Below are 57,200 nucleotides of genomic sequence, written 5' to 3'. Positions count from 1 at the left end.
TCGACGCCTACGTGACCGCGGACCTGCGCCACCACCCGGCCGACGAGCACCTCCAGCGGGCCGGGGCCCCCGCGCTCGTCGACGTCGCCCACTGGGCCTCCGAGCACCCCTGGTGCGCCCAGGCCGCCGACGTGCTGCGCCGGGCGCTGCCCGGCGTCACCGTGTCGGTCTCGACGCGGCGGACCGACCCGTGGACCCTCGGCGCCGCCGGGAGCGGGGTCGCCGAGCGCGCCGCACCCCCGGCGAGCACGACGACCACCGCGCCGCCGACCATGCACGACGTGATCGAAGGAGCCACCCAGCCATGAAGGCCGACCCGGCGGTCCAGCGCCGGCTCCTCGACCTCGCCGCCGTCGACGGCGAGCTCGCCCGCGCGGAGCACCGCCGCCGGACCCTGCCCGAGCAGGCCGCGGTGGAGGAGGCCGAGCGCGCGCTGCGGGCCGCGGCCGACGCCGTCGTCGTCGCGCAGACCGCGCTGTCGGACCTCGACCGCGACGTCGCGAAGCTCGACCGCGAGGTCGAGCAGGTCCGCACCCGCGAGACCCGCGACCGCCAGCTCCTCGACAACGGCTCGGTGTCGGCCAAGCAGGCCACGGACCTGCAGCACGAGCTGGACTCGCTCGAGCGGCGCCGTGCCGTGCTCGAGGAGGAGCAGCTCGAGGTCATGGAGCGCCAGGAGGCGGCCGGGATCGACCTGCGGCACGAGACCGACGCGCACGCCGCCGCGCAGACCGCGCTCGAGGACGCCGTGGAGCGCCGCGACGGCACGCTCGGGGACATCGGCACCACCGAGGCGCGCCGCGGGGAGGAGCGCACGGCCCTGGTGGCCGAGCTCCCCGCCGACCTCGTCGCGCTCTACGACAAGATCCGCGCGAAGAGCGGGGTGGGCGCCGGCGAGCTCGTCGGCAACCGCTGCGGGGCGTGCCGGCTGGAGATGGACCGCAGCGAGCTGCGCGACATCCAGGGCGCCGCGCCCGACGACGTCGTGCGGTGCGAGAACTGCGGCGCGATCGTCGTCCGGACCGGGAAGTGAGCGCCGGGGACGCGAGCACCGGGGACGCGAGCACCGGAGACGCGAGCACCGCCGCGAACGCGGCCGGGGCCTGGACCGGGCGCGGGGCCGCCGTCCCCACCCGCGTGCTGCTGCTGCGCCACGGGCAGTCGCCGCTGTCGGTGGACCGGCGCTACTCGGGGCGGGGGAACCCGCCGCTGACCGAGGTCGGGCAGTCGCAGGCGGCGGCCGCCGCGGCGTCGGTCGGGGCGCGCTACCCGGGCGCCGCGGCCGTCGTCAGCTCGCCGCTGGACCGCGCCCGCTCGACGGCGGGGCCGGTCGCGGCGGCGCTCGGCGTCGCGGTGGAGGTCGACGAGGGCTTCACCGAGACCGACTTCGGCGGCTGGGAGGGGCTGACCTTCTCCGAGGCCGCCGAGCGCGACCCCGACGTGCACCGCGCCTGGCTCGCCGACTCGTCGGTGCCCCCACCCGGCGGGGAGAGCTTCGAGGAGGTCGGGGCCCGGGTGGCCGCGGCGCTGCGCGGGCTGCTGGAGCGGCACGCGGGGACGACGGTCGTGCTGGTCAGCCACGTGACCCCGATCAAGACGATCCTGCGCTTCGCCCTCGACGCCGGCCCGGCGCTGCTCTACCGGCTGCACCTCGACCTGGCGTGCCTGTCGGTGGTCGACTTCTGGGACGACGGCGGCGCGAGCGTGCGGCTGGTGAACGACACGTCCTACCTGCGCTAGGCGAGCCACTCCAGCCACGCCGCCCCGGGGTGGGCGAGCCCGAGGACCCGCCCCGACACCGCCCCGTCGCGCACGGACAGGCGTCCCACCACGCCGGTGACTCCGGCCCGGTACGCCTCGACCGCGCGGTCGGGGACGGGGAGCCCCTGCACGCTGTCGCGGCCGTCCGGCCCCAGCGGCACGAGCGGGTCGACCGAGATCCACTCGAGGTCGCGCCCGAGCCGGGGGAGCAGGGCGGCGAACCGGGCGCGGTCGTCGTCGGGCAGGAAGACGTGGACGTAGGTGTCGACGAGGACGAGCAGGGCCTCCGACGGCAGGTCCGCGCAGACCCGCTCGACGGTCTCCACGAGGTCGCCGCGGACCAGCGGCGCCGGGTGGGCCCGGACGACGGCGCTCGCCGCGGCGAAGCGGTCGACCGCGCCGGTCTCGGGCGGCACGCAGGCGGCGAGCCAGTCGCGGATCTCCGGGACGCCCAGGTCGAGGGGCTCGACGTCGATCCCGACCCGCGCGGCGATGGTCGGCACCGTCGCGGGCACCGGCGGGTCGCCCGCGCGGACGGCGCAGTGGAGCTCGAAGGGGGAGTCGGGGTCGCCGACGGTGCGGGTGCGGCCGTCGGCGGCGTACCGGTAGCGGTAGCGGTCGAGCTGGAGCCCGAGGCCCGCGCCGGTGCCGAGGTCGACCAGCGCGATCGGCCGGTCGGGAGCGATGTCGCCGAGGACGGCGAGCACGTCGGCGCTGCGACCGACCTCGTTCATCTGGTAGCGGTGCGCGGCGCACAGCCGCGCGAGCTCCTCGGCGTGCTCCCGGGCGAACGCCGCGAGCGCGGGCCGGAACCCCTCGTCGAGGACCGGCTGGCCGGAGCCCGGCGTCGGGAAGTACCCGGCGAGGGGAGCGGGCTGCTCGCGGGCGACGAGGTCGCGGACCGCGGCGCTGAGCAGCAGCGGCGGCAGCCGGTCGGGCGGGAGGGCGGCCGCGAGGTCGAGCAGGACGTCGTCCTCGGCGATCGCGCGGAAGAGCTCGGCGGTCAGCGCCCAGCTCGGTGGGGCGTCCGGCGGCGACCAGCCCGCGGCGACGCCGGAGGCCTGGTCACGCACCCGGTCTCGGGCGTCGTCGCTGCTCACGGAGCGCAGCGTAGGGCCGGTCAGGCCACCAGCCACAGCGCGACGGTGCCCGCGACGAGCGCCGCGGGGGTGGTGACGAGGCCCGCGATCGTGAACCGCCGTAGCGACGGCGCCGCTCCCTCCGCGGACATCACCCGCCGCCACAGCAGCGTCGCGAGGGACCCGACGTAGGTGAGGTTGGGCCCGACGCCGACCCCGATCAGCATCGCGAGCACCGTGGCCGTCGCGGGGGCCGGGCCGAGGGCGTCGAGCAGGAGCAGCGTCGCGGGCAGGTTGTTGACGACGTTGGCGAGCACCGCGGCGAGCCCGGCGACCGCGAGCAGCCCGGGCAGGCCGGTGCCGAGCGGTGTGACGATGCCGGTGAGCACCCCGCCGAGCCCGTGGGTGCCCACCGCGGCGACGACGACGCCGAGGGCCAGCACGAACAGGCAGAAGAGGGGAGCGGCGGACTCGACGACCGCGCGCGGGGTGGTGCGACGGGAGGCGAGCGACCGCGCGCCGAGCACCACGACTCCGACGACCGCGACCCACACCGGCTCGACCCCCAGCGGGGCGGCGGCGCCGAACCCCACGAGGGTCAGGGCGAGGACGACGAGGGCGTAGCGGGGGGTGGGGGTGTCCTGGTCGAGCTGGTCGGGCCGGTCGGGCTCGTCCTCGGGGCCGGCCTCCGGTCGGTCGATCTCTCGGCGGAACACCCACCGCAGCCCGACGTACTCGACCGCCAGCACCACGACCCACGGCAGCGCCATGAGCGCCGCGAACCGCAGGAACGACAGGTGCGTGGCGCCGACGGCGAGCAGGTTGGTGAGGTTGGAGACCGGGAGCAGCAGCGACGCCGAGTTGGCCAGGTGCGCGCAGACGAAGGCGGCGGGTGCGACGGCGAGGCGCATCCGCCGGGCGGTGCGCACGACGACCGGGGTCAGCAGGACGACGGTGGCGTCGAGGCTCAGCACGGCGGTGGTGACCGCGGCGAGGGCGAAGACGCGGCGGAAGAGCCGGTTCCCAGTGTCAGCGGTGTCGCATCGCAGACACTCAACGTCCGAAAAGCCACTCTCACGTCGGCGCCGCAGCAGCGACCCCGCCCAGGTGAACACCCCCTCGGCGTCGGCGAGGTGGGCGAGCACGAGCACCGCCGCGAGGAACCCGACGGTCGGCCCGAGCTCGACGACCTCCGTCAGCGCCTGCGGCCACGCCAGCAGGCCGGTCCCGACGACGAGCGCCGCGGCGGGGATCGCCGCGACCGCCTCCGGCGCCCCCCGCGGCCGCCACACGGCGACGACGAGCACCGCCGCGAGGAGCGCGACGGCGAGCGCGGTCGCGGCGTGGCCCGTCACCGGAAGACGCTCACCCCTTGAGGAACAGGTAGATCGCCACCGCCACGCCGAGGACGACGACGCTCCAGCGCAGCACGTTGTCGGGCATCTTCTGCGCCACGGCCATCCCGAGGTAGCCCCCGATGAGCGTCGACGGCGCCAGCAGCAGGACCGCGAACCAGTCGACCGGCGCGAAGAACCCGAACAGCACCACGGTCACCGTCGCGACCACCAGCGACAGCAGCACCTTCACCGCGTTGAGCCGGCGCATCGAGTCGGCGCAGAGCAGCGAGAGCACCGCGATCAGCACGACGCCGAGGGCCCCGCCGAAGTACCCGCCGTACACCGCGGCGACGAAGGTGACGACGGCGAGGGCGACCGGCCGCTCCCGGCCCTCCGACTCGCCGTCGCGCGAGGTCCACCGCTTGATCCACGGCTGGGCGCCCAGCGTGAGGCTGGCGAGCAGGACGAGGATCGGCACGACCGCGTCGAACACCGACTGCGGCAGCACGAGCAGCAGCCCGCAGCCGACCGCGGAGCCGAGGGCGGCGGGGATCGTCGTGAGGGCGAGCCGGCGGCGCTGGCCGCCGAGGTCGCGGCGCGCGGACAGCGTCGAGCCGGCGTAGCCGGGCCACTGGGCGACGGAGTTGGTGACGTTGGCCGGCAGCGGCGGCAGTCCCGTCGCGAGCAGCACCGGGAAGACGATGAGCGAGCCCCCGCCGGCGATCGCGTTCACCGCGCCGGCGAGCAGCCCGAGCACGACGAGCAGGACGATCTGCAGCGCGCCCGGATGCGTCACGGCTGGGCACGCTAGCCCTGGTGCGGTGGGTGTGCCCGCCCGCCGGGGCGTCGTGGGAGGGCCGTCGTCGTCACGGATCCTCTTGTCGGGAGCGACACGCCCACGTGGCGCCACGACTCGCGACCGGGAATGAGATCTTCGTCTAGGTCGGGGCCGTGTCCCTGCGGGCGCCGACGAGCAGGCCGGCGCCCAGGCCCGCGACGCCGAGGTCGCGGACCCCCGCGGCGACGAGCTGCAGACCCTCCGGTGCCCCCTGCGACGCCGCCACCAGGACGACCCCGACGGCGAGGGCGACCCCGGCCCACCGCGGCAGGACACCGGCGCGGAACGAGGCGTAGCCGAACCAGACGCCCGCGGCGACCATGATCGCACCGTGGACGGTCATCCCGACGCCGAGCTCCTCGGACAGGGTGGCGTAGTCGGGGGTGCCGGTGACCAGCGCGTAGACGACCGTCCCCGTGAAGTAGACGTACGCGTAGGCGTAGGCGCCCGCGGCGATCGCCGCGCTCCGCGGGATCGACGGCCGCTGCGCGAGGTGGAGCCCGATCACGAGGAACGGGACGGCGGCCTCGGCGACGAGGGTCAGCCAGAGCTGCGGGGTCGAGAACCCGCCCTGGACGGCCTCGAGGACGTCGGACACGAAGTAGAGGGCGGAGAAGACGACGGCGGCGGCGCCGAGGAGGGCACGGGGAGGTGGCGTGCCGACCGTCTCGGACATGGCGACCTCAGCTCCCCGACCAGGCCACCGAGGGTCCGCGCCCGGTCCACGACGCACAAGGGCTCCACGGCGGGCCGAGCATGTGCCGGCGCTACCATCGGTGACGCGGAGGAGTCGGCCGGGCGGCCGCGTCGGGCCCCACGAGGGCCCGTCGAGGAAAGTCCGGACTCCACAGGGCAGGGTGGTTGCCAACAGCAACCCGGGGTGACCCGCGGGACAGTGCCACAGAGAACAGACCGCCACCGGCGCGAGCCGGTGGTGAGGGTGAAACGGTGGTGTAAGAGACCACCAGCGTCCTGGGTGACCAGGACGGCTCGGTAAACCCCACCCGGAGCAAGGTCAAGAAGGTTCCGCCGGAGACGGCGGAGCTGCGCAGGTCGTCCGAGGGCTGCCCGCCCGAGACCTGCGGGTAGACCGCTGGAGCCCGTCGGCGACGGCGGGCCGAGATGGATGGTCGCCGCCCGCGGACCCGCGAGGGACCGTGGGCACAGGATCCGGCTTACAGGCCGACTCCTCCGCCCGCCCCTTCTCCGCCGCGGCGGGGGAGGGGCCGCCGGTGACGAGCTGCCCCGTGTCGTCCTGCCGCTCACTCACGAGATCGGGCGTTCTCTCGTCGGCGGTGGGCTGGGTAGCCGGACCGGCGGCCGTGCCCGGGCCTGGGGTGGATCTCACGTCTGCGCGCGCTGCATCCATTCCTGGATCGCGGCCTCGGTGACGGCCAGCTCCTCCTTCGGGCTGAACATCACGAACTCGCTGCCGGCCTCGGCGGCCGGGACGTGTCCGGGCGACATGTAGAAGGCGTCGCCCGGTCCGTACTCCTCCTGCTTGTCGTCGTAGTCGACGGTCATGCGGCCATCGATCACGTAGCCCCAGTGGGGGCACCGGCAGTGGCTGCCCGGCAGCCCGGCGAGCATGTCCTTGAGCGAGTGCGTCTCGCGGATCGTCACGAACTGCACCGTGTAGTCGTCGAGGTGGGCGGTGCGGTCGACGGCGAGCCCGAAGTCCTGCTCGTGCGCGGTTGTCCTGGATGTGGATGGCATGACGGTCTCTCGGTGGTGGTGCCTCGCGGTTGCTGGAGGAAGGCGCACGCTAGGTGCCGGCCGGCAGTCCGTCCATGGGGCGACCGCCCCATCTTTCCGGCCGTCATCCCTGAGTTCATGCCTCGGCGGGCAGGTAGTCCTCCTCGGGCAGCAGCCCGTGCTGGATCGCGAACAGACTGGCCGTCGGTACGGCGACCGGGTGGGGCGCGGGCGCGGCCGTCGTGGCACCGACTCTGCGGCGACCATCGCAGCTCGGCGAGCAGCCACCGCCACCGGCTCGGCCTGGCGGGGTGAATCCGGCCCGGCAGAAACCATCTCCGGGGCCTGGGACGCTGCCCGCCGGCGGCGGCCATGGTGGGCCATGGACCACAACCAGTTCATCGACGAGGTGGCCGAACGGGCCGACGTCGGGCGAGAGCAGGCCGAGGCGCTGACCCGGGCCACCCTGTGGACGCTGGGCGAACGCATCACCGGTGGGGAGGCCCGCCACATCGCCGCGCAGCTCCCCGCGGAGCTGCAGACGCCCCTGGTGGCGGCCGAGGAGGAAGCCGAGGGATTCAGCCTCGACGAATTCATCCGGCGGACCGCGGAACGGGCCGGGGTGGACCGGGGCACGGCGGACATCGGCGTGGCCGCGGTGCTGGCCACGCTGCGCGACACGATCAGCGGTGACGTCGTCAGCCACATGATGAGCCAACTGCCCCTGGAGTTCAGGGAAGTGGCGGCCGGCCCTCGCCTCCGGGACGTTCGACCAGCAGGAGGAGACCGATGACCCGGATCCTGCTGGCGCTCTCCGGCAGCGACCACTGGACGCTCCAGGACGGCAGCCGACACCCGACCGGCTACTGGGCCGAGGAGTTCGTGGTGCCGCACAGCGTGTTCCGCGACGAGGGTGTCGAGGTGGTCGTCGCCACCCCGGGCGGCGTGGCGCCCACGGTGGACCGGATGAGCCTGCACCCGGAGAGGGCGGGCGGGGAGAGGAGAGCCACCGCGTTCCGCGACTACCTCGACGCGATCGCCGACGATCTGGCGCACCCGATGGCGTTGGAGCACGCCGTGGGGCACGTCGCCGACTACGACGCCATCTACATCCCTGGTGGGCACGGCCCGATGGAGGATCTGGCCGACTTCCAGCCGCTGGGCGAGATCCTCCTCCAGTTCTTCGGCGCGAACCGCGTCGTCGCGGCGGTCTGCCACGGCCCGGCGGGCTTGCTGTCGGCCAACCGTCCCGACGGCGGCTGGCTGTTCGACGGCCTGCACATGACGGGTTTCACCGACGAGGAGGAACGCCTGGGTGGGCTTGCCGACCGCGCGCCATGGCTGCTGGAGGACCGGCTGCGAGAGCGCGGTGCGGACTTCGAGGCGGGCCCGCCGTGGGCGCCGCACGTCGTGGTGGACGGGAACCTGCTCACCGGCCAGAACCCCGCGTCGTCCCAGGCGGCCACCGAGCGGACGCTGGACGAATTGCGCGTACACCACGCGCTGTGACGTCACCGGCGACTGCCATCGGCAGAGGTGTCGCCCGCTCGGTCATTCCGTAGACCCCCCGCCGACGGCTCGATCGCCCGAGAAGAGTGTGGTGCCACGGGCAGGAAGCGAGCGACGATGATCACTGCCGAGATCGTCCACCGGATACTCCGGTTGCGCGGCGACGGGCTTCCACTCGTGTCCGTGTACGTGCGGGTGCCGACCGACCCGACGGACCGCGCCGATCTGCCCGGCCGACTGAACAGCGTGCTGGACCAGGTCGAGCCGATGGCCGAGGACAAGTCGCTGGATCGGGCCGCCCGGCTGTCGCTGCGCGGCGACATGGAGCGGATGCGCGAGGAGGTCCGGACCGAGCGCTGGCGGCCCGGCGCGGTGGCGTTCTTCTCGTGCAGCGCCCGCGACGTGTTCGAGGCAGTGCAACTGCCGCGTGCGGTGCAGGACCGTGTCGTGCTGGACGAGACCCCGTGGGTACGGCCGATGCTGGCGGTGCTCGAGGAGTACGCGCGGTGCTGCGTCGTGGTCGTCGATCGGGCCAGGGCGAGGGTGTGGGAATGGTTCGCCGACGAGATCGAGCCGATCGCCGCCCTGTCCGACCGCACGATGCGCAAGCCGAACTACGCGGCGACCATGGCCGAGGACAGGGTGCACCACAAGGCCGAGGAACTGGCCCGGGAACACTACCGGCACACCGCAGCCGAGCTGGCACAGCTCCACGAGGCCGACGGTTACGACCTGCTCGCCGTCGGCGGTCACCGGGCCGAGCTACCGCAATTCCTGGACGCCCTGCCGCGTGGCCTGCGCAAGCGGGTCGCCGGCACGTTCACCGTCGACCCGCACACGGTGGATCGCGGCACGATCAAGCAGAAGGTGGAGCCGATCGTCGCGCGCTACATGCGCGACGTCGACCTCCGGCTGGTCGGCGAGGTGCTGGAGAGCGTGGCCAGGGGGAGGGGCTTCGGCGTGCTCGGCGTCGCCGACTGCCTGTGGGCCGCCACCGTCAAGGCGGTGGAGACGCTGCTGGTCCAGGACGGCGCCATGGTCGCCGGGGTCGCGTGCACGAACTGCAGCTGGCTCGGCACGTCGGGGGACACCTGCCCGTTGTGCGAGCACGCGACCCGGCACACCGAGGACATCCTGGACGAGCTCACCCGGGCGGTGATCGACGAGAGCGGCAGCGTGCGGCACGTCCAGGAGGACACCGACATCGCCGAACACCTGGCCGCCGCGTCGCTCCGTTTCCCGTTGCCGCCCGTCCCGTAGGCCCTGCTCAGAGGGCCGCTCGTCCGTAGCGGCGCACACGCGACTCCGCCGCCACGACGTGCTGCGGCGCGACCGGGTCACGACGACCCGGTCGCGCCACCGCTCTCCGCCCCGAGGACGGCTACCCGACGACCGGCACCCGCGCCGCCGGAGCTCCGGCCAGCGCCGCCTCGAGCTCGTCCCGCGTCGGCTGCGGCGGCCGCACGGGCGGGTGCGCCACGAGCACCTCCCGGACCCGCTCCTCCAGCGCCGGGTCCTCGTACACCTCCTCCGGCCGGCCCACCATGCCCATGACCCGCCAGAGCGCCCGGAACGCGGTCGCGTCGGTCTGCGCCGCGGCGCGGAGCCGGCCGAAGTCCAGCCGACCCGACGGAGACTCCACCGGCGCCGGGGTGCCCTCCACGACATGCCGTAGCCGGGCCGCCGCCGCGGCGTCGTTCACGGCCTGGTCGGCGTACCAGGGCGCCACGTCCCGCGCGACGACGCGGTCCATCGCCAGCGCCTGGCCGCGGAGGTCACCAGGCGTGGCAGCGACGACGTCCGCGAGCGCGGCGACCGTGCGCGCGGCGAGGCTCAGGCCGCGGGCGAAGGTCGGGTTGGTGGTGCAGACGACGTCGCCGACTGCGTGCACCCCGAGGGCCACCGGCTCCCCGTCGACGACGAGCCGGCGCAGCGTGTTGTGCAGGCCGCCCATGACGTGCAGCGCGGTCGTCGGCTCCAGCAGGTCCATCCACGGGGCGCAGAAGGGCACCGTCCGCAGGACGGCGTCGAAGACCGCGGGGTCGCGGGCCGCGGTGAAGCGCCGGTCGGAGGCCAGCGGCGCGAGGGCGAGCTGCATCGAGCCGTTGTCGCCGCCCCAGATGCCGGCGACGAACTCGTCGAGCCCGACGACGGTGCGGGTCGTGAGCGGCCCCGGGAGGGCAGCGTCGCGCACCCGGTACTGGCGGCTGTAGTAGGCCAGGCCGCACTCGGCGCGGGTGACGTCGCTGCGGCGGGCGCCGAGCGGGGCCAGCCACCGGTCCAGCGCGGTCCGGCGGCCCGACGCGTCGACGACGAGGTCCGCGTCGAGATCACCCCGGGCCGTCTGCACGCCCCGCACCCGCGGCGGGCGGCCGTCGTCGGCGACCAACCCCGTGACGGGTGTCCCGTACCGCACCTCGACGCCGGGCTCGGCCGCCGCGGCCCGGGCGAGCACCCAGTCGACGGTGGCCCGACGGCTGAACAGGAACGTGAGCCGCTCGTCGCCCGGCCGGGGAGCGCGGTCGGTGATGCCGGGGGGCATCTGGGACACCAGTGACGCCTCCACGGCCCCGGCGGCCAGGATGCCCTCGTACACGTCCGGCAGCCGCTCGCGCAGGATCTCCCGGAAGGTGGCCAGCACGACGTGCGGCTGCACGACCTGCGGCGCCGCGGCCCGGAACGCGGCCGCCGCGGCTGCCTCGACGTCCGCGGCGGGCGCGAGGTCGTCGCGTTCGACGATCACCACGTCGTGCCCGCCACGGGCCAGCACCAGCGCACACATCAGGCCCGCCGCGCTGCCCCCGATGACGACGACCCTCACGCGTTCCACCTCGCCCCGACACGTGCAGGCCGGGACCACGGCATCACCGTGCGTGGTGAACAGGGGGCGGCGCCCACCGCCGTCGGTGTCCCGGACGGCGCGTCCATGCCTTCACGGTGACCCAACGCACAGCACCTGGCAACCAGGTTGGGCCGAACGAGGACTCGGTCCCGGACGAGGGGTCTCCGCGCCGCCTCGACGACGACGTCCGACGGGTCCGTCGACCCCGACACGACGCCGTCCGGCGCAGCCGGCTCCGGCGCCCGTGCTACGGTCGGACCAGTTGCAGTCTCGTTTTCCTCGCTGTGCTCGAGCTCCGTGGATCATGTGACACCGCCCGGCTCGCACCGCAGAGATGCACACGCCCTCTCGTGCTCCGGTCTCGGGCAACGCCCGTGGGCAGGTCGCCCGCGGACCGCTCGACCCCGAAAGAGGATCGATGTCTGAAGGAACCGTCAAGTGGTTCAACGCCGAGAAGGGCTTCGGCTTCATCGCGCCCGACGACGGCGGTAAGGACGTCTTCGTCCACTACTCCGCGATCCAGGGCAACGGCTTCCGCTCGCTGGAGGAGAACCAGCGCGTGGTCTTCGAGTCGAGCCAGGGCCAGAAGGGCCCGCAGGCCGACTCGGTCCAGGCTCTCTGACAGACCTGGACCCGGCTGGGCGCCGCCGTCAGGGTGCTGCGCCCGGCTCGCCGGGGGCTGTGGTCCCGCGCCTCATACCCGCGGACCACAGCCCCACCACGGCGCCGCCCGGTGGAGGATGCCAGGGGTGACCGACGACCTGCCCCTCGTCAGCGGACCGGGCGAGATGAACCCGCTCGAGACCATGATGTGGCGGGCGGAGGTCGACCCACGCCTGCGCGCGACCGTGGTGATCGTCGACGTCCTCGATGCCGAGCCCGACTGGGACCGCCTGGTCGCCGCCCACGAGTGGGCGAGCCGGGCCGTTCCCCGCCTGCGGCAGCGCGTGGTCGAGCCCTACGGCTGGGGCGCTCCCACCTGGGCGACCGACCCCGACTTCGCCCTCGGCTTTCACCTGCGGCGGACCCGCCTGTCCGACGGCGGCTCCCTGCGTGACCTGCTCGACCGCGCCGGGCTCGCGATGATGACCCCGTTCGACCGGCACCGCCCGCTCTGGGAGGCCGAGCTGGTCGGGGGTCTCGACGGCGGGCGCGCCGGCTACCTGCTCAAGGTCCACCACAGCCTCGCCGACGGCCTGTCGCTGGTGCAGATCCTGGGGCTGCTGCACAGCACCGTCCGCGAGCACCGCGGCGACAAGGTCGACGCGCCGCTCCCCGCCGCGAGGCCGACCTCCCGGCTCGGCGCCACGGCCGCCCAGACCGGGCGCGCGATCGCCGCGACGCCCTCGGCGGTGCTCGACGGACTGCGCTCCGGGGCGAGCCTGCTGGGCGGGGTCGCGACCGCGCCGCTCGCCACCGCCGCCGACGGCTGGAACGCCGTGACCTCGGCGCTGGCCGCCGCGGTCCCGCCGTCCGCGCCGGGCTCGCCGCTGCTGCGCGCGCGGGGCACCAACCGCCGCCTCGAGGCCCTCGACGTCGACCTCGCCCCGCTGCGCGCGGCCGGCCGCGCCGTCGGCGGCTCCCTCAACGACGCCTACCTGGCCGCGCTGCTCGGCGGGCTGCGCCGCTACCACCTCGCGCTCGACGCCCCCGTCCCCGCCTACATCCCGATGGGGATGCCGGTGAACACCCGCGACCCGTCCGACCCGATGGGCGGCAACCGCTGGGCGGGCATCCGCTTCGCGGCGCCCCTCGACGACGTCGACCCCGCCGCCCGGATCGCCCGGGTCCACGCGATCGTCCGGGAGGTCACCGGCGCCCGGGTCGTCGACGCGCTCGGGATCATCGCGCCGCTGCTGGCCGCCCTGCCCTCCCCGCTGCTCACCCGCATCCAGGGCGGCGCCACCAGCGCCAACGACCTGCAGGCCAGCAACATCCCGGGGATGCGCCGACCCACGTACCTGGCCGGTGCGCGGATCGAGCGCAGCTACCCGTTCGCGCCGCTGCCCGGCGGCGCGCTGATGATCGCGCTGACCTCCCACGAGGACACCTGCTGCGTCGCGGTGACGCTCGACCCGGCGGCGGTCACCGACCCCGACCTCCTCCGGGAGTGCCTCGTCGCCGGGTTCGACGAGGTCCTCGCCCTCGCCGGCGACTGACGCCGACTCAGCGCTCGATGAGCCGCATCTGCTGCTCGGAGTGGTGCCCACCCGCCGCGGGCGTGACCGCGTCGAGCCGGGCGAGCTGGTCGGCGGTGAGCTCGACGGCGTCGGCGCCGACGTTCTCCTCGAGCCGCGAGACCCGCTTCGTGCCCGGGATCGGCACGATGTCCGACCCCTGGGCGAGGATCCAGGCCAGCGCCACCTGGGCGGGCGTCGCCCCGGCGTCGTCGGCGATCGCCCGGACCTCGTCGGCCGCCGCGAGGTTGCGCCGGAAGTTCTCCTCGGCGAAGCGGGGGTTGCTGCGCCGCATGTCGTCCTCGTCGAGGTCGTCGACGGAGCGCACCGCGCCGGTGAGGAACCCCCGCCCGAGCGGCGAGTAGGCCACCAGGCCGATCCCGAGCTCGCGCAGCAGCGGGAGGAGCGCCTCCTGCTCGCGGGTCCACAGCGAGTACTCCGACTGCAGCGCGGTGACCGGGTGGACCGCGTGGGCGCGCCGGATCGTGTCGGTCCAGGCCTCGGAGAGCCCGATCGCGCGCACCTTGCCCGCCGCGACGAGCTCGGCGACCGCCCCGATCGTCTCCTCGATCGGCGTCCGCGGGTCCACCCGGTGCTGGTAGTAGAGGTCGATGTGGTCGACGCCGAGGCGGCGCAGCGAGCCGTCGACGGCGGCGTGCACGTTCTCGCGGCTGGAGTCGGCCCCCTCGCGGCCGGTGTGCGAGATCATCCCGAACTTCGTCGCGAGCACCACCTCCTCGCGGCGGCCGCGGATCGCCTTCCCGACGAGCTCCTCGTTCGTGTACGGCCCGTAGACCTCGGCGGTGTCGAGGAGGGTGACGCCCAGGTCGAGGGCGCGGTGGATGGTCCGGACCGACTCGTCGTCGTCGGCCCCGGCGCCCGAGTAGGCGTGGGACATCCCCATGGCGCCGAGGCCGATGCGGCCGACCTCGAGGGCGCCGAGCGTGGCGGTGTGCATGCCGACCGGGTTCCCCGGACGGCATCGACTCAGCCCGGTCAGCCCGTCTGCGCGCGGAAGATCGGCAGCCGGCCCGTCGCCCCGCAGCGCCACTCCTGCACGCGGATGCCCTGCTCGGCGAGCACCCGCTCGGCCACCCCGCGGGCGTCGGCCGCGCGGGTCCGGGCGTCCGCACCGTGCCCGAGCAGGCCGGTCGACCAGCAGCGGTCGCTGCCGTGCGCGGCGAGCAGGGTCCAGCCGGTGCCGTACCCGGCGACCGGCCGCGCGGGATCGTTGAACACCAGGAGGAACAACGCGCCGGGGCCGGACGGCCCGCCGTCGGGGAGACCGGGCGGCGTGGTCGGGGAGGCGACGAGGATGTCGGCGAAGGCAGTCACGGGAGACCTCCGGAGGCGGGGCACCGTCGGACCCTGGTCTCGAGCCGCGCGCGGATGGTCCCCGTCACAGGAGATCCGGCAAACCCGGCGTCCCGTGATCGTTCCGCGCGGGGTTCCCCCACCGTCCCGGCCCACCTACGGTCGAGGGGCACGACGCGGTGCCCGACCGTCCGCCCACCAGGAGGTGCCGGTGTCCGAGGCGATCCCGTTCCACCAGACCGTCCGGCGCTCGACCCTCGAGGCCCACCAGCGGGCCAACCACTCGCCGTTCATGGACGCGCTGTTCGACGGGCGGCTCGCGGTCGCGGACTACGCCCGCCTGGTCGAGCAGTACTCCTTCGTCTACGGGGCGCTGGAGTCGGTGAGCGACGCGATGACGGACGACCCGGTCGCCGGCCCCTTCGTCCACGACACCCTGCGCCGGGGGTCCCGGATCGCCGAGGACCTGGCCTTCTTCGGGGTGACCGACCCGGAGCCGCTGCCCGCGACCACGCGCTACGCCGCCCGCATCCGGGAGGTCGCGGACTGGCCCGGCGGGTTCGTCGCCCACCACTACACGCGCTACCTCGGGGACGTCGCCGGCGGCCAGGCGGTGGCGGCGCTGCTCCCGCGGCGCTACGGCGTCGTCGGCGGCGGCACCGCGTTCTACGACTTCTCCGCGCTCGGCCCGGTCCCGCGCTTCCGCGAGCACTACCGCGCGCTGCTCGACGCCGCGCCGTGGGACGACACCGAGCGGGGCCGCGTCGTCGACGAGGTCCGGCGGGCCTACGACCTGAACATCGCGGTGTTCCACGACCTGTGGGACCGCGCCGAACCAGCCGCCGCCTGAGCGGGTCGGGTCAGGCCGCGACCGGCTCCGGGTAGCTCGGCAGGTCGATCGCGTCCGACGGCGGCCGGGCGATCGCGTTGACCAGCACGCCGAGCCGCTTCGAGACCTCGGCCGCGGTCCGGAACGCGGCCCGGTGCAGCGTGACCCCGAGCGACGACGTCGGGTTCATCGCCCGGATCACGCTCGGCCGCACCGTCTGGGCCCGGTCGACGAACGGGCGCATCCGCTGCTCGTAGCGCTCCAGCGCCGTCCGGTGGTCGGAGGTGGCGTCCAGCTCGCCCGCGAGCACGTAGGCGCCGGTCAGCCCGAGGCTCGTCCCGGTGCCGAACGGTCCGGCCGCCCACGCCGCGTCGCCGAGCAGCACGCCGCGCCCGCGGCTCCAGCGGTCGAGCCGGACCTGGGCGATCGCGTCGAAGTACATCGGCGCGTCGTCGAGCGCCTCCAGCACGCGGGGCGCCTGCCACCCGACGTCGGCGAACGTCCGGCGCAGGATCGTCACCTGGTCGGCGCGCGAGAGGGTCTCGAGCCCGCGCACGTCGGACAGGAAGCTCAGCATCGCCCGCGTGGTGCCGAGGTTGTCCGGACGCAGGCTCACCCCCAGCGAGCCGGGCCCGTGGTACCAGCGCCACCAGCGGTCGTCGTCGGGAAGCTGCGGGATGGTCAGGTAGGCGATGTAGAGGCCCAGCTCGTCGAGCCGCGCGCCGGGGATGACCAGGTCGCGCGTCCGGGAGTGGGTGCCCTCGGCGACGACGACGAGGTCGGCGTCGACCCGGTCGCCGCTCGCCAGGTCGGCCGTCACGTGGTCGCCGTGGTCGGTGAGGTCGCGGATCTGTTCGCCGAAGCGGTAGTCGGTGTGGTCGCGGGTGCGCTCGTAGAGGACCCGGGACAGCTCGCCGCGGAGGATCTCCAGTTCGGCGGTAGGGCCGTCGGTGTCGTTGTCGCCGGCGGGGAAGGTGGCGAACGCGAACCCGTCCTCGCGCACCATCTTCAGCCCGACCTCGCCGGTCCCGCCGGCACGCACCGCGTCCTCGATCCCCATGAGCCGCGCGACCTGGCGCCCCGCCCCGCGGATGTCGATGTTCTGGCCCTCGTCGCGCAGCCGCGGCGCCCGTTCGACGACGGTGGTGCGCCAGCCCCGCGCGTGGAGCTGGTGGGCGAGGGCGGGCCCGGCGATGCTGGCGCCGGAGATCAGGGCGTGGCGGCTCACGGGGGGTCCTCTCGGGGTGGCTGCTCCCCGGGTGCCCCGTGGTGGAGCGATCCCACCATGGTGAGCGCGACACGATGCGACGACCGGAATTCACGACCAGACGACGTCGAGGCGTTCCAGACCGCGGAAGAAGTAGCTGGCGATGAAGGTCGGCTCGTAGTCCGCGGCGAGCCGGAGCCCCGGGAGTCGGCGCAGCAGCGTCTCCAGCGCGACCCGGATCTCGGCGCGCGCCATCGGCGCGCCGGGGCAGACGTGCAGGCCGCGGCCGAAGGCAAGGTGGTCGCGGACGTTGGGGCGGTCGAGCACGACGGCGTCCGGGTCCGGGAAGACGGTCTCGTCGCGGTTTCCCGAGCCGAAGAGCAGCAGCAGCGGGGTCCCGGCCTCCAGGGGCGTGCCGCCGAGCTCGGTGGCCCGGGTGGTGATGCGGAACAGTCCACGGTGCGGGGCGTCGCGGCGCAGCGCCTCCTCGGTGACGCGGGGGATCGCGCGCGCCGGGTCGTCGGTCACCTGCCGGTACACGTCGGGGTTCTGGAGGATCGCGAGCATCGTCGCGGTGATCGCGTCGCGGGTGGTGTCGAACCCCGCGACGCGGGCGGCGCCCCGGGCGATGGTGTGGACGTACTCGTCCCCGACGCCGGGGAACCCGTGGGCGCCGTGGACGAGGTCGGAGATCAGGTCCTCGCGGGGCTCGGCTCGCCGGGCGTCGATAATCTCCTGCAGGTAGGCGGTGTAGTCGCCCAGTCGCCGGGCGGACTCCACACGGGCCTCCACCGGCGCGAGCGGGTTCCAGAGCATGACGACGTCGTCGGTCCACTGCTGGATCTGTGCGGTGTCCTCCGGTGGGAGCCCGATGATCGCACTGATCACCGTCTGGACGAACGGGACGGCGTACTCGCCGACCAGGTCCGCGTGGCCGGCGGCGAACGCGTCGACGAGCTCCGCGGCCCGCGCCCGCATCGTCGGCATCATCGCCCGCACCCGTGCGCCGGTGAACCCGGCGTCGAACACCCGGCGGTAGTGCTCGTGGCGAGGTTCGTCCTCGTTGACGACCGCGGTCGCGTCGGGGACGTTGCCGCGCTCGAGCTCGGCGACGACCTCCGGCGGGTTGTCGTAGAAGCGGGGGACCGCGATCGACGACGAGTAGGTGTCCGGGTCGTCGATCACGGCGCAGAGGTCCTCGTAGCGGGTGACCATGTACGCGCCCAGGGACGGGCTGAACGCGATCGGCCGGGCGCGGGCCGCCCGGTAGAACAGGTGCGGGTCCTCGCGGTGCGGGCTCGTCATCGGGTTGAAGTCGAACGCGTCGGCCGTGGTGGTCATCGCCGGTGCCTCCTCGTTGCGGACACCGGACGACGCTAGGGACGCCCCGGGTCACGATCGAGCCGCTCCCGGCACCGCCCCGAGCCGGTCAGCGCAGTCAGCGCCGCAGGGTCGCCGACGGGTGCTCGCCGTAGCGGCGCCGGTGGGCGTCGGCGAACCGCCCGAAGTGCGCGAACCCCCAGCGCGAGGCGACGGCGGCGACGCTCGTCGTCGCGGGGTCGGCCGCGAGCAGGTCGGCGTGCGCGCGGCCGAGCCGGACGTCACGAACCAGACCCATCGGGGTGACGCCGAGTTGGCGGGCGAAGCCGTCGTGCAGCCCGCGCACCGAGAGGCCGACGTGCCGCGCGAGGTCCGCGGGTGTCCACGGGTGGTCCGGGCGCTCCTCGACGGCGGCCGCGGCCCGCCGGACGGCCGCGGATCCGGGACGCGGCGGGGCGGCGTCGAGGGCGTCCCGGTCGGGGTGCTGCGCGGTGAGGAGCAGGGCCGCGACGAGCCCCTGGGTCAGCGGGCGCAGGACCAGCGGGTTGGCGACGAGGCCGTCGGGTGCGGCGGCGAGCTCCGCGACGGTCTGCGCGAGCCACCACCACTGGCGGCCGCCCGCCGTCGTGAGGTCGAGGCTCGGCGCGAGCGCGACGGGCGAGCGCACCGGGCGGCCGAGCAGCGCGCCGAGGTGGGCCTCCAGGGCGTCACGCTCGATCTTGAGCCCGAACAGCCGTCCGCCGCCCGCCCACCCGTGCAGCCGCGCCCGGGCGTCGGGCCGGTAGAGCGCCGCGCACGTCGGGGTCGCGCACACCTCCCGGTCGCCGCTGGAGGTCCGCAGCGGGCCGTCGAGGGGCACGTTGACCTCGTAGCCGGTCTCCAGCTCGGCGGTCTCGATGACCACCTCTCCGGCGTAGGAGAGCACGCCCGCCGCGACGGGCCCGGTCGAGACCGCGGAGAGGTGCATCCGGAAGTGCCGGTGGTCGTGCAGCACGCGCAGGCGGTGCGGGAAGTACACCTGCGCGCACGCGGACCTCGCCCGCTCGACGTCGTCGGTCGAGAGCGTGGTCGCTGTCATCGGGTGCCTCCCCTCGGGAGGCCACCGCGGCTACCCACCGGTGTCCAGCCCGGCGTTCCCCGCAGCGGGACGACCGGGTCAGGTCGACGGGCTCGTCAGCGCCGCGCGCAGCGGCGCGTCCGCCGCCTCGTACCCGAGGCGCAGCGCCTCGGCGAGCAGCCCGAGGTCGGTCGAGGTGCGTGAGACCGCGGGCGCGTCGTCGGGCGGGCGGACGTGCAGCAGCCGCCCGTCGGCCTCGAGCTCGGCGAGGAGCGCCTCGGTCGCCCGGGCGCGCTCCGCCCGGTGGACCCAGGCGTCGACGACGCCGGGCGCATGGCGGCGCAGCCACCGCCGCACGACCGCGTCGACGACCCCGGGGGGCTCGGCCGGGACGTGCCCGGCGCCGTGGGTGCGCAGCACGATCACGTGGGTCGCGCCCCGGGCCAGCGCGGTGTGCACCGCGACCGGCTCGGTGAGGCCGCCGTCGACCCAGCGGCGGCCCGCCAGCGCGACCGGCGGCCCGGCGAGCACCGGCAGCGTCGAGCTCGCCTGCAGGGCGCGCCGGAGGTCGGCCGGCCCGGAGAGCAGGGGCGCGAGGTCGGTGGAGGCGCCGGTGTCGGCGTCGGTGGCCATCGGGTGGTAGGTCACCGGGCTCGCGAGGATCGTCGCGCACGGCATCGGCACCTCGTGGACGTAGACGTGCTCCACGAGGTGCTCGAGATCCACCACCCGGCCGCCCCGCAGCACCCGGCGCGGGTCGATCGTCCCGCGCATCACCGAGCGGGACGTCCACGGCGCCATCGCCTCGCGGGCCTTCCCGGCGACGAGCCACGCGGCGTTGAGCGAGCCCGCCGACACGCCGTAGACGTCGTCGAGCAGCGCGGTCAGCCCGTGGTCCTCGACGGCGGCCGCCATGCCGGCGGAGAACGTGGCGCGGCTCCCGCCGCCCTCGACGACGAGGGCGACCCGGGCGGCGTCGTCGTCGCTGCCCTCGTCCCGACGGCGGGCGAGGACGTCCAGGACGCTCACCGCGGCTCCTCCCGGCGGCCGACGACGACGGTCGCGTCGGCCTCGTCGTCGTGCCCGACCGAGGCGGCCAGTCCCGCCGCCGCGACCGCCTCGCGGGCGGCGCCGGCCTGGTGGGCGGCGCACTCGAGCAGCAGCGTCCCGGCGGGGGCGAGCCAGCCGGGGGCGCGCGCCGCGATCCGTCGGAGCACGTCCAGGCCGTCGGGGCCGCCGTCGAGGGCGGGGCGCGGCTCGTGGTCACGCGCCTCGGGCGGCATGGTCGCGACGCCGGCCGTGGGCACGTAGGGCGGCGAGGCGAGCAGGACGTCGACGCGGCCGCGTAGGTCGGCGGGCAGGGCGTCGTCGAGGTCGCCCTCGTGCACCCGGGCGCCGGGCGGGACGGTGCGGCGGGCGCAGGCGACGGCGGCGGCGTCGACGTCGGCGGCGTGCAGCTCGACCCCGCGCACCTCCGCGGCCACCGCGGCGCCGAGCGCGCCGGAGCCGCAGCACAGGTCGACGACGACGGCGCCGGGCCGCGCGGCGGCGACGGCCCGGTCCACGAGCAGCCCGCTGCGCCGGCGCGGCACGAACACCCCGGGCGCGACGGCGACCCGGCGGCCCCGGAACTCCGCCCAGCCCAGCAGGTGCTCGAGCGGCTCGCCGGCCGCGCGGCGGGCGGCCAGGTGCTCGAGTGCGGTCGGGTCGGCGGCGGCGGCGGTCTCGGCGAGCAGCAGCGCGGCCTCCTCCTCGGCGAACACGCACCCGGCGGCGCGCAGCCGGGCCACGAGCGCCGCCTCCTCCACGATCCCGAGGCTAGCGATCACCGGCGCGGGCCGTAGGCGCGCAGGAACGCCGCCAGCCCGGCGTCGGCGCTCGCGTGGATCTCCGCCGGCGGCATCGGGAGGAGCCCGTTGACGGTCCGGGAGCTGACCTCGCCCGCCACGAGCGCGACGAAGTGCGCGGCCGCCCGGTCCGGGTCCTCGGCGTGCAGCAGGCCGCGCTCCGCGAGCCGCCCGATCCGGGCCGCCAGCGCCGCCTGCACCCGTCGCGGCCCGGCATCGAGCCAGGCCTCGCGGGCCGCCGCCGGGACGTGGTGCACCTCGGCGCGCACCTGCAGCACCAGGGCGAAGTGCTCGGCGAACTCCGGGTCCGGGGTGGCCCAGGCGCGGGCGAGCCCGGCGAGGTCGGGGTCGGGGCGGTCGAGGTGCTCGGCGAGCAGCGCGGTGCGGGCCCGCGCCACCCGCGTGGCACTGGCGACAATCACCGCCGCGAACAGCCCGGCCTTGTCCGCGTAGTGGTTGTAGATGGTGCGCGTCGAGACGTCCGCCTCCCGGGCGATCGCGTCGATCGCGGCACGGGTGTAGCCGTCGCGGGCGAACACGGTGAGCCCGCCCCGCAGGACCGCCTCCTGCTTGGCCGCCGACCGCCCGCCGGGACGCGCTCGCGCTCGGGTCACCGCCGGCCTCCTAAGTGCTATGGTCACTGTACTTTAGCCGGAGGAGTCCCCCATGACCCGCCTCGCCGTCGTCGTCGGGAGCACCCGCTCGGGCCGGGCCGCGGCCCGCGTCGGGGAGTGGGTGCTCGAGCGGGGCCGCGCGCTCGTCCCGTCGTCGGTCGAGCTCGACCTCGTCGACCTCGCCGAGGTCGGCCTGCCGCTGCTCGACGAGCCCGCGCCCGCGATCAGGGGCGAGTACGTCCACGAGCACACGCGGCGCTGGTCGGCGATCGTCGCGGGCTACGACGGGTTCGTGTTCGTGGTCGGCGAGCACAACCACGGCTATCCGGCCTCGCTGAAGAACGCGCTCGACCACCTCTTCGCGGAGTGGAACGACAAGGCGGCGGGCTTCGTGGGCTACGGCGTGCACGCGGGCGGCGCGGTGGCGATCGAGCAGCTGCGGGTCGTGCTCGGCGAGCTGCGGGTGGCCACGGTCCGGACGTCGGTGCGGCTGGCCGTGGGTGTCGAGGTCCCGGTCGACGGGGCCGTCGTCGCGGGGGAGCGGGCGGAGCGGTCGCTGGCGATGATGCTCGGCGAGCTGGTGAGCTGGGCCGAGGCGCTGCGCGGGGTGCGGGAGGGCGTGCGGTCGTGACCCGTCGTCGGGGGCGCTCGGCGCGCGGGTGTGCTTCTGTGCTCTGCGGACGCACCGCGCGCGACGGGTCGGAGGGCCGACGATGCAGTACGGCGACTACCAGCTGGAGATCTACGGGGCCGGGCTGAAGGGCGTGCTGCCGCGCTGGCCGGTCGACTTCGCCGGGCTCGAGGAGGCGGCGCGCGCGGCGCTGCCGGACTGGATCCTGAACTACGTCGCTGGCGGCTCGGGCGACGAGCGCACCCAGCGCGGCAACGCGGAGGCGTTCGGCTGGTGGGGGATCGTGCCGCGGATGATGGCCGGCGCCTACGAGCGCGACCTCACGACGACGATCTGCGGCGTGGAGCTCCCGACCCCGCTGTTCTGCTGCCCGATCGGCGTCATCGGGATCTGCTCGCAGGACTTCCACGGCGACCTCGCGGTGGCGCGCGCCTGCGCCCGGACGGGGGTGCCGATGGTGATGTCGACGCTCACCCAGGACCCGATGGAGGACGTCGCGGCCGCCCTCGGTGACACCCCGGGCTTCTTCCAGCTCTACACGCCGAAGGACCGCGACGTGGCGGTCTCACTGGTCCAGCGCGCGGAGAAGGCGGGGTTCTCGGGCCTCGTCGTCACCCTCGACACCTGGGTCACCGGGTGGCGCCCGCGCGACCTCAACACCGCGAACTTCCCGCAGCTGCGCGGGCACTGCCTGGCCAACTACTTCTCCGACCCGGCGTTCCGGGCGCTGCTCGACGCGCCGCCAGAGGAGGATCTCCGCGGGGCGGTGTCGCTGTGGTCGCGGCTGTTCGGCAACAGCGTCGGCTGGGACGACCTGACGTGGATGCGCGAGGCCACCGACCTGCCGATCCTGCTCAAGGGGATCAGCCACCCCGACGACGCCCGGCGCGCGGTCGACCTCGGCGTCGACGGGCTGTACTGCTCCAACCACGGCGGGCGCCAGGCCAACGGGGGACTGCCGGCGCTGGAGACGCTGCCCGACGTCGTCGCCGCGGCCGGGGACGTGCCGGTGCTGTTCGACTCGGGGGTGCGCAGCGGGGCCGACGTCGCGAAGGCGCTGGCGCTGGGGGCGACGGCGGTGGGTCTCGGGCGGCCCTACGCGTACGCGCTGGCGCTCGGCGGCGAGGACGGGGTGGTGCACCACCTGCGCTCGGTGCTGGCCGAGACCGACCTGATCATGGCCGTGGACGGCTACCCGACCCTGGCGGATCTCCGCGCCGAGGGGTCGATCCGGCGGTTGCCGCACCAGGTCCGCTAGGTGGCCTCCGGCCTCGTGAGCACTAAATGTCGCTATAGCGACATTTAGTGCTCACGAGCGCGGAGCGCACCTAGTCGTGCGCGACCAGCAACGTCGCGCCGCCGGTGGCGAAGTTCGGGACGTCCTCCGTGGCGGCCTGGCCCTCGGGCGTCTGCAGCCCGGACTGGAGCGACTCGAGCGAGTCGAAGGCGACCTCGGCGATCAGGTAGTAGGGCGGCTGCGAACCGTCGAGCGTCGCCAGGTGCCGGTAGGTGAAGCTCTGCACCCCGGGGATCTTCTCCGCCAGCGGGGCGTGGGTGCTCTTGTAGTGCTGGTCGAAGGCGGCGGGGTCGTCGGGCTGCCCGTACAGGACCGTGAGGATGTGCATCGGATCACCCTCTCCCAGGCGTCACCCTCCGGTCACCTCTCCGAGCGGAGGGTGAACGAGCGAGGGGCACGTCCCCCTTCCGGGAGACGTGCCCCTCGACGTCGTGCGCGCGCCTACTGGCCGGCGTGCTTCTCGACGACGGCCCCGAGGCGCGGCAGCGCCTCGACGACGTTCTCCTGGGCCTTGGGCCGCAGCTTCGAGTAGACCGAGGTGACGGCGGCCCGGTCCGACTTCGCGGCGCGCCGGTCGGTGACGCCCAGCAGGGCCTCCGACACCGGGCCGGAGTGGGCCGCGAGGTAGGCGCCGAAGTCGCCGGTGGGGGCCGCCTGGTACGCGGTCCAGTGGGGCTCGAGGGCCTCGACGAACTCGTCGAGGAGCGTGTTGATCGCGCCCCAGATGATGCCGGGCTTGACCTTCTTGACGGCGGCGTACCCCGTCTTGATCATGCCGCCCGACAGTCCGCTCTTGTCCTTGACCTCGTCGTCGACCAGCTGGGCCAGGTCGTCGACGACGTATCCGCGCTTGTCGGAGTCGAGGAGAGCTGCCTTGAGGGTGACGGCCACGCGGTGTGTCCTTCCACGGGGGAGCAGGGCGTGGCGACGGTACGACACCCGGCGGTGATCACCCCGCCCGCCCCCGGGCCCGAATGACACCCGTGTGGTTATCGGCCCTCGTCGTCGTGCGCGGCCACGAAGTCCAGGAACGTCGCCCACGAGTGGTCGTGCGCCCGGCGGCCGGCGAGGACCCCGAGGTGCCCGCCCGGCTCGACGGAGAAGCGCAGGTCCGACGACGACGTCAGCAGCTCGGTGCCGCGGCGCACCGCGTCCACCGGGGCGATCCCGTCGTCGGAGCCCGCGATGAGCAGGACCGGCGCGGTGACGTCGGCCAGGTGGACCGGGCGGTCGCCGATCTCCACCGAGTCGGTCGCGACCTCGTTGTGCCGGATCACGTGGTGGTAGACCTGCCCGAACGCGCGGCCGGGGTAGGCGACCATGTTGTTCATCAGGATGTCGACGGCCTCCATCTGCTCGAGCAGCTGGCGGTCGTCGAGGTGGGTCAGGACCGTCACCGGCTTGGTGAGGTACCGGTCGACGCTGACGAGCTGGAAGGCCGCGCGCACCGCGGGCGCGGGGAACCCGCCGAGCAGCCGGTAGAGGGTCGTGAAGATCTGCCCGCCGGTGTACTCAGCGATCGACCGGAACGGGGCCACGATCGGCACCGCCGCGACGTCGACCGGCGCCGCGAACGCCGTCACCGAGGCGATCGGCAGCTCCGGGTGGGCGGCCGGGGTGAGCAGCACGAACAGGCCCCCGAGGCTCCATCCCGCGATGTGCACGGGCCGCGGCTCCCCGCCGGGCCCGGCCTCGTCGTCGCACACCCGGGCCACCGCGGTCGGGACGACGTCGTCGATCCACGTCTCCAGCCCCCGGCGGCGGCCGCTCCAGAAGGCCGGGTCGTAGGTGACGATGTAGACGGTGCGCCCCTCACCGAGGAGGAACTCGACGAGGCTGTTGCCGCGGCGCAGGTCGAAGGCCAGGTCGGGGGCCCCGAGCGGGGGCACGAGCAGGATCGGGAGCCCGATCCCCGCCGGGGCGTCCGGCAGCGGCTCGTAGCGGTGCAGCGTCCACCCGCGCCCGCCGGTCACCGTGGTGCGCGGGCGCCGCCGGGTGTCCGCGAGGTGCCCGTGCCAGACGCGGTCGCGCACGTTCACCGCGGCCGACCCCAGTCGGCCGAGGACCGACCCCGCCTCGCGCACGGCCGCGTCGAGCGCCGCCGGCACCGGCGACGACGTCGGGGCCGGTGCCCGGTCGGCGGACGCGCCGGGGCCGTCGTCCGGGGCGGAGCGGGACGCGGGCGCGGCGGGAGGCACCGCGGCATCGTAGGGCTGTTCGGGGGACGACGGCGGGCCGACGCCGTCCGGTCGGCCCCGGACGACTGCCCGGCGTGACGCGGTGAGCGGCACCCGGCGCGCGACCGGCAGACGTTCGCGCTGGTCCACCCGGCCTGCCAGGGCACCTCCGTCGGTGAGGCCCACGCCCACTCGGACGCAGGATCTTCCGCCTGATCGTCAGAAGGACGACTACGCCTTTCGTCCGTTTGACTGGGCACACGGCGCCCGGGACCGGGCAGGAGTCCGGGTGCCGTGGCCCCGGGAGGGAGTCGGGGGCCTACTCGGAGGCGGGAGGAATGCGTGGGAGCGAGCACGTCGGGCGCGCGTGTCGACGGGGTGCTGGGCGGTGTCGACGCGGCGCTGGCGCCGTGGGTCCCGCTCACGGTGGCCGACGACGGCCCCGGGGCACGACGACGTCGGGTCGCGGTCGCCGGAGTGTCGCTCATGGGGGCGGCGGCGCTGAGCACGGCGGTGTTCCAGACGGTCGCGGGCACCTCGACCTCGCTGGCGATGACCCCCGGGCTCGGGGCGTTGTTCGCCGGTTCCTCGACCCCGACTCCCCAGGGCCCGGCGGTGCCGACAGGCATGGCGAGCATCGCCGCCCCCGCCATCACCGACCTGGGGCCGGTGCCGAGCGCGGTCGCTGCGCCGTCGGCGACGCAGGTCGACCTGCGGGCGCAGCGCGGGCCGCTGCCCGGGCCGGGGGAGACGGGCGGGGTCGCCGCACCCCTGGCGGCGGCCCCGGTGGTGGGCGGTGCGGCCGGTGCCCCGGGCGGAGGTGGCTCCGGGGCCGGGGCCGGGTCGCCCGCGGCGGCGGCCCCCGCCGGGCCCGGCTCGGGGTCGGGCGGGCCCGGCTCGGGCCCGGGCGGGCCGGCCGCCGGTGGCTCGTCGACGACCTCGCCGACGACCGCGGCGACGACGACGACGTCGCCGGCCACGCCGTCCTCCACGACGCGCCCCGGGCCGACCACGACGTCGCGGCCGTCGCCGACGTCGACCACCCGTCCGTCGCCGACCTCGACCACCCGGCCGTCGCCGACGACGCCCAGCGTCGGCACCCCGGCCCGGTCCACGTCGTCGGCGCTCCCGTCCGCGCCGACGCCCCCGGCGTCCTCGGGAGCCGGCCGGGCCTCGTCGTCGGGATCGGCGGAGCACGCCGGCTCCGGCCCGGGGGGACGCGCGAGGTCCTGATCCCGTAGGCCCGATTCGCGCTGTTGGGCGCTGCCTGTCGGTGATGCGTGCGAAGATGCCGCGTCAGACGAGCGGCCCCGATCCGGCCGCCCCCGACCCCGGGATGGACCAGATGAGTGAGTCGGATCGCGAACCCCAGGACGCCGACCCGTTCGCGCGGCCGCAGGGCGAGCAGGCCGGGTCCTCCGGCACGGAGGAGCCGACGGGCCACCCCCCGCCCACCGCGCACCCCGGCAGCTCGTCGGGGCCCGAGTCCGGCTCGTCGGCGGTACCCGGGTACGGCCAGCAGTCCGCCGGGAGGCAGCCGTACGGGCAGTCGTACGGGCAGTCGTACGGCCAGCAGTCGTCCGGCGACACCGCCTGGTCCGAGCCGGGCCAGCCCCAGACCGGCTACGGCCAGCAGGGCTACGGGCAGACCGGGTACGGAGAGCAGGGCTACGGGCAGCCCGGTTACGGGCAGACCGGGTACGGGCAACCGGCGTACGGCCAGCAGGGATACGGGCAGCCGGGGTACTACGGCCAGCCCGGCTACCCGCAGCAGAACGCGTTCGGCGCGGCCCCCGGCACCGGCCCCACCAACGGCCTGGCGATCGTCTCGCTGGTGCTCTCGCTGCTGGGCCTGCTGTTCTTCGGGGTCACGGCCATCGGCGGGGTGATCTGCGGCCACATCGCGCGCCGCCAGATCCGGGAGAGCAACGAGTCGGGCGACGGGCTGGCGCTGGCCGGCCTGATCATCGGCTACATCGTCATCGCGTTCGCCGTGCTCGCGGTCGTGTTCATCGTCGTCGCGATCATCGGTGCGGCCGCGTCCTCGGGCGTGAACTCCTACTGACGAGGGTCCACCGACGACACCGCCCCCGGCTCCGTCGGGAACCGGGGGCGGGCCACGGCGGTCGGGTCAGTGGCGCCCGAGACGCAGGTTGCGGCGCTGCTCGGCGCGCAACTGATAGATGACGATCGGCAGGACGACGAGGGCCACGAAGGGCAGGCCCACCATCGGCAGCACGAACAGGCCGATGAGGCCCAGCAGCATGACGACGAGCGCGGTCACCGGCGAGGTGGCCACGTCGCGGGCGCGCACGAGCCACTCCGGCGTCGGGCGGGCCGCGGTGGTGGGCTGATCGGCGCGCAGGTCCGGCAGACCGACGCGGGGCAGGGTCGGGGTGTTGTGGGGCCAGGGCAGTGCCATCGGGAGCGCGGGATCCTTCTGGGTCGGGAGCGGACCGGTCGAGCGGGGGGAAGAAGGGCACCGGACCCGCTCGTGAATCGATCGAGCCCGGCACGGAGTCAGACGTGTTGTCCCGGGCGCGGTTGCCCTCCGCGGAGGTGTCGATTCGGCAACGGCCGGCGGGACGGGGAGGTCCCGCTCAGTCTGCGCGCTCTTCCCCCGCACGGACCAGCACACGGTGGGGTGGTTGCGGGCCTAGGGTGTCCGGACGTGTCCGCCGCGAACCCTCCCGATGCGGCCGTCGAGCGCCCGGCCGACGACCTCGATCCCGACGTCGCGGCGCTGCTCGGGCGCCTGCGCGACCGGGCCGAACCGGCGATGTTCGCCGGCACCGACACCCCCGAGGGCGTGGCCGCGGCGCGTGCCCGCTACGCCGCGCTCCTGGCCGAGACCGTCCGCCCCGCCGAGGGCCGCCCGGAGCTCGTCACGGACGCCCCGGTGCCGCTGCGGGTGCACCGCCCCGGGGGCCGTGCGTCGGGGGCGCTGGTGGTGTTCGTGCACGGCGGCGGATGGGTCCTCGGAGGCGGCGGGGCCTACGACCCGGTCGCCCGACGCCTCGCCGAGGACACCGACGCCGTCGTGGTCGCCGTCGATTACCGCCTCGCCCCCGAGCACCCCTTCCCGGCGCCCCACGACGACGTCCTGGCCGCGGTCGACTGGGTCGTCCGCCACGCCGACCGCTGGGACGCCGACCCCGCCCGCCTCGGGCTCGCCGGCGACAGCGCCGGCGCGAACCTCGTCGCCGGCGCCGCGCTCGCGCGGCGCGACGCGGGCACACCCGCCGTCGTGACCCTGCTCGTCTACCCGCCCCCGGACTTCGAGGGCCGCTACCCGTCGGTCCGGGAGAACGCCGACGGATACCTCCTCACCGCCGCCGACGTCGTGGCCTGCAGCAGGCTCTACCTGGCCGGGACCTCCCCGCGCGGCGAGCCGCGGCTCTCGCCGCTGCGCGCCGACCTCGCCGGGCTCGGACCGACGATCGTCGCCACCGCGGGGTTCGACCCGCTGCGCGACGCCGGGCACACCTTCGCCGAGGCCCTGGCCGCGGCCGGCGTCGACGTCCGGCGGCGTGAGCACCCGTCGCTGGTGCACGGGTTCCTCGGCCTCACCGGCGTCTCCCGGGCCGCCGACGACGCCGTGGCGGCGCTGCACGCCGAGGTCGGGTCCCTGCTCGGTGGCCCCGCCGGGTGAGGGTGGTCAGGCGCGGAGCTCCTCCGGGACGTCGAGGGAGAGGTCGGACAGGATCCCGGCGAGACGGTTGCGGGCCCGCGCGAGGCTGTCGTCGAACCGGGGCGGCCGGGCGTCGGGCAGGGACCACATCGGCGCCATGCTGCGGGCGGCGTCGAGGGCCCGCGGCACCCACGTCGAGAGCCACCCGGCCATGACCTGCTTGTTGTGGGAGGCGAACTCGCGGTCCTCGCTGAGGGGACCGAAGCAGGCGAGCGTCCAGCGCAGGTCCCGCTGGGCGTAGTCGTACTCGCCGGCGCCCATCACCGTCGGGGTGACGTAGTCGCCCTGGCCGGCGGCCGCCTGCATCACGAGTCCGGAGCGGAACAGCTCACCCACCAGCGGCTCGAACACGATGTTCGTGGCGAACACCGACTCGCCCCAGTCGTCCTCGACCGCGGTGAGTGCCTCGCACAGCGCGCGGGCGCCCTGCCACGCGGGGTCGGAGTTCCAGGCGTCGAGGTGGGCGACCCCGTCGAAGCCCGCGATCTCCTCGGTGAGGGTCAGGTTGTAGAGCGCCAGGTCCTGCGCGAAGCGGAGCTTGTGCTCGCTGTTCACGGCCATCGCGGTGTTGTGCATGTTGGTCGGGCCCGAACGATTGCAGGCCGCGAAGACGTAGAGGCCGAGGATGTGCTCGATGTGCATCCACGCGCCGACGTTGCGCTCGACGAAGTGGACCCAGCTCGAGGTCCAGTCGTCGAAGGCCTTGTTCTGGCGGGCGTTCTCGATGTTCTGGTTCAACTGCCGGACAACGTTGGCGTTGTACCGGTACATCGTGAGTTCCCACTCCTCGTTGGGGTCGCGGAACTCGTGCCACCCGTGGGCGGGCCAGTGCTGCACCGGGAGACCGCCGGACCCCGGGCCGCGCTGCGGCTCGGGATCGCCGGAGCCCCACGCCTTGAGCTTCGTCCAGTCCAGCGGGTAGCCGCCGGTGCCGTCCGCGAAGCCGTAGAGCCAGCCCTGGGTCAGGTAGTGGCGGGGGTCGGGCTGGACCTCGACGGTGACGTCCTCGTAGTGGGTCTGCTTGCGCTTCGCCGGCCTGAAGTAGTTGTAGCGGCGGGCACCCGGACCGGAGTCGGGGAACTCCTTCGCCCCGGCCTCGGCGTCGGTGAACACCGGCTTGGGGACGCTGCGTTCCGCCTGTCCTGTGGTGGTCTCGCGCTCGGCCGTGGTCATCTCGTGAGCCCCTCTGCGTCGGTGACGGCGGGATCGCCGGGGGGCGATCCCGCCGCATCGTCCGACCGCGGACGGCGCGGCCCACCGGGCCCTCGGCCCGACATCGCGGGACCTCGGTCCCGAGGTGGCCTCCGGCCTCGTGAGCACAAAATGTCGGTATAGCGACATTTTGTGCTCACAGGGCCGTAGGCCACCTAGAAGGAGTGCTCCGCCGTCGGGTAGACGCCCTCGTGCACCTCGTGCGCGAACTGCGCGGCGGCGCCGCCCAGCACCCCGGCGAGGTCGGCGTAGCGCTTGACGAAGCGCGGCACCCGCCCGGTGTTCAGCCCGGCCATGTCCGGCCAGACGAGCACCTGGGCGTCGGTGTCGGGGCCCGCGCCGATGCCGATGGTCGGGACCCGCAGCTCGGCGGTCACCCGCTTCGCGACGTCGGCCGGGACCATCTCGAGGACCACCGCGAACGCGCCCGCGGCCTGGACGGCCAGCGCGTCCTCGACGAGCTTCTCCGCGCCCGCCCCGCGGCCCTGCACCCGGAAGCCGCCGAGCGCGTGCTCGCTCTGCGGGGTGAACCCGAGGTGGGCCATGACGGGGATGCCGGCGTCGGTGAGCGCACGGATCTGACCGGCGTAGTGGGCGCCGCCCTCGAGCTTCACCGCGGCCGCGCCGCCCTCCTTGAAGAACCGCACCGCGGTCTCCAGGGCCTGCGCCGGGGAGGACTGGTAGGAGCCGAAGGGGAGGTCGGCGACGATCAGCGCCCGCGACGCCCCTCGGACGACGGCCTTGGTCAGCATGAGCAGCTCGTCGACCGACACCGGGACGGTCGAGTCGTAGCCCAGCACGTTGTTCGCCGCGGAGTCGCCGACGAGCAGGACCGGGATGCCGGCCTCGTCGAAGACCTTCGCGGTGGGGAAGTCGTAGGCGGTGAGCATCGGCCAGCGCTCACCCGCGTCCTTCCACTGCTGCACGTGGTGGATGCGGACCCGCTTGGGGAGCGTCAGCTGGGCAGCCTGCGGTTCGGGTGACGTCATCGTCTCCGTCCTCCTGCCTCGAGGCCCGCGGGCGCGGGTCCCCGGGCGTGCCGAGGGTCGTGGTGCGGTGAGCGTCGCACCGCGGGTGCCCCGCGCGAAGCGACGCGGGGCCCGGTGGGACGAGCTTCACAGCGGGCCCGCCCCCCGATGGGTGAGCGGCGCCGTCCCGGCGTCTGGTGGGAGGAACGTGCCGTTGCCGGCGACGCCCGGCCGCCCCCGACGGCTCGGCCGTGGGGCCGAACGTGGCGCCCGCTCGGGGGTTGCGAGGATGACCGCCGTGAGGCGACGGGGCGCGGGGACCGACGGTGGGCACGACGACGCCGGCGGTGGTCCCGGCCGTGCCCCACGGGGTCGCGCGCGCACGATCCTGCGGTCGGCCGCCGTCGTCGCGGTCCTCGTGACCGCCGCCGCCTGCGGGGGCGCCGCTCCCGGCTCGGCCCCGCCGTCGCCGATCACGACGAGCACCGCCGACGCCGCACCGGGCGCGATCCCCGCCGGCCTCGAGCGCTTCTACACCCAGCGCCCGGCCTGGGGCTCCTGCGTGCCGTTCGCCACCACGGACGACCAGCGCCAGTACTACGGCCAGCCCGGCCTGCAGTGCGCCAAGGTCGAGGTGCCGATCGACTACTCGAACCCGCAGGGGCCGACCGCGCAGCTCGCGATCTCGCGGCTGCAGGCCACCGACCCCACCCAGCGCATCGGGTCGCTGCTGGTCAACCCGGGCGGGCCGGGGGCGTCCGGGATCGAGATCGCCTCCCAGCTCTCGCTGCTGATGAAGAACACCGAGGTCGCCCGCAAGTTCGACCTCGTCGGGTTCGACCCGCGCGGGATCGGCGCGAGCACCCCGACGATCCACTGCCTCACCGCGCAGCAGCAGGACGCCCAGCGCACCGTCGACATCCTCGACCCGTCGCCGGCCGGCGTCGCGAAGGCCGAGGCCACGGCCCGGCAGACCGCCGACGGCTGCAACCAGAAGACCGGCGCGGAGTTCCTCGCCAACGTCGGGACGCGGGACGTCGCCCGCGACATGGACGTGCTGCGCGGCGTCGTCGGGGACCGGCAGCTGACCTACCTCGGCTACTCCTACGGCACCCACATCGGCTCCACCTACGCCGAGGAGTTCCCCCGCAACGTCCGCGCGATGGTCCTCGACGGCGCCGTCGACCCCACGCAGAACTCGACGGACGCCCTCGTCGACCAGGGCAAGGGCTTCCAGGACGTCTTCACCGCGTTCGCCAAGGACTGCGCCACCAAGCCCGGCTGCCCCCTCGGCACCGACGCCGGGCAGGCGACCGCCCGCTTCCAGCAGCTGACCCGCCCGTTGCTCGCGAAGCCGATCCCGCTGCCGGACGGCCGTGAGCTCTCCTACGGCGACGCCCAGCAGGGCACCATCCAGGCGCTCTACGCCACCTCGCTGTGGCCGCAGCTGCGGCAGGGCCTCACCGAGCTCACCCAGGGCAACGGCCAGACCCTGATGGGGCTCGCCGACGAGTACTACGACCGCGCCCCCGACGGCACCTACTCGCCCCAGCAGGACGCGTTCAACGCCGTGCGCTGCGTCGACGACCCGCAGATCAAGGACCACGCGCAGGCCCTCGACCAGGCGCGGCGCTACAACGCCGCGGCCCCGTTCCTCGACTCCGGCCGCGGCCCGAGCCAGGCGCTCGACACGTGCGGGTTCTGGCCGGTCCCCGCGACCGACGGCCCGCACGTCCCGCAGGTCGCCGGGCTCGCCCCGCCGCTCGTGGTGTCCACCACCGACGATCCGGCCACGCCCTACCAGTCCGGGGTCAACCTCGCGAAGGACCTCCACGGGTCGCTGCTGACCAAGGTCGGCGACCAGCACACCGCGTCCTTCCAGGGCTTCCCCTGCGTCGACGCGATCGTGACCCGCTACCTGGTGGACGGCACCCCGGCGCCGGCGAACGCCCGGTGCCCCGACAACGGGTGACGAGGACCCCTCGACCGGGTGGGCAGGGTAGGACCCCCCTGTGACGTCCCTGTAACACCGTCTCCTTAGGGTCGGGACATGGATCGCCAGCAGGAGTTCGTCCTGCGGACGCTCGACGAGCGCGACATCCGCTTCGTGCGGCTCTGGTTCACCGACGTCCTCGGGTACCTCAAGTCGGTGGCCATCGCGCCGGCCGAGCTCGAGGGGGCGTTCGCCGAGGGGATCGGGTTCGACGGCTCGTCCATCGAGGGCTTCAGCCGCGTCTACGAATCGGACATGGTCGCCAAACCGGACCCGTCCACGTTCCAGGTCCTGCCGTGGGAGGACGCCGAGGGCGACCACTACTCGGCCCGCATGCTGTGCGACATCACGATGCCCGACGGCTCGCCGTCGTGGGCCGACCCGCGCCACGTGCTGCGCCGCGCGCTCTCGCGCGCCGCCGAGGCGGGGTTCACCTGCTACGTCCACCCGGAGATCGAGTTCTACCTGCTGCGGGGCCTCCCCGACGACGGGACGCCCCCGATGCCGGCGGACACCGGCGGCTACTTCGACCAGGCCAGCCACGACGTGGCGCCGCACTTCCGGCGGCGCTCCATCGAGGCGCTCGAGGCGATGGGCATCTCCGTCGAGTTCTCCCACCACGAGGGCGGGCCCGGCCAGCAGGAGATCGACCTGCGCTACGCCGACGCCCTGACGATGGCGGACAACATCATGACGTTCCGCTACCTGGTCAAGGAGGTGGCGATCACCCAGGGCGTGCGGGCCTCGTTCATGCCCAAGCCGTTCACCGAGCACCCCGGGTCGGCGATGCACACCCACGTCAGCCTCTTCGAGGGTGACCAGAACGCCTTCCACGACGCCGCCGAGCCGTTCGAGCTCTCCAAGACCGGCAAGGCGTTCGTCGCGGGCGTGCTCCGTCACGCGCGCGAGATGTCGGCGGTGACCAACCAGTTCGTGAACTCCTACAAGCGCCTCGTCGTCGGCGGCGAGGCCCCGACGGCGGTGTGCTGGGGCCACGCGAACCGCTCGGCGCTGGTGCGGGTGCCGATGTACTCGCCGGGCAAGGCGTCGTCGCGGCGGGTGGAGGTGCGGTCGCTGGACTCGGCGGCGAACCCCTACCTCGCCTACGCCGTGATCCTCGGCGCCGGTCTCAAGGGGATCTCCGAGGGCTACGAGCTGCCGCCGGCGGCCGAGGACAACGTCTGGTCGCTCACCGAGGGCGAGCGGCGGGCGATGGGCTACCAGACGCTGCCGCAGAACCTCGACGGCGCGCTGCAGGCCTTCGAGCAGTCCGACCTCATGGCCGAGATCCTCGGCGAGCACGTGTTCGACTTCTTCCTGCGCAACAAGCGCACCGAGTGGGACGCGTACCGCCGCAACGTGACCCCGTACGAGCTCTCGACGTACCTGCCCATCCTGTGACGTGAACGGATTCGGTCGTCCGGGCGACCACATCCGTTCACCTAGGCTGGCGCCATGACCGCTCCCCGTGCCGCGCGGGACCGTCGCCCCGCCCGGGCCCCGGCCCGCCTCGGCCTCACCGACGCGGACGCCGGCCCGCGCCTCGCGGCGCTGGGCTGGTGGGACGGCGACGACGCGGTGCCGGGGGCGGCCCTCGTCGTGTGGGCCCTCGCGCGGGCGGCCGACCCGGACCTCGCGCTGCTGGCGGTCGAGCGGCTCCGCGAGGCCGCCGGCGAGGAGGGCTGGGCCGAGCTCGACGCCGCGCTGCGCGAGGACCAGGGGCTGCGGGGCCGGCTCTTCGGGGTGCTCGGCGGCTCGACCGCGCTGGGCGACCACCTCGTCGCCCAGCCCGAGCGGTGGCGGCTGCTGCGGACCGTCCTCGCCCCGGGCCGGGTGCACGACGCGTCCCGGATGCCCTCGGCGGCCGACCGGCGCCGCACCCATCTCGACGCCGTCGGCGCCAAGGCCGACGAGGAGACCCCCGTCGCGGCGGTGACGGGGCCGGCGGCGGTCGAGCAGCTCCGGCTGGCCTGGCGCGACGACGTGCTGCTGCTGGCCGCCGCCGACCTCCAGTCGGTGTGCGAACCCGAGCTCCCGTTCTGGCCGGTCGACGTCATCTCCGGCCAGCTCGCCGACGTGGCCGCGGCCGGTCTGGAGGCCGCCCTCGCCGTCGCGCGCGCCGAGGTCGGTGCCGAGCGCGCCGGCGAGGCCCGCCTCGCCGTCATCGGGATGGGCAAGTGCGGCGGCCGCGAGCTGAACTACGTCTCGGACATCGACGTCATCTTCGTCGCCGACGGGAGCGTCGACTCGGCGACCCGGGTGGCCGCGACGATGATGCGGGTCGCGACGGAGGCCTTCCTCGAGGTCGACGCCAACCTGCGCCCGGAGGGCCGCTCCGGGCAGCTCGTGCGGACCCTCGAGGGCCACGAGACCTACTACCGGCGCTGGGCCCGCACCTGGGAGTTCCAGGCGCTGCTCAAGGCCCGGCCGGTCGCGGGCGACCTCGCGCTCGGCCAGGAGTACTGCGACGCGCTGGCCCCGATGGTCTGGCAGGCCGCCGAGCGTGACGACTTCGTCGCCGACGTCCGCGCCATGCGCCGCCGCGTGGAGGACCACATCCGCCACGACGTCGCCGACCGCGAGCTCAAGCTCGGCCGGGGCGGGCTGCGCGACGTCGAGTTCGCCGTCCAGCTGCTCCAGCTCGTCCACGGCCGCGGCGACGAGACGCTGCGCGGCCAGAACACCCTCGAGACGCTCGCCGCGCTCGGCGAGGGCGGGTACGTGGGTCGCGACGACGCCGCGAACCTCGCCGCGTCCTACCGGTTCCTGCGGATGCTCGAGCACCGGGTGCAGCTGCAGAAGCTCCGGCGCACCCACCTGTTCCCCTCCGACGAGGACACGACGAGCCTCCGGTGGCTCGCGCGCGCGGCGAAGCTGCGGCCCGACGGGCGCCACGACGCCGTCGGGGTGCTGCAGGCCGAGCTCGCCCGCAACACCGTCCGGGTCCGGCGGCTGCACGAGAAGCTCTTCTACCGGCCGCTGCTGGAGTCGGTGGCGCGGGTGCCGGGCGAGCAGCTCGTGCTCACCGAGTCCTCGGCGACGAAGCGGCTCGCGGCGCTGGGCTGGAGCTCGCCGGCGGGGGCGCTCAAGCACGTCGCGGCGCTCACGTCCGGGACCACCCGGGCGTCGCGGATCCAGCGGGCGCTCATGCCGGTGCTGCTCGACCGGCTCGGCACCACCGCCGACCCCGACCACGGCCTGCTCGCCTACCGGAAGGTCTCCGAGGCGCTCGCCGACACCCCGTGGTTCCTTGCGCTGCTCCGCGACGAGGGCCTCGCCGCGGACCGGCTCTGCTACGTCCTGGGCACCTCGCGGTGGGTCGCGGAGATGATGCCGCGCTCGCCGGAGGTGCTGCGGCTGCTCGGGGGCGACGGTCCGTCCGCGGACCTCGTCGCCCGCGACCCCGACGAGGTCGCGGGCTCGCTGCGGGCCGCCGTCGCCCGGCACACCGACCCGCGCTCCGCGGGCAACGTCGCCCGCTCGCTGCGCCGGGTGGAGCTGCTGCGGGTGGCGTGCGCCGACCTGCTCGGGCTCACCGACGTGCCCCACGTGTGCGCGGCGCTGTCGAGCGTCTGGGTGGCGGTGCTGCAGGCCGCGCTGGACGCGGCCGAGCGCGAGCGCGCGGGCGACGCCATCGACGGATCGGGCACCCGCCCCGCCACGATCGCGATCATCGGGATGGGCCGGCTCGGCGGGGCGGAGCTCGGCTACGGGTCCGACGCCGACGTCGTCGTGGTGTGCGAGCCCGCCGAGGGCGTCTCGGACCAGGACGCGACGAACTACGCCCGGGCCGTCGTCGAATCCGTGACCGCGGCCCTCGGGGCGCCGAGCCCCGACCCGCCGCTGGAGGTCGACACCAAGCTGCGCCCGGAGGGCCGCTCCGGCCCGCTCGTGCGCACGCTGTCCTCGTACGCGGACTACCTGCGCCGGTGGGCGGCCACCTGGGAGCGGCAGGCCCTGCTGCGCGCCCGTCCCGTCGCCGGCGACGCGGCGCTGGGGAAGCGCTTCGAGGAGATGATCGCCCCGTACCGCTACCCCGCCGAGGGCCTGCCCGAGGAGCAGGCCATGGAGATCCGGCGGATGAAGGCCCGGGTCGACGCCGAGCGGCTCCCGCGGGGTGCCGACCGCGCGCTGCACACCAAGCTCGGCACCGGCGGGCTCGCCGACGTCGAGTGGACGGTGCAGCTCCTGCAGCTCCAGCACGCCGGACGGCTGCCGTCGCTGCGCACGACCTCCACCCTCGAGGCGCTCCGCGCCCTCGCCGAGGCCGGGCTGCTCTCCGACGACGACGCCGAGGCGCTCGCGGCGGGGTGGACGACGGCGACCCGCGCCCGCGGGGTGGCCACGCTCGTGCGGGGCAAGCCCACCGACCAGCTGCCGCGCTCCGGGCGGGAGCTGGCGGCGATCGCGTCGGCGCTGGGTTACCCCGAGGACGACCCCGGGGCGTGCATCGACGAATACCGCCGCGTCACCCGGCACGCCCGGGCGGTGGTGGACGCGGCGTTCTCGGCGGTGTGACGGCCCGGCGAGTGACATCGGCGGGCCCGGTGGCGCTCGGCCGGGCCCACGCGTCATCATCGAACACGTGTTCGACGAGCGGGGTCCGGCGCAGCGCCGGAACGAGCGATCGGGCGCCCTGCAGCGCACCGAGGTCCGCCGGGTCTGGGTGGACCTCGCCGTCGCGTACCCCCGTCCGTCCGGGCGCCCGCCGCGGGCGTACCCGGAGGGCGTGGACCTGCAGAGCCGCGTCCCCGGGGAGCTCCTGGGGTGGCGGCGCACGACGACGGGGGAGTGGGTCGGCTGGGTGTGCGTCCCGATCAGCCAGGGCGAGGAGGTCCGCTACGTGTACCAGTACGTGGCCGCCGCGGCGCTGTCCCCGCGGGAGGACCTGCGCGACCGACGGTGAGCGGACGTCGGGCGCGACGGTGTGGCTTTTCGGACCCTATCGGCGTGCTGCATTGAATCCCGTGTCTGCGATGCGACACCGCTGACGTTCCCCGGACACGCACGACGGCCCGGCCACCCCGCGGGGGTGACCGGGCCGTCGTCGTCAGCTGCCGGTGATCAGCAGTTGTAGTACAGCTCGAACTCGTACGGGTGCGGCCGCAGGCGCAGGCCGGTCACGTCGTCGCGCTTGAGCTCGACCCACTTCTCGATGAGGTCCGAGGTGAACACGCCGCCCTCGAGCAGGTAGTCGTGGTCGGACTCGAGGTTGTCGACCGCGGCGTCCAGGCTGGCCGGGACCTGCGCGATGTTGGCGGCCTCCTCGGGCGGGAGCTCGTAGAGGTCCTTGTCCACCGGCGTCGGCGGCTCGATCTTGTTCCGGATCCCGTCGAGGCCGGCCATCATCATGGCCGCGAACGACAGGTACGGGTTGCCCGACGAGTCGGGGCACCGGAACTCGAGGCGCTTGGCCTTCGGGTTGTTGCCGGTGATCGGGATGCGGACGCACGCCGAGCGGTTCCGGTTCGAGTAGACCAGGTTGATCGGGGCCTCGAAGCCGGGCACCAGGCGGTGGTAGGAGTTCGCCGTGGCGTTGGTGAACGCCACGAGCGACGGCGCGTGGTGCAGGATGCCGCCGATGTAGTGGCGGGCCATGTCCGAGAGCCCGGCGTAGCCGTTCTCGTCGTAGAACAGCGGCTCGCCGCCCTTGAACAGCGACTGGTGGCAGTGCATGCCCGAGCCGTTGTCGCCGGCCAGCGGCTTCGGCATGAAGGTGACCGACTTGCCGGCCTGCCACGCGGTGTTCTTGACGATGTACTTGAACAGCTGCAGGTCGTCCGCGGCGTGCAGCAGCGTGTTGAACTTGTAGTTGATCTCGGCCTGGCCGCCGGTGCCGACCTCGTGGTGCAGCTTCTCGAGCGCGAAGCCGGCGTTGGTGAGGTTGGTGCCGATCGCGGCGCGCAGGTCCGAGGTCTGGTCGGTGGGCTCGACCGGGAAGTACCCGCCCTTGGCGGCGATCTTGTAGCCCTTGTTGCCGCCCGGCTCCTCGCGGGCGGTGTTCCACACGCCCTCGACCGCGTCGACCGCGTAGAACTGCTTGTTCATCGACGACTCGTACTGGACCGAGTCGAAGATGTAGAACTCGGCCTCCGGGCCGAAGAAGCAGGTGTCGGCGACGTCGACCGTCGACAGGAAGTTCTCCGCCTTGCGGGCCACGTTGCGCGGGTCGCGGCTGTAGGCCTCGAGCGTCAGCGGGTCGTGGACGAAGAAGTTCATGTTCAGGGTCTTCTGGGCCCGGAACGGGTCGATGCGCGCGGTCGCCACGTCGGGCAGCAGCGTCATGTCCGACTCGTTGATCGTCTGGAACCCGGTGACCGAGGAGCCGTCGAAGGCAAGGCCGTCGTTGAACACGGCCTCGTCGAACTCCGACGCGGGCACGGTGAAGTGCTGCATCTGGCCGGGGAGGTCGCAGAACCGGACGTCGACGTACTGCACCCCCTCGTCGGAGATGTACTTGAAGACCTCGTCCTGGTTGTTGAACACCCTCGCTGGCTCCTTCTCTGGCACTGTCGTCACGGCCCGAACGGTCCCGCCCGGTCGGGTGCCGCTCACCGCATCAGGTGATCCCGGACGCTAAGCGGGCGGCGTTACTCGCTCGTCGCGTCGGTGTTTCGCAGCAGTTAACGGGCCAGTCTCACAATCCTTCGCCGTCCCGTCGTCCGCCGCCGGGTCGTGGACGAGCCGATCGGCCACGCTGCCGTGGCGCATCCCGACGCCACGGGACCGTAGCCTGTCAGAGTGTCGTGGATTCGTGAATGGCTCACCGACGAGGGGCCTGGACGGGCGACGCAGGAGCGCCCGGAAGATTCGGATCGTCCGGATCGCGGGTCCACGTCGACACGACGGGTGCCCGGAGCTGCGCCGAACGGGTCGGCCCGGCCGTCGACGTCGCCGAGATCGGTTCCCGACGCCGAGGCGTACCCGGGTCGTGACCTCGGGCTCCCGGAGGAGGGGCCCGGCTCGGTGGGCAGTCCGCTGCTGCGCGGCGGGCAGTTCCTGCTCGACCTGCTCGTCGGCGGGCTCGTCGCGTCGGCCATCAGCTTCCCGGCACCCGCCTACCTCAGCCTCGCGGTGTGGGCGGTCCTGGTGACCCTGCCCGTCGCGCTCATCGGCCAGACGCCCGCGATGGTGCTCACGGGGCTGCGCGTCGTCCGCGTGGACGGGGCCCGCCGCGTGGGGGCGTGGGCGCTCGCCCGGACGGTCTCGCTCTTCTTCGTCGTGCCCGCGCTGATCATGGACCGGGACGCGCGGGGACTGCACGACCGCGTCAGCCGCACCGTCGTCGTGCGGACCCGCTGAGGGGGGACCCGTCGTCGGGACCGCGGTGACGGTGAGGGGCACAAGAGGCAGGTCGACCGGCCCGCGGACCTGCCTAACGTGCTCCTGATCACCGGGTGACGCCGGGACCGGGCCGTCTGCTCGCCCGCGGGTTCGCGAGGGGCACGTGGGGCAGGCGAACGGGACCGTGGACGTGCCTGACGTGCCCGTGATCACGGGCCGAAGCCCGCCCCGTCGTCCGTCAGCGACGCCGGACGGTGCGCTGCATGCCCTTCATCTGCGCGCCCTTGGGCATGGGGCCCTTCGGCATCGCCGGCCCCCCGCGACCCGCGATCGCGGCGAGCCGCTTCTCGAGGGTCTCCATCTGGTCCTTGTCGATGTTGCGGGGCAGCTTGGTCATGTGGCGCTGCAGCTTGGAGAGCGGGACGTCGCCCTCGTCGTTGCCGACGGTGAGCTCGTAGATCGGCACCTGCCCGGCGACCCGGGAGATCTTCTTCTTCTCCTGGGCGAGCAGGTTCTTCGTGCGGTGCGAGGCGCCCTCGGCGACGAGGACCACCCCGGGCCGGCCGATCACGCGGTGCACGACGTCGAGCTGGGTGGTGCCCGCGACGGCCTGCGTCACCCGCCACTGCCCGCGCATGTTGTCCAGCGCCCACCCGGCCGCGCCGGGCTGGCCGTCGGCCTTGGAGTAGACGTTGTTCTGCACGCGCCGCCCGAACACGAGCATCGCGAGGGCCGCGCCCAGGAGCACCCCGATCGGCACGAGGAACCACGACTGCCCGATCAGCAGCCCGACGACGAGCGCCACCAGCGCGGTCAGCACGATGACGCCGATCATCAGCGGCAGGAGGAGCTTGTCCTCCTTGCGCTGCATCTGGAACGCCTGCCAGATCTGCGACCAGCGCTGCCGGCGCTCCGCGCGCGCAGCCTGCTTGGCGGCCTTCTTCTCTTCCTTGGACGCCTTGCCGGCCGGACCCTTCGCCATGGCACCCATTCTGCCGTACGGCGACGGCGGCGGTGTGCCCTGCGTCAGGCGCGGCGCGCGAGCACGGAGCCGACCTCCTGGCGGGCCTCGCCCTCGGTCGCCAGCTCGGCCATGCCCTCCGGGAGCTCCTCGCCCCGGTGCAGCTTGGCCTGCGCGTAGAGCCGCCCGGCCCGGTAGGACGAGCGCACCAGCGGCCCCGCCATGACGCCCGCGAACCCGATGCGCAGGGCCTCGTCGCGGTGCTCCACGAACTCCTCGGGCTTCACCCAGCGCTCCACCGGGTGGTGGCGCAGCGACGGGCGCAGGTACTGGGTCAGGGTCAGCAGGTCGCACCCGGCGTCGTGCAGGTCCTGCATCGCGGCGGTGACCTCCTCGGGGGTCTCGCCCATGCCGAGGATGAGGTTGGACTTCGTGACGAGGCCCGCGGCGCGCGCCTTGCGGATCACGTCGAGCGAGCGCTCGTAGCGGAAGCCCGGGCGGATGCGGCGGAACACCCGCGGCACCGTCTCGAGGTTGTGCGCGAGCACCTCGGGTGCGGCGTCGAAGACCGGGCCGAGCTGGTCGTCGCGGTCGTCGAAGTCGGGGATGAGCAGCTCCACCCCGGTGCCCGGGTTGAGCGCGTGGACCTGCCGCACCGTCTCGGCGTAGAGCCACGACCCGCCGTCGTCGAGGTCGTCGCGGGCGACGCCGGTGATCGTCGAGTAGCGCAGCCCCATCTGGCGCACCGACTCGGCCACCTTGCGGGGCTCGTCACGGTCCAGCGGCGACGGCCTGCCGGTGTCGATCTGGCAGAAGTCGCAGCGCCGGGTGCACTGCTCGCCGCCGATGAGGAACGTCGCCTCGCGGTCCTCCCAGCACTCGTAGATGTTGGGGCAGCCCGCCTCCTCGCACACCGTGGCCAGGCCCGCGTAGCGCACCATGCCCTTGAGCTCGGAGAAGTTCGGGCCGGTCTGGACGCGGGTGCGGATCCAGTCGGGCTTGCGCTCGATGGGCGTCTGCGAGTTGCGGACCTCGAGGCGGAGCAGCTTGCGTCCCTCGGGAGCGGTCGCGGGTCCGGTCGTCGTGGTCACGGGTCCGAGCCTACGCGCGCTACCCCGATAGGCTGATCACTCGTGGACCTCCGGATCTTCACCGAGCCACAGCAGGGCGCCACGTACGACGACCTCCTCCGCGTCGCCCGCTGTGCCGAGGATGCGGGCTACGACGCCTTCTTCCGCTCCGACCACCTCCTCGCGATGGGGGACTCGTCGGGGCTGCCCGGACCGACCGACGCGTGGGTCACGCTCGGCGCGCTGGCGCGGGAGACGACGACGATCCGGCTGGGCACGCTTATGACCGCGGCCACCTTCCGGCTGCCCGGCCCGCTCGGGGTGGCGGTCGCGCAGGTCGACCAGATGTCGGGCGGCCGCGTCGAACTGGGCCTGGGCACCGGGTGGTACGAGGCCGAGCACCGCGCCTACGGCATCCCGTTCCCGTCGCAGCGGGAGCGCTTCGGGATGCTCGCCGAACAGCTCGAGGTGCTGACCGGGGCGTGGTCGACCCCGATGGGCCAGGGCTACAGCTTCGCCGGCGAGCACTACACGTTCGCCGAGAGCCCCGGGCTGCCCAAGCCGGTGCAGGAGCCCCACCCGCCGATCATCGTCGGGGGGTCCGGCCCGCGGCGCACCACCGCGCTCGCCGCGCGCTACGCCGACGAGATCGACGTGCCCTTCGCCGGGGTCGACGAGGTCGCCGCGCAGCTCGGCCGGGCCGACGAGGCCTGCCGCGCGCTGGGGCGCGATCCGCGGACGCTGCGCCGCTCGACGGCGCAGGTGCTCTGCACCGGGCACGACGACGCGGCGGTGCGACGGCGGGCGGCGGCGATCGGGCGGGCGCCCGACGAGCTGCGGACGCGGGGACTGGCCGGCACCGCGGACGAGGTCGTCGACAAGCTCGGCCGGTTCGCCGAGGTCGGCGTCGAGCGGGTGTACCTGCAGGTGCTCGACCTGTCCGACCTCGACCACCTGGAGTTCGTCGCCGGGCGGGTGGCGCCGGCGGTGTAGGCGCCGGCGATGTAGGGCGTCAGCGCCCGGCGAGCATCTCCACCGCGACGCCGCCGACGGTCGTCGTCGCGTCCCGCCGGACCGGGTGGTCGCTCACCGGCAGGTCACCCGAACAGGCGGCCAGCACGGCGTCCCGAACGGCGGGCCCGATCTCCTCGACGGTCACGTGGCGGCCCAGCTCGGCGGTCAGGCTGGTGACGCCGGCGTCGGTGATCCCGCAGGGCACGATCGCGCCGAACGCGGTGAGGTCGGGGTCGGCGTTGATCGCGAAGCCGTGCAGCGTCACCCCGCGGGCCACCCGCACGCCGATCGCGGCGATCTTGCGCTCCGGGCGGCCGGCCCCGGCCGCGAGCCACACCCCGGAGCGGCCGTCGATGCGCCCGGTGTCGAGCCCGTAGCCCGCGCAGACGTGGATCAGGGCCTCCTCGAGGCGTCGCACGTGGGCGACGACGTCGAACGGCTCCGCCAGCTTGAGGATCGGGTAGCCGACGAGCTGGCCGGGCCCGTGCCAGGTGATCCGCCCGCCGCGGTCGACGTCGACGACGGGCGTGCCGTCGACGGGCCGGTCCTCCGGCTGGGTGCGCCGGCCCGCGGTGTAGACGCTGGGGTGCTCCAGGAGCATCAGGACGTCAGGCCCGGTGCCGTCCACCCGCGCGGCGGCGTGGGCGCGCTGCTGCTCCCAGGCCTGCGTGTACTCGACGCTGCCGAGGTCGAGGACCTGCATCGCGTCGCTGCTCGCGCGGTGGGATCGGGTGGGCGGGGTCGACGACACGGGATCGACGCTACTCGGCCCGCGACGACGGGGCTTTTCTGTCACTGGACGCAAGCAACGACGCTTCGCTTGCACCGAGCCCCGGGTCAGCCCAGCCGCGCCAGCGCCGCCTGCGCCGTCCGCCGGCCGCTCACCAACGCGCCCTGGGTCGACGGGGAGTCGCGGTGGTCGCCCGCGACGAACAGGCCCTCGCCGAGGTCGACCGGGCGGCGCAGCCGCGGCGGGGTCGGCGGGAGGGTCGCGGGGAGGGCGTGCGGGACCGACACCGTCGCCAGGTGCTCCCACGACGCCGTCGGCCGGCCCCAGAGCCGCTCCAGCTCCGCCCGCAGCCGCGGCTCGGGCAGCGGGTCGGCGCCGAGCACCGTCGAGACGACGAGGTGACGGTGGTCGGGGGAGTACGAGGGCGCCGCGGCGGTGAGGACCAGGGTGTTGACGATCGGCCCGCCGGTCCCGTCGAGGTGCAGCAGCGCCTGCCGGGTCGGCGGGACGTCGGTGACGTGGTAGTGGCTGGTCAGCGCGAAGGGGCGCGGCGCCTCGACGCGGCCGCCCAGCAGCGCCGCGGCCTCCGTCCCCTCGGCGGCCACGATCACCGCCCCGGCCCGCACCCGCCCGCGGTCGGTCTCGACGTCGACCCCGGCGCCCGAGGGCGTCAGCGCGCCGACCCGCGTCGTCAGGTAGACCGTGTCCGCCGGCAGCCGCGCGGCGAGCTGGGCGGGCACGGCGCCGATGCCGCGGGACGGCACCGTCAGGTCCCCGAGCGCGAAGCTGCGCCAGAACAGCGACACGACCCGTGACGACGTCGCGAGGTCGGGATCGCCGGTGACCCCGGAGAGGAACGGGCGCAGGAACCGCTCGGTCGCCGCGCCGGAGAGCCCGAAGCGGGCGAGGTCGGCCGCCGTGGAGCGCTCGGGCGCCCGGGACTGCCGCGCGGGCGGGACGAGCAGCGAGCGCAGCGTGTAGGCCGCGACGCCGAGCTTCGCCCGCGGCCCCAGCAGGCCGTCCAGCGCGGTCCGCGGCGCCCACGAGGGGCGCCGGCGCGGGTCGGCGAGCCGGTGCAGCCGCCCGTCCTCGGTGCGCACCGCGGCGCCGGGCACGAACGCGCGCAGGTCGAGCGCGTCGAGGTCCAGGGCCGCCCGCAGCGCCGGGTAGGAGGTGTTGAGGATCTGGAAGCCGCGGTCGACGAGGAAGCCGTCCACCACGTCCGTCCGGACCCGCCCGCCGACCCCGTCCGAGGCCTCGCACACCACCACCGAGCGGCCCGACCGCGCGACGGTCCGCGCCGCGTTCAGCCCGGCCAGCCCGGCCCCGACGACGAGGACGTCGACCGCGTCCGGCAGCCCCGGCGGACCGGCCACGCTCAGCCGTCCAGGACGGCGGACAGCGCCGCGGTCACCGTCGTGTGCGAGAACGCGTAGCCCTCCCGCTCGAGGACCCCGGGCAGCACCCGCTGGCTGACCAGCACACCCTCGTCGGCGAACTCCCCGAGGACGGCGCGCATGGCGAACCCGGGCACGATCCACGGCGCCGGCCGGTGGACGGTCGACGCCATCACCTTGGTGAACTCGCGGCAGGTCACCGGGGCGGGGCCGGTGGCGTTGAGCGGGCCGGAGACGGAGTCGTGCTCCAGTGCCCAGGTGATCGCCCCGACCTCGTCGTCGAGGCTGATCCACGGCCAGTACTGCTCGCCGGAGCCCAGCCGCCCGCCCAGTCCGGCCTTGAAGATCGGCCGCATGATGCCCATGAGGCCGCCCGCGGGGGAGAGCACCAGCCCGGTGCGGACCGTCACGACGCGCGCGCCCGCCTCGGCGGCCGGGGCGGTCGCGTTCTCCCAGTCGCGCACCAGGTCGGCGAGGAAGCCCCGCCCCCGGGCGCCGGTCTCGTCGACGGCGACGGCGCCGGTGTCGCCGTAGAACCCGACCGCCGAGCCGTTGATCAGCACCGGGACGCCGTGCGCGGCGACCGCGCGGGCGAGCACGTCGGTGGGGACGAGCCGGCTGTCGCGCAGCTCCTGCTTGCGGGCCCCCGTCCAGCGCTTGTCGGCGATCCCCGCCCCGGAGAGGTTGATCACTGCGTCCGCGCCGTCGAGGGCGCCGTCGTCGATCCGTCCCGACGGCGGGTCCCACCCGCGCTCGTCGGGGGCCTGCGCGGCCCGGCGCACGAGCCGGATCACCTCGTGGCCCGCGCTGCGCAGGTGGGGCACCAGCGCGGTGCCGATGAGTCCGGACGAACCGGAGATGACGACGCGCATGGGAGTGATCGTTGCGGAGTCGGGGGCGCGGCGCGACCCGGGGACCCGCCGCTCGGCGCCTCCGCACGAGGGGAACCCCCGTGCGGGTAGAGCGACCGCATCGTCCCCTCGCGTCCGGATCGCGCCCTGGATCGCCCGCGCGAGGGGAGCCTCCGGTCGCTCTGTCCGACCGAGGGTTCCCCTCGCGCCACGGGGTCGAGCTGGGCTACACCAGCCCGAGGTCCGCCTCGAACGCCCCCGCCTCGAGCCGGGCCTTGACCGAGCCCAGGAAGCGGGCGGCGTCGGCGCCGTCGACGATGCGGTGGTCGTAGGACAGGCACAGGTAGGCCATCGAGCGGATGGCGATCGCCTCGCCGCCCTCGCCGTCGGTCACCACGACCGGCTTCTTGACGACAGCGCCGGTCCCCAGGATCCCGACCTGCGGCTGGTTGATGATCGGGGTGTCGATCAGCGCGCCGCGCGAGCCGGTGTTGGTGATCGTGAACGTGCCGCCGGAGAGCTCGTCGGGCGCGATCTTGTTGGCCCGGGTGCGGTCGGCGACGTCGGCGATCCGGCGGGCCAGCCCGCCGAGGTTGAGGTCCCCGGCGTCGTGGATGACCGGCACGATCAGCCCGGCGGGGGAGTCGACCGCGATGCCCAGGTGCTCGGCGCCGTGGTAGGTGACCTCGCCCTTCTCGGTGTCGATCGAGGAGTTCACGCCCGGGTGGGCCTTGAGCGCCTCGACGGTCGCGAGCGCCATGAACGGCAGGAACGACAGCTTGACGCCCTCGCGGCGCTGGAACTCGGCCTTGGCGCGCTCGCGCAGCCGCGCGATCCGGGTGAGGTCGGCCTCGACGACCGTCGTCAGCTGCGCGGAGGTCTGCAGCGACTCGACCATGCGCTTGGCGATGGTCGCCCGCCGCCGGGAGAGCTTCTGGGTGGTGCCGCGCAGCCCGGACTCGTCGGGCGCCGGGATCGCCGCGCCGGCACCCGCCGGGCGCTGGACCTCCCCGCCGTGCACCGCGCCGGGCCCGGACCCGCCCGCGGGCGCGGCCTGCGCCGGCGCCTCGGCCGCCGTCTCGGCCGGCGCGGACGCCGCGGCCTTCTGCTGGTCGGCCTCGTCGGCGGCCTTGACGACGTCCTGCTTGCGGATGCGGCCGCCGACCCCGGTGCCGCTGATCGAGGACAGGTCGACGCCGCGCTCGGCGGCGAGCTTGCGCACCAGCGGCGTCACGTACGGCGCCCCCTGGGCCGGCGTGCCCTGCCCGTTGCCGTCGCCGCGGGTCGCGGTGCCCTCGCCGCCCCCGGACTGCAGCGCGCCCGCGTTCGCGGGGCCGCTCGGCCCGGCCGGCTGCTCGGTCTCGTGGGAGACGTAGTCGTCGGCGCCGGAGGCCGCGACGGCCCCGTCGGAGGAGCTCCCCGACGACCCGCCGGGTTCCGACGACGGCTGCTGCGGCTCCGGCTCGGCCTCCTGCCGGGCCTGCTCCGGCTGGGGCTGCTCCGGCTGGGGCTGCGACGGCGCCTGCCCGCCGCCCGAGGAGGGGCTGCCGCTGCCGACGACGGCGAGCACCCCGCCGACCTCGACGGTGTCGTCCTCGTTCGCCCGGATCTCGAGCAGCGTCCCGGCGACCGGCGAGGGGATCTCGGTGTCGACCTTGTCCGTCGAGACCTCGAGCAGCGGCTCGTCGACCTCGACGGAGTCGCCGACCTGCTTGAGCCAGCGGGTGATCGTCCCCTCGGTCACCGACTCGCCCAGGGCCGGCATCTCCACCTGGGTGCCCGAGCCACCCGACGAGCCACCCGAGGACCCGCCCGACGACGAGGCCGCGGCCGGCTCGGGCTGCGACGGCTGCTCCGGCTCCGGCTCCTCCTGCTGCGCCGGCTCCGGCTCCGGCTCCTCCTGCTGGGCCGGCTCCTGGGCGGGGGCCGCGCCGCCGGACCCGCCGTCGCCACCCGAGCCCTCGGACTCGTCACCGATGACCGCGAGGTCCCCGCCGATCTCGACGGTGTCGTCCTCGGCGGCGACGATCCGCTGCAGCACCCCGGCCTGCGGCGAGGGGATCTCGGTGTCGACCTTGTCGGTCGAGACCTCCAGGAGCGGCTCGTCGACGTCGACGTGGTCGCCCTCCTGCTTCAGCCACCGGGTGATGGTGCCCTCGGTGACGCTCTCGCCGAGAGCAGGCATCTGGACGGTGTAGGCCATCGTGCTCGGAACTCCTTCGCGCAGAACCGGAGAGGCAGGGGGTCAGCTGTAGCCAGGATCAGGAATGGCTGTGCAGGGGCTTGCCGGCCAGCGCGAGGTGTGCCTCGCCGAAGGCCTCGTTCTGCGTCGGGTGGGCGTGGATCAGGTTGGCCACGTCGACCGGGAGGGCCTCCCAGTTGTAGACCAGCTGGGCCTCACCGACGAGCTCGCCGATCCGGGCGCCGATCATGTGGACCCCGACGACGGGGGCGTCGTCGTCGGTGCCGCCCTTGACCAGCTTGATCGCGCCCGCGGTCCGGAGGATCTGCGACTTGCCGTTGCCGGCCAGGTCGTAGGTCACGGTCTGGACCTCGCCGTGGACCTCCGTGGCCTGGGCCTCGGTGAGCCCGACCGAGGCGATCTCGGGCTCGCAGTAGGTGACCCGCGGGATGCCCTTCTCGTCGATCACCGGCGGGTTCAGGCCCGCGATCTCCTCGGCGACGAAGATGCCCTGCTGGAACCCGCGGTGGGCCAGCTGCAGGCCGGGCACGATGTCGCCGACCGCGAAGACGTTCCCGACGCCGGTGCGCAGCCGCTCGTCGGTGCGCACGAACCCGCGGTCGAGGGTGACGCCGGCGGCCTCGTAGCCCAGGTCGGCGGTGTTGGGGCCGCGGCCGACCGCGACCAGCAGGATGTCGGCCTCGAGCTGCTCGCCGTTCTCGAGGTTGACCGTCACCTGGTCGGCGGTCTGCTCGACGCCGGTGAACTTCGTGCCGATCTTGTAGTTGATCTTCCGCTTGCGGAACTGGCGCTCGAGCTGCTTGGAGAGGAACTCGTCCTCGTTGGGCACCAGGTGGGGCAGGGCCTCCACCACGGTCACCTCGGAGCCGAAGCTCTTCCAGACGCTGGCGAACTCCACCCCGATGACGCCGCCGCCGAGCACGACGACGCGCTCGGGCACGTAGTCGAGGTTGATGGCCTCGGTGGAGGTGAGGACGCGGCCGCCGAGCTCGAGCCCGGGCAGCGTCTTGGAGTACGAGCCCGAGGCGAGCACGACGTGGCGGCCGGTGTAGCGCTGGCCGTCGACCTCGACGGTGTCCGCCCCGGCGAGGGTGCCGTGGCCGTCGATCATCGTGATCTTGCGGGACTTCACCAGCCCCTGCAGGCCCTTGTAGAGCTTGCCGACGACGCCGTCCTTGTAGGAGTTCACGCCGCTCATGTCGATGCCCGACAGCGAGCTCTTGACCCCGATCTGCTCGCCCTCCCGCGCCGAGTCGGCCACCTCGGCGGCGTGCAGCAGGGCCTTGGTCGGGATGCAGCCGCGGTGCAGGCAGGTGCCGCCCAGCTTGTCCTGCTCGACGAGGGCGACCGACAGGCCCAGCTCGGCCGCGCGCAGCGCGCAGGCGTACCCGCCGGAACCCCCACCCAGGATCAGGACGTCGAAGGTGTCGCTCTCGCTCAACTCTCACTTCTCCCGCGTCGGTGACGTGCGGTGGACCGGCCGCGACGGTGGTCGGCGGCCGGGCACTCGTGTCCGGGCCCGCTCATCGGTCCGGAGCTGTCAAGACCATCCTTCCACCGCGGGCAACCGGCTGTCGGGGCGCTCCCCGGGCCGTGTCCGTCACCCCTTCCCGGCGATGTCGGCGAGCACCGCCGCGAGGGTCCGCACCGGCAGCCCGGTGCCGCCCTTGGGCGTGTAGCCGTGCGGGCCCCCGGTGTTGAACGCGGGCCCGGCGATGTCGATGTGCGCCCAGGGCACCCCGTCGGCGACGAACTCCCGCAGGAAGAGCCCGGCGACGAGCATCCCGCCGAAGCGGTGGCCGGTGACGTTGGCGATGTCGGCGATGCGCGAGTCGAGGTCGCCGCGCAGCTCCTCGGGCAGCGGCATCGCCCAGCCGCCCTCGCCGGCCCCGACCGCCGCCGCGGTGACCCGGTCCCGGAACTCGTCGCTGCCCATGATCCCGGCGGTGCGCGACCCGAGGGCCACGACCTGCGCGCCGGTGAGCGTGGACGTCTCCACCAGGTAGTCGGGGGAGTCCTCGCAGGCGCGCACGATCGCGTCGCCCAGGATCAGTCGGCCCTCGGCGTCGGTGTTGAGGACCTCGACGGTCTTGCCGCCGTACATCGTCAGCACGTCACCGGGGCGGTAGGCGGTGCCCGAGGGCATGTTCTCGGCCATGGGCACCGTCGCGGTGACGTTCACCGGGAGGTTCTGCTCGGCGGCCAGGCACACCGTGGCGACGACGCAGGCGGCCCCGGACATGTCCGAGGTCATGTGGTCCATGTTGGCGGCCGGCTTGATCGAGATGCCGCCGGTGTCGAACGTGATGCCCTTCCCGACGAGGGCCACCGTCCTCGTCGCGTCCGGGTGGGTGTGGCGCAGCCGGACCAGGCGCGGCGGGCGGGACGAGCCGCCGCCGACGCCGAGGATGCCGCCGTAGCCGCCCTCGGCGAGGGCGGACTCGTCGAGGACCTCCACCTCGAGGCCGACGGTCTCGCCCATGTCCCGCGCGCGGCGGGCGAACTCGGCGGGGTAGAGGTCGTTCGGCGGGGTGTTGATGAGGTCGCGCGCGGCGCACACGGCCCGGGCGGTCATCGCGGCGTCCGCGAGGGTGGCGTTCTCCCGCTCGCCCGCGCCGCCGCTGCCCCCAGCGGCGCCGAAGAAGGTCACGGTGCGCACCGGGTCGTCGGCGGCGCTGCGGTAGTCGGTGAAGGCGTAGGAGCCCAGGACGGTGCCCTCGACGGCGGCGGTGAGGTCGAGCGCGCCCAGGGTCGAGCCGACCCGCGTCGCCGTCTTCCCGAGGGCCCGCGCCGCGGCGCCCGAGGCGCGGCGCACCTGCTCGGCGAGGTCGGGGGCACCCGCGGTGCCGTCGGCGGCGCGGGCGTCCGGGTCGGGGCCCAGCCCGACGGCGAGCAGCAGCGGCGCGGTGATCGCGCCGCGGGTCGGCAGCTTCACGACCTCCTCGGCCGCGCCGGCCGCGCCGGCGAGCGCGAGCAGCGCGGCGAGCTCGCCACCGAAGGCCGCGTCCAGGCCGTCCGAGCCGACCAGGACCGGCGGCGCGGCCGAGACCGTCTCCACGGCGTCGTCGCTGTCCTCCTCGGAGGTCCCCGGCCGGGTCCCGACCACGAGGACGTCCACCTCGGCCGCGTCGGCCGCCTCCTGGCTGATCCGCAGGTCGGGCGGGGTGCTCACGGGCGTGCCTCCAGAAGGGACGTGACGTGTCCGGAGTCCTCCCCGGCACTGTGATCGGCATGCTAGGACGACCCCGGCCGCGCCGCGCGTGCCGTACGGTGCCGGACCCGTGAGCGACCCGGCATCCACACCGCTACGGCACAGCCCCCTCCACGCGCGCCATGAGGCGCTCGGCGCGACCTTCGCCCCGTTCGGCGGCTGGGAGATGCCGGTCCAGTACGCGGGCGACGAGGGCTCGGGCAAGGGCGGCGTGGTGGCGGAGCACACCGCCACCCGCGAGGCCGTCGGGCTCTTCGACGTCAGCCACCTGGGCAAGGTGCGCATCACCGGCGAGGGCGCGGCGGCCTTCGTCGACCGCTGCCTGACCAACGACCTGACGCGGATCGTGCCGGGCAAGGCCCAGTACACGCTGTGCTGCGCCGAGGACGGCGGCGTCGTCGACGACCTCATCCTCTACCTCGTCGGGCCCGACGAGGTCTTCGCCGTGCCCAACGCGGCGAACTCGGCCGGCGTCGGGAAGCTCCTCGCCGCGGCCGCCCCGGCCGGGATCACGGTGTCCGACGAGCACGACGCCCACGTCGTCCTCGCCGTCCAGGGCCCCGCGTCGGCGCGCGTGCTCACCGAGGCCGGCATCCTTCCGGACCTCGGCGACTCTGCCCGCCCTGACCTCGACTACATGGCCTTCGTCGACGTCGACTGGCAGGGCTCGGCGATCCGGCTGTGCCGCACCGGCTACACCGGCGAGCACGGCTACGAGCTGATCGCCCCCGCCGACGGGGCCGAGGTGCTCTGGGACGCGCTCGCCGCCGTCGTCGGCGAGGCCGGCGGACGCCCCGCGGGGCTCGGCGCGCGCGACACGCTGCGCACCGAGGCCGGGCTGCCGCTGCACGGCCAGGACCTCGGGCCGGAGATCACCCCCAACCAGGCCCGCTGCGGGTTCGCGGTCGGCTGGAAGAAGGACGCGTTCTGGGGCCGCGAGGCCCTGCTCGCCGAGCGGGAGGCCGGCCCCCGTCGCCGGTCCTGGGGCCTGCGGGCCACCGGGCGCGGCATCCCGCGGGCCCACATGCCGGTCACCCTCGGCGGGTCGGTGGTGGGGGAGACGACGTCGGGCACGTTCTCGCCGACGCTGAGGACCGGGATCGCGCTGGCCCTGCTGGACACCGCCGCCGGGCTGACCGAGGGTGACGTCGTGTCGATCGACGTGCGCGGGCGCGGCCTGGAGTGCGAGGTCGTGAGCCCGCCGTTCGTGCCCTCCCACGTGCGCTGACTCCTCGATGAGCTTCCCGACGGAGATCCCGCCCTCGGCTCCCGGCACCTACCGCTTCCGGGCCGACGCCGAGCAGGCCGGGCCGGCGATCTTCACCGCACCGGGTGACGTCGTCGGCGGCGGCTTCGGCCTGTTCGAGAGCGCGGCGACGCCCGGGCGGATCGGCGCGGTGCCGCACTACCACCAGGGCTTCTCGGAGTCGTTCTGGGTGATCTCCGGGCGGCTGGGGGTCATGAGCGGGACGGAGTGGCGGGTGCTGGGCAGCGGCGACTTCGCCCACGTCCCCGTGAACGGCGTCCATGCGTTCCGGGCGGTGGGCGACGAGCTCGCCCGCTTCCTGATCCTGTTCGTGCCCGGGGCGCCCCGCGAGGAGTACTTCCGCCGGCTCGCGGAGCTCCTGGGGCGCGGGGCGGGCCCCGCCGAGATCGACGCCATGGCCCGCGAGTGCGACCAGGTCAACCTGCGCGACTGGCCCGCCTATCAGGACGGCCCGGAACTGTGATGCCCGAGTCATCGACGAACCTTTACTTAGCTCGGTACAACTAAAGACGGGTCGGGAACCGTCGTGCCGTGGAGGTCGTCGTGCAAGCCGCGGGAGTGAGTCCGTTCCGGCAACCGAAGGCGGTCTGGGCGGTCGCCTTCGCCTGCGTCATCTCGTTCATGGGCATCGGGCTGGTCGACCCGATCCTGCCCGCGCTCGCCCAGCAGCTCTCGGCCACGCCGGCCCAGGTCTCACTGCTGTTCACCAGCTACCTGATCATCACCGCGGTGGCGATGCTCGTCACCGGCTGGGTGTCCAGCCGCATCGGCGCCAAGGCCACCCTGATCACCGGCCTGGTGATCATCGTGGTGTTCGCGGCGCTGGCCGGGATGTCGGGCTCCATCGGCGCGATCGTCGGCTTCCGCGCCGGCTGGGGCCTCGGGAACGCGCTGTTCATCGCCACCTCGCTCGCGGTCATCGTCGCGAGCGCGAGCGGTGGCTTCGCCGGCGCGATCATCCTCTACGAGACCGCCCTCGGCGTCGGGATCGCGCTCGGGCCGCTGGTCGGCGGCCTGCTCGGCTCGGTGAGCTGGCGCGCCCCGTTCTTCGGGGTCGCCGTCCTCATGGCGATCGCGCTGGTCGCGACGCTGGTGCTGCTCGACAAGACACCGAAGCCCGCTCAGCGGATCAGCCTGCTCGACCCGATCAAGGCGCTGCGCCACCGCAGCCTCGCGACGATCGCGGTGACCGCCTTCGCCTACAACTGGGGCTTCTTCACCCTGCTCGCCTACTCGCCCTACTCGATGGGCGACCTCGGCCCGCTCGGGCTCGGCCTGGTGTTCACCGGCTGGGGCGTGCTCGTCGCGGTCTTCGCGGTGTTCGGTGCACCGTTCTTCGAGCGCCGCTTCGGGACCGTCCGCGTCCTGTACTTCGTGCTGGGGCTGCTCGCGGTCGACCTGCTGGTGATCGCGATCTGGCAGACCACCCCCGCCGTCGTGATCGGCGCGGTGATCGTCGCCGGCGCGATGATCGGGATGAACAACACGCTGGTCACCCAGGCGGTCATGTCGGTCGCGCCGGTGCCGCGCCCGGTGGCGTCGTCGTCCTACAGCTTCGTGCGCTTCCTCGGCGGCGGGCTCGCCCCGTGGATCTCCGGCCTCCTCGGCGAGGCCTTCCTGCCCAACACCCCGTTCTGGGTGGCGGCGGTCGTCGTCGCCGCCGGGGTTCTGGTGCTGTCCACCGCGCACCGCCTGCTGCGGCGGGCCGAGACCGAGGAGCCGTCGGGGGAGCCGGAGGAGCCGATGGAGCCGGCGCTCGAGCGCCCGGTCCTCGTCGCCGTCGACGACGCCCCGCACGCCGACCGCGTCGTCGTCGCCGGTGGCCGCCTGGCCCGCACCCTCGACGCGCCGGTGCTGCTCGTCCACGTGCCCGAGGACGCCGTCGTCGGGGAGGCCCCCGCCCACGACGACCCCGACGTGCTCGCCGGCCGGATCGCGGAGCTCGCCGGATCGGGCCTGCGGGTGGCCGCGGAGTCGCTGCGTCCGGTGGCCTCGCACGGGGCGGTCGGCATGGCGCTCGTCGACCTCGCGCGGCGCCGCGACGCCCGCGCCGTGGTGGTCGGGAGCCCGCACGGCGGCCCGCTGGCCGCACTCGCGCACCCCACGGCCGACCGGGCGCTCTGGGAGCACGGCGACCGTCCGGTGCTCGTGATCCCCGAGGGCATGGCGCGCGGCGGGGATGCCGGCAACGGCACGATCCCGGCGGCGCCGCCCACCCACGGGCCGGCGGCGCCGGAGCTCACCGGCCACGTCCGCGACCGGGCCGGCCGGCCTCTCGACGCCGTGCTCACCCTCGTCGACGGCGGCGGCCACCAGATCTCCCGCGGCGCGACCGACGCCGAGGGCGCGTTCGGCCTTCCCGCCGGCCGCACCGCCGGGGCCGGTCTGCTGATCGTCCGCGGCCGCCACGCGGGGGCGGCGCCGACCGTGGTCTCGGTGGCCCTGGGCGTGGCGGCGACCCACGACGTGGAGATCGACACCCACGGCACGTCCCGCTCGGGGTCGACGCTCGTGGCGGGCTCGTGACGGGGCGGCGGACGGTGTCGGCGCTCGGGAGGGCGGTCTAGGGTGGCGGGCATGTCGAGCACGACCTTCGCGCACCTCCCGCACCCCGGTCCGGCGACCGACGAGCGGGTCGCGGAGGTACTGGCGGCGCCGGGGTTCGGCAAGTACTTCACCGACCACATGGTCACCGTGAGCTGGGACGCCGCCCGCGGGTGGCACGACGCGACCGTCGGCCCGTACCAGCCGCTGTCGATCGACCCGGCGTCGGTGGTGCTGCACTACAGCCAGACGATCTTCGAGGGGCTCAAGGCCTACCGGCAGCCCGACGGCTCGATCGCGTCCTTCCGCCCGTGGGCCAACGCGGAGCGGATGGCGCGCTCGGCCGAGCGGCTGGCCATGCCGCCGCTGCCCGAGGAGCTGTTCCTCGCCTCGATCCGCGAGCTGCTCGCCGTCGACGCCCGGTGGGTGCCGGCGGCCGGCGGCGAGGAGTCGCTCTACCTGCGGCCGTTCATGTTCGGCTCGTCGTCAGGGCTGGGGGTGCGCCCGTCCGAGGAGTACCTGTACCTGCTCATCGCCTCCCCGGCGGGCGCGTACTTCCCGCGCGGGCTCGCCCCGGTGAGCGTCTGGCTGTCCACCGACTACGTGCGCGCCGTGCCCGGCGGCACCGGCGAGGCCAAGTGCGGCGGGAACTACGCCGCGTCGCTGGCCGCGCAGGCCCAGGCCTCGGCCCAGGGGTGCGACCAGGTGGTCTGGCTCGACGCCCTGGAGCACCGCTGGGTGGAGGAGATGGGCGGGATGAACCTGTTCTTCGTCTTCACCGACGCGCAGGGCCACCACGAGGTCGTCACCCCGGAGCTCTCGGGCTCGCTGCTGCCCGGCATCACGCGCCGCTCGCTCCTCGAGCTCGCGCGCGAGGACGGCGCGACGGTCACCGAGCGGCGCATCTCCACCGACGAGTGGGAGAAGGAGGTCGCGTCCGGCGCCCTCACCGAGGTGTTCGCCTGCGGGACGGCGGCCGTGATCACCCCGGTGGGGTCGGTGCGCTACGACGGCGGGTCATTCGAGATCGGCGACGGCACGCCGGGTCCGGTTACCGCGCGCCTCCGCGAGCGGCTCACCGACATCCAGCGTGGGGCGGCCCCTGACCGGCACGGCTGGATGGAGCGGCTGGGCTGAGCCCACCGGGCGCCCCGCGCATGATCACGAGCACGTGGGGCATGCCCGGGGGCTCGCTGGGCTGCCCCGTGTGCCCCTCGCAGGGGCGGCTCGACCCGGGCGCATGATCACGAGCACGTGGGGCAGGTCGGGAGCG

53 protein-coding genes and 1 other RNA gene (1 of these 54 running past the window's edge) are annotated in these 57,200 nt (G+C 74.6%); 25 read left to right on the top strand and 29 right to left on the bottom strand.

Going from position 1 to position 57,200, the window contains the following annotated elements; translation table 11 throughout:
- The 3 genes in view from HH311_RS12095 to HH311_RS12085 are tightly spaced (each overlapping or abutting the next) and all read left to right on the top strand, a layout consistent with a single transcriptional unit that may run on beyond the window.
- On the top strand, positions 1-308 hold the end of the coding sequence (locus HH311_RS12095) for a Nif3-like dinuclear metal center hexameric protein (RefSeq protein ID WP_169183918.1). It extends 613 nt beyond the left edge of the window; 308 of the gene's 921 nt are visible here — the last part of the coding sequence; the start codon falls outside the window, past its left edge; it ends in the stop codon at positions 306-308.
- Positions 305-1,033, top strand: a complete 729-nt coding sequence (locus tag HH311_RS12090) for a zinc ribbon domain-containing protein (protein WP_169183917.1) — start codon at positions 305-307, stop codon at positions 1,031-1,033. The genes HH311_RS12095 and HH311_RS12090 overlap by 4 nt, the downstream gene beginning before the upstream one ends.
- Positions 1,030-1,740, top strand: coding sequence for a histidine phosphatase family protein (locus tag HH311_RS12085; RefSeq protein ID WP_169183916.1), 711 nt, complete (start codon positions 1,030-1,032; stop codon positions 1,738-1,740). Before HH311_RS12090 ends, HH311_RS12085 begins: the two co-directional genes overlap by 4 nt.
- Here HH311_RS12085 and HH311_RS12080 read toward each other — a convergent pair.
- From HH311_RS12080 to HH311_RS12065, 4 genes are all read right to left on the bottom strand, one after another.
- Positions 1,737-2,861: a DUF2332 domain-containing protein gene (locus tag HH311_RS12080; RefSeq protein ID WP_169183915.1), complete on the bottom strand. Its 1,125-nt coding sequence runs from the start codon at positions 2,859-2,861 to the stop codon at positions 1,737-1,739. The two genes, HH311_RS12085 and HH311_RS12080, sit on opposite strands and share 4 nt — an antisense overlap.
- 20 nt (positions 2,862-2,881) lie before the next feature.
- A complete protein-coding gene (locus tag HH311_RS12075) occupies positions 2,882-4,195 on the bottom strand; it encodes an ArsB/NhaD family transporter (protein WP_169183914.1) in 1,314 nt (437 codons plus the stop codon).
- A 10-nt stretch (positions 4,196-4,205) separates the two neighbouring features.
- Positions 4,206-4,973 carry a sulfite exporter TauE/SafE family protein gene (locus tag HH311_RS12070; protein ID WP_169183913.1) on the bottom strand — a complete coding sequence of 256 codons (768 nt, stop codon included), beginning with the start codon at positions 4,971-4,973 and terminating at the stop codon, positions 4,206-4,208.
- 142 nt (positions 4,974-5,115) lie between these two features.
- Positions 5,116-5,691 (bottom strand): hypothetical protein, encoded by a 576-nt coding sequence (locus HH311_RS12065; protein WP_169183912.1) that lies wholly within the window; start codon positions 5,689-5,691, stop codon positions 5,116-5,118.
- A 110-nt stretch (positions 5,692-5,801) separates the two neighbouring features.
- Here HH311_RS12065 and rnpB point away from each other — a divergent pair.
- Positions 5,802-6,209, top strand: an RNA gene (gene rnpB, locus HH311_RS12060) — RNase P RNA component class A.
- 150 nt (positions 6,210-6,359) lie between these two features.
- On the opposite strand, the gene HH311_RS30965 is transcribed toward rnpB, so the two are convergent.
- Positions 6,360-6,731: a cupin domain-containing protein gene (locus tag HH311_RS30965; protein ID WP_211190149.1), complete on the bottom strand. Its 372-nt coding sequence runs from the start codon at positions 6,729-6,731 to the stop codon at positions 6,360-6,362.
- Between the two features lie 361 nt (positions 6,732-7,092).
- Here HH311_RS30965 and HH311_RS12050 point away from each other — a divergent pair, with 361 nt between their 5' ends.
- From HH311_RS12050 to HH311_RS31695, 3 genes are read left to right on the top strand one after another with little or no spacing between them, the layout of a single operon-like run.
- Positions 7,093-7,503, top strand: a complete 411-nt coding sequence (locus HH311_RS12050; protein WP_169183911.1) for a DUF2267 domain-containing protein — start codon at positions 7,093-7,095, stop codon at positions 7,501-7,503.
- Positions 7,500-8,219 (top strand): type 1 glutamine amidotransferase domain-containing protein, encoded by a 720-nt coding sequence (locus tag HH311_RS12045; RefSeq protein ID WP_169183910.1) that lies wholly within the window; start codon positions 7,500-7,502, stop codon positions 8,217-8,219. The genes HH311_RS12050 and HH311_RS12045 overlap by 4 nt, the downstream gene beginning before the upstream one ends.
- Positions 8,220-8,246: 27 nt before the next feature.
- The gene (locus HH311_RS31695; RefSeq protein ID WP_169183909.1) at positions 8,247-9,479 is read left to right on the top strand and encodes a hypothetical protein; all 1,233 of its coding nucleotides are present in this window, start codon (positions 8,247-8,249) and stop codon (positions 9,477-9,479) included.
- Between the two features lie 121 nt (positions 9,480-9,600).
- On the opposite strand, the gene HH311_RS12035 is transcribed toward HH311_RS31695, so the two are convergent.
- On the bottom strand, positions 9,601-11,040 hold the full coding sequence (locus HH311_RS12035) for an NAD(P)/FAD-dependent oxidoreductase (protein WP_169183908.1): 1,440 nt from the start codon (positions 11,038-11,040) through the stop codon (positions 9,601-9,603).
- A gap of 439 nt (positions 11,041-11,479) precedes the next feature.
- On the opposite strand from HH311_RS12035, the gene HH311_RS12030 reads away from it, so the two are divergent.
- Together HH311_RS12030 and HH311_RS12025 are read left to right on the top strand one after the other, a co-directional pair.
- Positions 11,480-11,683 (top strand): cold-shock protein, encoded by a 204-nt coding sequence (locus HH311_RS12030; RefSeq protein WP_169183907.1) that lies wholly within the window; start codon positions 11,480-11,482, stop codon positions 11,681-11,683.
- 127 nt (positions 11,684-11,810) lie between these two features.
- Positions 11,811-13,220, top strand: a complete 1,410-nt coding sequence (locus HH311_RS12025) for a wax ester/triacylglycerol synthase domain-containing protein (RefSeq protein WP_312030098.1) — start codon at positions 11,811-11,813, stop codon at positions 13,218-13,220.
- Between the two features lie 7 nt (positions 13,221-13,227).
- On the opposite strand, the gene HH311_RS12020 is transcribed toward HH311_RS12025, so the two are convergent.
- Positions 13,228-14,196 carry an aldo/keto reductase gene (locus HH311_RS12020; RefSeq protein ID WP_169183905.1) on the bottom strand — a complete coding sequence of 323 codons (969 nt, stop codon included), beginning with the start codon at positions 14,194-14,196 and terminating at the stop codon, positions 13,228-13,230.
- 38 nt (positions 14,197-14,234) lie between these two features.
- Complete coding sequence (locus HH311_RS12015; RefSeq protein ID WP_169183904.1) at positions 14,235-14,573, bottom strand: hypothetical protein; 339 nt, start codon at positions 14,571-14,573, stop codon at positions 14,235-14,237.
- A 190-nt stretch (positions 14,574-14,763) separates the two neighbouring features.
- Here HH311_RS12015 and HH311_RS12010 point away from each other — a divergent pair, with 190 nt between their 5' ends.
- Positions 14,764-15,402, top strand: a complete 639-nt coding sequence (locus HH311_RS12010) for a biliverdin-producing heme oxygenase (RefSeq protein WP_312030097.1) — start codon at positions 14,764-14,766, stop codon at positions 15,400-15,402.
- Positions 15,403-15,412: 10 nt separating this feature from the next.
- Here the strand turns inward: HH311_RS12010 and HH311_RS12005 are convergent, their stop codons facing one another.
- From HH311_RS12005 to HH311_RS11980, 6 genes are all read right to left on the bottom strand, one after another.
- A complete protein-coding gene (locus tag HH311_RS12005) occupies positions 15,413-16,609 on the bottom strand; it encodes an FAD-dependent monooxygenase (protein WP_169183902.1) in 1,197 nt (398 codons plus the stop codon).
- A 90-nt stretch (positions 16,610-16,699) separates the two neighbouring features.
- Positions 16,700-17,929 carry a cytochrome P450 gene (locus HH311_RS12000; protein ID WP_169183901.1) on the bottom strand — a complete coding sequence of 410 codons (1,230 nt, stop codon included), beginning with the start codon at positions 17,927-17,929 and terminating at the stop codon, positions 16,700-16,702.
- 97 nt (positions 17,930-18,026) lie between these two features.
- Entirely contained in the window at positions 18,027-18,986 is a 960-nt protein-coding gene (locus tag HH311_RS11995) for an AraC family transcriptional regulator (RefSeq protein WP_169183900.1), read from the bottom strand.
- A 78-nt stretch (positions 18,987-19,064) separates the two neighbouring features.
- The gene (locus HH311_RS11990) at positions 19,065-19,994 is read right to left on the bottom strand and encodes a patatin family protein (RefSeq protein WP_169183899.1); all 930 of its coding nucleotides are present in this window, start codon (positions 19,992-19,994) and stop codon (positions 19,065-19,067) included.
- Complete coding sequence (locus tag HH311_RS11985) at positions 19,991-20,773, bottom strand: putative protein N(5)-glutamine methyltransferase (protein WP_312030096.1); 783 nt, start codon at positions 20,771-20,773, stop codon at positions 19,991-19,993. The genes HH311_RS11990 and HH311_RS11985 overlap by 4 nt, the downstream gene beginning before the upstream one ends.
- 17 nt (positions 20,774-20,790) lie before the next feature.
- Complete coding sequence (locus HH311_RS11980) at positions 20,791-21,426, bottom strand: TetR/AcrR family transcriptional regulator (protein ID WP_169183897.1); 636 nt, start codon at positions 21,424-21,426, stop codon at positions 20,791-20,793.
- Between the two features lie 52 nt (positions 21,427-21,478).
- Here HH311_RS11980 and HH311_RS11975 point away from each other — a divergent pair, with 52 nt between their 5' ends.
- Positions 21,479-22,057, top strand: coding sequence for an NADPH-dependent FMN reductase (locus HH311_RS11975; protein ID WP_169183896.1), 579 nt, complete (start codon positions 21,479-21,481; stop codon positions 22,055-22,057).
- An 82-nt stretch (positions 22,058-22,139) separates the two neighbouring features.
- On the top strand, positions 22,140-23,315 hold the full coding sequence (locus HH311_RS11970) for an alpha-hydroxy-acid oxidizing protein (protein ID WP_169183895.1): 1,176 nt from the start codon (positions 22,140-22,142) through the stop codon (positions 23,313-23,315).
- Positions 23,316-23,385: 70 nt separating this feature from the next.
- Here the strand turns inward: HH311_RS11970 and HH311_RS11965 are convergent, their stop codons facing one another.
- From HH311_RS11965 to HH311_RS11955, 3 genes are all read right to left on the bottom strand, one after another.
- On the bottom strand, positions 23,386-23,682 hold the full coding sequence (locus HH311_RS11965) for an EthD family reductase (RefSeq protein ID WP_169183894.1): 297 nt from the start codon (positions 23,680-23,682) through the stop codon (positions 23,386-23,388).
- A 113-nt stretch (positions 23,683-23,795) separates the two neighbouring features.
- Entirely contained in the window at positions 23,796-24,245 is a 450-nt protein-coding gene (locus HH311_RS11960; RefSeq protein WP_169183893.1) for a DUF6918 family protein, read from the bottom strand.
- A 98-nt stretch (positions 24,246-24,343) separates the two neighbouring features.
- Positions 24,344-25,552, bottom strand: a complete 1,209-nt coding sequence (locus HH311_RS11955; protein ID WP_169183892.1) for an alpha/beta fold hydrolase — start codon at positions 25,550-25,552, stop codon at positions 24,344-24,346.
- A 321-nt stretch (positions 25,553-25,873) separates the two neighbouring features.
- Here HH311_RS11955 and HH311_RS11950 point away from each other — a divergent pair, with 321 nt between their 5' ends.
- Together HH311_RS11950 and HH311_RS11945 are read left to right on the top strand one after the other, a co-directional pair.
- Positions 25,874-26,764, top strand: a complete 891-nt coding sequence (locus tag HH311_RS11950) for a hypothetical protein (RefSeq protein WP_169183891.1) — start codon at positions 25,874-25,876, stop codon at positions 26,762-26,764.
- 112 nt (positions 26,765-26,876) lie between these two features.
- Positions 26,877-27,596, top strand: a complete 720-nt coding sequence (locus HH311_RS11945) for a DUF4190 domain-containing protein (protein ID WP_169183890.1) — start codon at positions 26,877-26,879, stop codon at positions 27,594-27,596.
- Positions 27,597-27,662: 66 nt separating this feature from the next.
- Here the strand turns inward: HH311_RS11945 and HH311_RS11940 are convergent, their stop codons facing one another.
- On the bottom strand, positions 27,663-27,953 hold the full coding sequence (locus HH311_RS11940) for a hypothetical protein (protein WP_169183889.1): 291 nt from the start codon (positions 27,951-27,953) through the stop codon (positions 27,663-27,665).
- Positions 27,954-28,202: 249 nt separating this feature from the next.
- Between HH311_RS11940 and HH311_RS11935 the strand changes: the two genes are divergently transcribed.
- Positions 28,203-29,183: an alpha/beta hydrolase gene (locus HH311_RS11935; protein WP_169183888.1), complete on the top strand. Its 981-nt coding sequence runs from the start codon at positions 28,203-28,205 to the stop codon at positions 29,181-29,183.
- Positions 29,184-29,189: 6 nt separating this feature from the next.
- Here HH311_RS11935 and HH311_RS11930 read toward each other — a convergent pair whose 3' ends face one another.
- Complete coding sequence (locus HH311_RS11930) at positions 29,190-30,395, bottom strand: toluene hydroxylase (RefSeq protein WP_169183887.1); 1,206 nt, start codon at positions 30,393-30,395, stop codon at positions 29,190-29,192.
- Positions 30,396-30,589: 194 nt separating this feature from the next.
- Positions 30,590-31,423 (bottom strand): 3-methyl-2-oxobutanoate hydroxymethyltransferase, encoded by an 834-nt coding sequence (gene panB / locus HH311_RS11925; RefSeq protein WP_169183886.1) that lies wholly within the window; start codon positions 31,421-31,423, stop codon positions 30,590-30,592.
- Between the two features lie 397 nt (positions 31,424-31,820).
- Here panB and HH311_RS11920 point away from each other — a divergent pair, with 397 nt between their 5' ends.
- From HH311_RS11920 to HH311_RS11905, 4 genes are all read left to right on the top strand, one after another.
- A complete protein-coding gene (locus tag HH311_RS11920) occupies positions 31,821-33,374 on the top strand; it encodes an alpha/beta hydrolase (protein WP_396027438.1) in 1,554 nt (517 codons plus the stop codon).
- A gap of 78 nt (positions 33,375-33,452) precedes the next feature.
- Complete coding sequence (locus HH311_RS11915) at positions 33,453-34,796, top strand: glutamine synthetase family protein (RefSeq protein WP_169183884.1); 1,344 nt, start codon at positions 33,453-33,455, stop codon at positions 34,794-34,796.
- A 54-nt stretch (positions 34,797-34,850) separates the two neighbouring features.
- Positions 34,851-37,913: a bifunctional [glutamine synthetase] adenylyltransferase/[glutamine synthetase]-adenylyl-L-tyrosine phosphorylase gene (locus HH311_RS11910; RefSeq protein ID WP_169183883.1), complete on the top strand. Its 3,063-nt coding sequence runs from the start codon at positions 34,851-34,853 to the stop codon at positions 37,911-37,913.
- A gap of 67 nt (positions 37,914-37,980) precedes the next feature.
- Positions 37,981-38,301: a hypothetical protein gene (locus HH311_RS11905; RefSeq protein ID WP_169183882.1), complete on the top strand. Its 321-nt coding sequence runs from the start codon at positions 37,981-37,983 to the stop codon at positions 38,299-38,301.
- Between the two features lie 158 nt (positions 38,302-38,459).
- On the opposite strand, the gene glnA is transcribed toward HH311_RS11905, so the two are convergent.
- Complete coding sequence (glnA, locus tag HH311_RS11900; protein WP_169184067.1) at positions 38,460-39,881, bottom strand: type I glutamate--ammonia ligase; 1,422 nt, start codon at positions 39,879-39,881, stop codon at positions 38,460-38,462.
- 480 nt (positions 39,882-40,361) lie between these two features.
- On the opposite strand from glnA, the gene HH311_RS31690 reads away from it, so the two are divergent.
- Positions 40,362-40,697, top strand: coding sequence for an RDD family protein (locus tag HH311_RS31690; protein WP_169183881.1), 336 nt, complete (start codon positions 40,362-40,364; stop codon positions 40,695-40,697).
- A gap of 220 nt (positions 40,698-40,917) precedes the next feature.
- Here HH311_RS31690 and HH311_RS11890 read toward each other — a convergent pair whose 3' ends face one another.
- Positions 40,918-41,661 (bottom strand): DUF4191 domain-containing protein, encoded by a 744-nt coding sequence (locus tag HH311_RS11890; RefSeq protein ID WP_169183880.1) that lies wholly within the window; start codon positions 41,659-41,661, stop codon positions 40,918-40,920.
- 44 nt (positions 41,662-41,705) lie between these two features.
- On the bottom strand, positions 41,706-42,731 hold the full coding sequence (lipA, locus tag HH311_RS11885) for a lipoyl synthase (RefSeq protein ID WP_169183879.1): 1,026 nt from the start codon (positions 42,729-42,731) through the stop codon (positions 41,706-41,708).
- A gap of 42 nt (positions 42,732-42,773) precedes the next feature.
- On the opposite strand from lipA, the gene HH311_RS11880 reads away from it, so the two are divergent.
- On the top strand, positions 42,774-43,703 hold the full coding sequence (locus HH311_RS11880) for an LLM class F420-dependent oxidoreductase (RefSeq protein WP_169183878.1): 930 nt from the start codon (positions 42,774-42,776) through the stop codon (positions 43,701-43,703).
- Positions 43,704-43,722: 19 nt separating this feature from the next.
- Here the strand turns inward: HH311_RS11880 and lipB are convergent, their stop codons facing one another.
- From lipB to HH311_RS11850, 6 genes are all read right to left on the bottom strand, one after another.
- Entirely contained in the window at positions 43,723-44,475 is a 753-nt protein-coding gene (gene lipB, locus HH311_RS11875; RefSeq protein WP_169183877.1) for a lipoyl(octanoyl) transferase LipB, read from the bottom strand.
- A gap of 86 nt (positions 44,476-44,561) precedes the next feature.
- Positions 44,562-45,830: an FAD-dependent oxidoreductase gene (locus HH311_RS11870; RefSeq protein ID WP_312030094.1), complete on the bottom strand. Its 1,269-nt coding sequence runs from the start codon at positions 45,828-45,830 to the stop codon at positions 44,562-44,564.
- Between the two features lie 2 nt (positions 45,831-45,832).
- Positions 45,833-46,723 carry a TIGR01777 family oxidoreductase gene (locus HH311_RS11865; protein WP_169183876.1) on the bottom strand — a complete coding sequence of 297 codons (891 nt, stop codon included), beginning with the start codon at positions 46,721-46,723 and terminating at the stop codon, positions 45,833-45,835.
- A 205-nt stretch (positions 46,724-46,928) separates the two neighbouring features.
- The gene (sucB, locus tag HH311_RS11860; RefSeq protein WP_169183875.1) at positions 46,929-48,905 is read right to left on the bottom strand and encodes a 2-oxoglutarate dehydrogenase, E2 component, dihydrolipoamide succinyltransferase; all 1,977 of its coding nucleotides are present in this window, start codon (positions 48,903-48,905) and stop codon (positions 46,929-46,931) included.
- Positions 48,906-48,963: 58 nt separating this feature from the next.
- Positions 48,964-50,346 (bottom strand): dihydrolipoyl dehydrogenase, encoded by a 1,383-nt coding sequence (lpdA, locus tag HH311_RS11855; protein WP_169183874.1) that lies wholly within the window; start codon positions 50,344-50,346, stop codon positions 48,964-48,966.
- Positions 50,347-50,505: 159 nt separating this feature from the next.
- On the bottom strand, positions 50,506-52,077 hold the full coding sequence (locus HH311_RS11850; protein ID WP_312030093.1) for a leucyl aminopeptidase: 1,572 nt from the start codon (positions 52,075-52,077) through the stop codon (positions 50,506-50,508).
- A 109-nt stretch (positions 52,078-52,186) separates the two neighbouring features.
- Between HH311_RS11850 and gcvT the strand changes: the two genes are divergently transcribed.
- The 4 genes from gcvT to HH311_RS11830 all read left to right on the top strand — a co-directional run bounded on the left by gcvT (position 52,187) and on the right by HH311_RS11830 (position 57,064).
- Positions 52,187-53,344: a glycine cleavage system aminomethyltransferase GcvT gene (gene gcvT, locus HH311_RS11845; protein WP_169183873.1), complete on the top strand. Its 1,158-nt coding sequence runs from the start codon at positions 52,187-52,189 to the stop codon at positions 53,342-53,344.
- 7 nt (positions 53,345-53,351) lie between these two features.
- A complete protein-coding gene (locus HH311_RS11840) occupies positions 53,352-53,846 on the top strand; it encodes a cupin domain-containing protein (RefSeq protein ID WP_169183872.1) in 495 nt (164 codons plus the stop codon).
- A gap of 80 nt (positions 53,847-53,926) precedes the next feature.
- Positions 53,927-55,909 (top strand): MFS transporter, encoded by a 1,983-nt coding sequence (locus HH311_RS33250; protein ID WP_312030092.1) that lies wholly within the window; start codon positions 53,927-53,929, stop codon positions 55,907-55,909.
- 51 nt (positions 55,910-55,960) lie between these two features.
- A complete protein-coding gene (locus HH311_RS11830; RefSeq protein WP_169183871.1) occupies positions 55,961-57,064 on the top strand; it encodes a branched-chain amino acid aminotransferase in 1,104 nt (367 codons plus the stop codon).
- The last annotated feature ends 136 nt before the right edge of the window (positions 57,065-57,200 follow it).

Source organism: Actinomycetospora sp. TBRC 11914, assembly GCF_012933465.1.
Taxonomy (GTDB): Bacteria; Actinomycetota; Actinomycetes; order Mycobacteriales; family Pseudonocardiaceae; genus Actinomycetospora.
Note: the sequence above shows the minus strand (reverse complement) of the source record. Positions and strands in the feature narration are given on the sequence as shown.

Excerpts from the sequence above, each read along its gene's own strand:
- HH311_RS12090 (WP_169183917.1), top strand. The coding sequence starts at position 305 with ATGAAGGCCGACCCGGCGGTCCAGCGCCGGCTCCTCGACCTCGCCGCC.
- HH311_RS12065 (WP_169183912.1), bottom strand. The coding sequence starts at position 5,691 with ATGTCCGAGACGGTCGGCACGCCACCTCCCCGTGCCCTCCTCGGCGCC.
- HH311_RS30965 (WP_211190149.1), bottom strand. The coding sequence starts at position 6,731 with ATGCCATCCACATCCAGGACAACCGCGCACGAGCAGGACTTCGGGCTC.
- HH311_RS12050 (WP_169183911.1), top strand. The coding sequence starts at position 7,093 with ATGGACCACAACCAGTTCATCGACGAGGTGGCCGAACGGGCCGACGTC.
- HH311_RS12045 (WP_169183910.1), top strand. The coding sequence starts at position 7,500 with ATGACCCGGATCCTGCTGGCGCTCTCCGGCAGCGACCACTGGACGCTC.
- HH311_RS12030 (WP_169183907.1), top strand. The coding sequence starts at position 11,480 with ATGTCTGAAGGAACCGTCAAGTGGTTCAACGCCGAGAAGGGCTTCGGC.
- HH311_RS12020 (WP_169183905.1), bottom strand. The coding sequence starts at position 14,196 with ATGCACACCGCCACGCTCGGCGCCCTCGAGGTCGGCCGCATCGGCCTC.
- HH311_RS12000 (WP_169183901.1), bottom strand. The coding sequence starts at position 17,929 with ATGACCACCACGGCCGACGCGTTCGACTTCAACCCGATGACGAGCCCG.
- HH311_RS11995 (WP_169183900.1), bottom strand. The coding sequence starts at position 18,986 with ATGACAGCGACCACGCTCTCGACCGACGACGTCGAGCGGGCGAGGTCC.
- HH311_RS11975 (WP_169183896.1), top strand. The coding sequence starts at position 21,479 with ATGACCCGCCTCGCCGTCGTCGTCGGGAGCACCCGCTCGGGCCGGGCC.
- HH311_RS11970 (WP_169183895.1), top strand. The coding sequence starts at position 22,140 with ATGCAGTACGGCGACTACCAGCTGGAGATCTACGGGGCCGGGCTGAAG.
- HH311_RS11965 (WP_169183894.1), bottom strand. The coding sequence starts at position 23,682 with ATGCACATCCTCACGGTCCTGTACGGGCAGCCCGACGACCCCGCCGCC.
- HH311_RS11945 (WP_169183890.1), top strand. The coding sequence starts at position 26,877 with ATGAGTGAGTCGGATCGCGAACCCCAGGACGCCGACCCGTTCGCGCGG.
- HH311_RS11940 (WP_169183889.1), bottom strand. The coding sequence starts at position 27,953 with ATGGCACTGCCCTGGCCCCACAACACCCCGACCCTGCCCCGCGTCGGT.
- HH311_RS11930 (WP_169183887.1), bottom strand. The coding sequence starts at position 30,395 with ATGACCACGGCCGAGCGCGAGACCACCACAGGACAGGCGGAACGCAGC.
- panB (WP_169183886.1), bottom strand. The coding sequence starts at position 31,423 with ATGACGTCACCCGAACCGCAGGCTGCCCAGCTGACGCTCCCCAAGCGG.
- HH311_RS11915 (WP_169183884.1), top strand. The coding sequence starts at position 33,453 with ATGGATCGCCAGCAGGAGTTCGTCCTGCGGACGCTCGACGAGCGCGAC.
- HH311_RS11910 (WP_169183883.1), top strand. The coding sequence starts at position 34,851 with ATGACCGCTCCCCGTGCCGCGCGGGACCGTCGCCCCGCCCGGGCCCCG.
- HH311_RS11890 (WP_169183880.1), bottom strand. The coding sequence starts at position 41,661 with ATGGCGAAGGGTCCGGCCGGCAAGGCGTCCAAGGAAGAGAAGAAGGCC.
- HH311_RS11865 (WP_169183876.1), bottom strand. The coding sequence starts at position 46,723 with ATGCGCGTCGTCATCTCCGGTTCGTCCGGACTCATCGGCACCGCGCTG.
- sucB (WP_169183875.1), bottom strand. The coding sequence starts at position 48,905 with ATGGCCTACACCGTCCAGATGCCTGCTCTCGGCGAGAGCGTCACCGAG.
- HH311_RS11840 (WP_169183872.1), top strand. The coding sequence starts at position 53,352 with ATGAGCTTCCCGACGGAGATCCCGCCCTCGGCTCCCGGCACCTACCGC.
- HH311_RS11830 (WP_169183871.1), top strand. The coding sequence starts at position 55,961 with ATGTCGAGCACGACCTTCGCGCACCTCCCGCACCCCGGTCCGGCGACC.